Consider the following 57,671-nt stretch of genomic DNA (forward strand, 5'->3'; position numbering starts at 1 on the left):
CCCGGAGGGGAGAGGGAGTAGACGCTCGCTAGATCGGACTCATGAAACCCAAACCCAACGCCCTTATCTGGCTTCTGCTCTCCGCCGTCGTCATCGTGCTCGATCAGCTGAGCAAGTGGTGGGCGCTTGCGGCCCTGCAGCCGGCGGGCACGCCGCATCCGGTGATTCCCGGTTTCCTCAACTGGACGCTGGCCTTCAACAGGGGCGCGGCTTTCAGCTTCCTCGCCAATAACGACGGCTGGCAGCGCTGGTTCTTCGTGCTGCTCGCGGTGGTGATCAGCGGCGTGCTGGTGGTGTGGCTGTCGCGCACGCCGCGTGGCGACTGGAAGACGGCAATGCCGCTGGGACTGATCGTGGGCGGCGCGTTGGGCAATCTCATCGACCGCCTGCATGCCTCGCAGGTGACGGACTTTATCCACGTGTATTTCCGCGAGTGGAACTATCCGGTATTCAATCTCGCCGACTGTGGGATCACCGTGGGTGCGGTGATGCTGGTGGTTTTTGGCTTGTTCCAGGGCAAGACCAAGGCCTGAACCCACCCTCACGTACGGTCATACCGGCCGTGCGATAATGCCGATCAGTCAGTCTGATAAGTCCGGAGCTTCCGTGGACATCCTGCTCGCCAATCCCCGTGGTTTTTGCGCCGGTGTGGATCGCGCCATTGCCATTGTCGAACGCGCGCTCGAATCCTATGGCGCCCCCATCTACGTGCGCCACGAAGTGGTGCACAACCGCTACGTGGTGGACAAGCTGCGTGCCGATGGCGCCGTGTTCGTCGAAGAACTGCACGAAGTGCCTGATGGCGCGACGGTCATCTTCAGCGCGCATGGCGTGTCCAAGGCGGTGCGCGAAGAAGCCGACCAGCGTGGCCTGAAGGTGTTCGACGCCACTTGTCCGCTGGTCACCAAGGTGCATATGGAAGTGGCGCGCCTGGGCCGCATCGGCCGCAGCGTCGTGCTGATCGGTCATGGCGGCCACCCGGAAGTCGAAGGCACCATGGGCCAGTGGAATCCGGCCAACACGGGCGAGATCCTGCTGGTGGAATCGGTGGAATGCGTGGCCACGTTGGAGCCGAAGTTCCCGCACGAGCTTTCGTACGTCACGCAGACCACGCTGTCAGTCGACGACACCAAGGCGATCATCGAAGCGCTGCGCGCGAAATTCAGCGACATCGAAGGTCCGCGCAAGGACGACATCTGCTACGCCACGCAAAATCGCCAGGACGCCGTGCGCCGTCTCGCCGCCTCGGTGGATCTGATGCTGGTGGTCGGCTCGGTCAACAGCTCCAATTCCAACCGCCTGCGCGAGCTGGCGGAGAAAGAGGGTGTTCGTTCCTATCTCATCGATGGCGCGGAGCATATCGAGCGCAGCTGGCTCGACGGCGTCACCCACATCGGCCTCACCGCCGGCGCATCGGCACCGGACAAGCTCGTGCGCGACGTGATCGCGCGCCTGCAGTCGTGGGGCGCCGGCAACGTGCGCGAACTCGATGGCGAGCCGGAGACGATCACCTTCGCCCTGCCCAAGGAACTGCGCCTGGTCGGCGGTGTTTCCGCGAGTCTCTGAGCCCCGACATCTTGCGCGGTTCTGCTCCGCTCCGTAGAATTCACGGTTCCTCGCCGGAATAGCTCAGTTGGTAGAGCGGCGCATTCGTAATGCGTAGGTCGTAGGTTCGATTCCTATTTCCGGCACCATATACTCATACGCAGGCGTCTCCCGGAGTCTGTAGTGGCCTTAAACCCCGCGTAACTGCGGGGTTTTTTGCGTATTGGGCAGGCGTTGGAGTGCTTCGGCAGTCGTTTCGGCCGGTGGGAGCGATGACGGAGAGTTCCGGTTGGCGCGCAGGCGGCATGCGGCAGCGTTCCTGCTGTGCTGGCTGGCCCCCGCTGATGCCGCATTACGGGGCCCATCGGGTCGCGGATGCCTCCAGCCGCAGGATCGAAATCCGGCCTAGGGGCGCCGGCTCTGCAGGTTTCACGAGCCAGACCGGCGTGAATCGGTTCCGCCTTTTGGCGGGTGGGAGGCCACGTTGACTTCGGGCGGCCTGACCTTGTGCTAGGTTCCGAGCCCGATCGTCAACGCACGGGATGCTCGCGCCATGAGCTTGCGGACTTCGTTGAAGGGCCTCGCCAAGGCAGTTCCACCCATCGGGAGACTGGTCTCGCATCGTGACCGCCTGCTGGCGGAGCGGGACGACCTCGCGTTCGAGCGCGATCAACTGCACGCCGATCGTGCTCGATGGCAGGCCCAGGCGCAATGCAGCACGGCAGGTGCGGCCGAGATCGCAGCGGCAACTGCCCGTGCCGAGGCTGCCGAATTTGAAGTCTCGCAAGCGATTGGAGAAGTCAACCGCCTGCACGCGGTCGCCGCGGAGCGAGAAGCGCTGATCCTGTCCATGCGCGACCAGCTTGCGATGTTTGGCGAAGGGCCGCCTTATGTGCCCAATGGCCACTATTACTCCCCCATCGCCCCAAAGAGCGAGATCACCCGAGATGACGCCAGGATTTTTCGCGGCGTGCCGGATGCGATCCCCGGGGTTGACCTTCGACTGGAGCAGCAACTGACGCTACTAAAGGAGTTGCGCCAGTACTATGACGATCTGCCTTTCAGCGACCACAAGCAGGAAGGTCTGCGCTACCACTACGTCAATCCGTCCTACAGCTACTCGGACGGCATCTTCCTGAATGCGATGCTGCGACACCTGCGACCGGACAGGGTGATTGAGATTGGGTCGGGCTACACCTCGGCCATGTTCCTGGATACGAACGAACGGTGGCTGGGCAACGGGCTCCAATTGACGTTCATTGAGCCGTACCCGGAGCTGCTCTATTCGCTCTTGAGGGAGGGTGACCGGGATGGTGTCACCGTTTACGCGAGCAGACTGCAGGATGTCGAGCTGAGCGTATTTGACGCGCTGGCGGCAGGCGACATTCTGTTTGTGGACTCGACCCACGTCAGTCGTGTGGGTAGCGACGTCAACTACATTTTTTTTGAGATTCTGCCCCGGCTGAAGTCCGGGGTTTTCATTCATTTCCACGACATATTCTTTCCCTTCGAGTATCCGAAGAGCTGGATTCTCGAAGGGCGAGCGTGGAACGAGATTTACCTGCTGCGAGCATTTCTCCAGTTCAACGCGTGGTTTGACCTGGTGCTGTTCAACACCTTGCTCGAGCATAAATTTCCGCAGTACTTCGAAAGAGAGATGCCGCTATGCCTCAAGAACCCTGGCGGCAGCATCTGGCTCCGGAAGCGATGAGGTTGCGCAAAAGCTGAGCCCTCCCGCTCATGCTGCCGCCATCCGGCAACCGCATCATGAGGGGGGGGGCGCTTCCCTGTCCCCCCGCAATGCAGGCCGCCCTCGTTTGGGCAGGGACTCCTTATCGCAACAAGTTACGCCTGTCCCGAAAAAGCCCTTACATGACCATTGCTGTCTAAGCGCTAATATCTTGATGATTTTATGGGGTTATCTGCAATATTGCGGACCCTGTTCACGGATCCCGGAAGGCGAATGACCGCTTGTCGGCAAGTTCTTACCGTTCATCCCGAAAGAATTTACGATTTGTTTTGTAGGCCCTAGGCTGACCCTTAAGTAGTCAGAAGGGGGGCTGGCCATGTGCATAAGAGCGCCAAGGGGCGTCGATAGCGGTAGCGGGCGTATCCAGGCCGGCTTCACGCTGGTCGAGTTGATGGTGACGCTGGTGGTACTCGTGGTGTTGACCGCGGTCGCCGTGCCGAGTTTTCGCAGCCTCACGCTTTCCAATCGCCTGACCGCTTCGGCCAACGAGATCGTGGGCACCATCCAGGTCGCGCGCATGGAAGCGATCAAGCGCAACGCGCGCACCCAGCTGTGCAGCAACTCCGCCACCAGCAATGCCGCCGACGCGCTGGGCCAGGCCTGCGGGACGTCCTTGGGCGCCGTGGTGGCCACGACGGCGGCGGGTCCCGTGGTGGTGCGCGAGAGTCAGCTCGATCTGACCGGCTCAGTGATTGTGGCCGGAAGCATGACGGCGCTGCGCTTCAACTCACAGGGCATCGCGCACGCCACCAGCAGTTCCGCGCCTTATGAAGGCCAGGTCATCGATATCTGTACGCCGTCGCTCCGTGCCGAGAATCATCGCGTGATTCAAATGGTGGCCGGTTCAGTCGTGCAGGCCGTCACGACGACTTCGACAGAGTGCTCCACATGACGACGCATCGCTTTCATACCGGCCGTTCCCGCCGCCGCACCCATGGCTTTGGCATCGCCCGCGCACAACGCGGCGTGGGACTCATCGAGGTCCTGGTGGCGGTGTTGTTGCTGTCCATCGCGTTCCTCGGCGTCGCGGCGTTGCAGGCCAAGTCGCTGTCCACCAACAACAGCGCGATGGCACGCAGCATGGCGACGATGGCCAGCTATTCCATCCTCGATGCGATGCGGGCGGATTACGACCTGGCCGCTTCGGGCGGTTACAACACCTCGTCGCCGATCAAGGCCAGCGCTTGCCCCGCAGCCGATACGACGGTCAAGAACGCCCAGTTGAACGACTGGTGCGTGCAGCTGGGCAAGTCGCTGGGCGCGAGTGACTCGACGACGGGCAGCATCGCCTGCACCGGTACACGGGGCGACTGCACGATCACCATCACCTTCGACGACAGCCGTGCCGGGAAGGGTGGGGCGAGCAACCAGACCGTCGTGACCAGGGGCATGCTATGACGTCGCGATTGATCCGTTCCGCGCTGCATCGTCGTGGCGCCGTGCGCGGCTTCACCCTTATCGAGCTGATGGTGGCCATGTTGCTGGGCCTGGTCGTGATGGCCGGCGTGGGCAGCGTGTTTCTTTCCAACCAGCGTGTCTATCGCACCAACCGTGCGCTCAGCGATGTGCAGGACAACTCGCGCGCGGCGTTCGAGTTGCTGGCGCGCGACATCCGCAATGCCGGCCTGACCGCGTGCAGCAACAGTGGCCGCGTGGCCAACGTGCTCAATATCGGCCCGGTCAACGGTGGCACGACCTGGTGGGGCAACTGGAACAATGCTGTCCGCGGCTTTGAAGGCAACGACACCGATGTGGCGGCCGGTACCGGCGATGCCGATCGCATCGCAGGACAGCCTTCGCTGCAATTGCTCGGTGGCGACGATACGAGCTACAGCGTGGCGTCGCACGATACCGGCACGGCGCAGTTCACCTTGAACGAAGCCAGCACGGATCTGGCGGCAGGCGATGTCTTCATCGTATGCGACTACGACCACGCAGCGATCTTCAAGTCCAACAGCTACAGCGCCACCTCCAAGACTATCGGCCACGCCACCACGGGCGGGAACTGCTCGACGGGCCTGGGCTTTCCTACCTCGTGCGGTTCGGCCAACTTCTACACGTTTGGCGCCAACGCCTATGTCACGCGCCTGAATGTGTCGGACTGGTACGTCGGCAAGAATCCGGCGGGCACCCGCTCGCTGTATCGACTGGGTCGTGCCGGCGGCACGCCGACGCGCCAGGAAATGGTGCGTGGCGTCTCCGACATGCAGCTGAGCTATCACCAGAGCGACCTGGCGGGCAAGCCGTTCGTCAAGGCCACCGACGTCACCAACTGGAGCAACGTGAACGCCGTTCGAGCCACGCTGACCATGCAGAGCGAGGACAGCCGCGCGAGTACGAGCAATACCTCGCTGGTACGCAGCTTCACCGTGACCACCACTGTGCGCAATCGGGTGCTGTGAGATGAATGCCATGATTCCTCAAGCCGTATTTTCCCGGGACATCCATTCGAACCCGCGCATGCGTGTCATGCGGCCATCGCCCTCGCGCCAGCGCGGTGTCGTGCTGGTCGTGGCCTTGCTGCTGCTGGTGGTGGTGACCCTGGTCGGCTTTGCCGCCGTGCGCGGCACCATCATGCAGCAGAAGATGGCCGCCAATCATTACGACCGGCAGATCGCGTTCCAGAGCGCGGAGGCCGCGCTGCGTGCCGCCAAGCTGCGGATTGTGGCCAATCCGGGCGACATTGCGCGCAACTGCCGCACCGGCACAAGCGTATGCCTATCCAATCCGTTCAACGATCCGAATCTGCCTTCGGGCAGCATCAAAGATGTTGGCCAGGGGACGGCGGACGGCCAGTTCACCAAGGCATCCGTGGCAGCCAGCCAGCCGCAGTACGTGATCGAAAACATGGGCAACTGGGCTGATCCGACTTCCGATACCGGTTTCGATCAAAGCGCCAATTCCTACAACTACGGCAACTCGGGCGGTTCAACCACAGCCGTCTACTACCGCATCACGGCACGCAGCGGCGATCCGGCAGCGGTGGGCGACCGCGCCGTCGTGGTTTTGCAGGCCATCGTCAAGCAACGCTGAGTTTCATCGACGCGGCGCCGGTGGATCGTGCGTCGTTCACCTTCAGGGCGGATCGATATGAACAATCATTCCAGCTTGCGCGCCCGCGCAGGCCGCTTTACGGGCAGGCTGCTGTCGGTCGGCCTCACGGTGCTGGCGCTCGGTGTGCTTTCCACGCCGAGCATGGCGGCGGTGACGGTGGACCAGCAGCCGCTGATCATCCAGAAATCGCTGCCGCCCAACATCGTGCTGATGTTCGACGACTCAGGCTCCATGGCCTGGGACTTCATGCCCGATGCGAAATTCCTGCCCGGTGCGACGACCAACAACAACGTCACGCTGGTGGATCTCGATGCGCTGCGCTATTCGGGCAATAACGGCACCTACTACAACCCCAGCGTGACCTATGCGCCGCCGGTCAAGGCCGATGGCACGAAGTACACCGCGCCCACCGGCATCGACAGCGCCTTTGTCGATGGTTTTCGCAGTCCCACCACCACGGATGTGACGCAGTACGCGTCCGATAGCTTCTGCGATTACAACAACGTCAGTTCGCGCAACTGTACGAGCGGAAACAGTACGTCTTACCACTACTTCAAGTACTACTCGGCGATCACGACCTCGTCGACCAATACAAGCACGTATGCGGCCAATCCCAGATGCACCAGCGGCTCCGATACGCTGGTCAAGGATGGCGGCGCCAACAATGGCATGTGCAAGCACACCAACAGCAAGGGCGTTGTCAGCTACGTAAATCCGAGCACCAGCTGCGACAGTGCGGACACGTATCTGCCGGCCAGCATGATGTGCCAGAAGGTCACCACGGTTACGACCACGACCAATCTGTTCACCTATACGGTGCCGGGAACCAACGGAACCTATACGCGTAAATACATCGGCAAGACTGGCGCCTGCACGGCCGCGAACCTGACCTCGGCCAGCTGTGACGACAGCCCGACGGCGCAGCAGAACGTGGCCAACTGGTTCTCGTATTTCCGCACGCGCATCCTGATGGCCAAGAGCGGCCTGATGAACTCGTTCTCGACGCTCGATACCACCTTCCGCGTGGGCTTCGGTTCGATCGACGGCAACAACGACTCCAAGCTGCCCACCGATCAGACCACCAAGAACAACTTCAATATCGCCAACGTCAAACCCTTCGTCGATCAGAAGAGTGCCTTCTGGACGTGGCTTGAGGGTGAGACGGCAAACAACGGCACGCCATTGCGTACGGCCCTGGATGCGGTCGGTCAGTACTACAAGACCGATCAGCCCTGGGGCGCGATGAACAGCGATCCGGACTTTGACACCGCCAGCGGCAACACCGAGCTGGCCTGCCGCCAGTCCTACACCATCCTCACCACCGATGGTTTCTGGAACGGTGCCGCGGCTCCCACCACCATCGGCGACGCTGACAGCACCGCCAAGACCAACACTGGCGCCAACAATCAGTCGTACACGTTCAGCGCCGCCAAGCCCTACAAGGATGGCGTGTCCAACACGCTGGCCGACGTGGCGATGTATTACTGGGTCAACGACCTGCGCACGAATACGTCCAACGAAGTGCCGGTGAACAACGAGGATCCGGCCTTCTGGCAGCACATGACCACGTTCACCCTGGGCCTGGGCTTTACGCCGACCGGCATCACGCCGGCGGGGACCACCGTCGACCAGGTCTTCAACTGGGCGCGTGGCGGCACAGCCATCAATGGTTTCGCGTGGCCGGCGACCAGCTCCGACAGCATCAACAACATTGCCGACCTGGCCCATGCGGCGGTGAATGGTCATGGCGGCTTTTACTCCGCCACCAGTCCGGAAGCATTCACCAGCGGCCTGAAAGATGCGCTCAAGCGCGCCACGGAGCGCGTCGGTACGGGCGCGAGCCTGGCCGCGAACTCCACGCAGCTGAAGACCGGTACGGTCGCCTATCAGGCCAACTACTACACGGCCAAGTGGAAAGGCGACCTCAAGGCGCTGTCGATCAATGCCAACTCCGGTGCGATTGCCACCAATCCCGATTGGACGGCGACGTCGGCGCTGCCGGCCTATGCCGATCGCAAGGTCTACAGCTACAACGCCTCTGCGGCGTCGCCCAATACGCCGGTGTTCCAGTTCAATGCCGCCAACGTCGGCATGCTCTCTGGCACGCAGCAGCTCGCGCTCGGCGCGACCAGCGCCGAGCAGCAAACCATGATCAGCTACCTGCTGGGCGATACCTCGCAGGAGCAGCGCAATGGCGGCAGCTTGCGCAACCGCGACACGCCCCTGGGTGACATCGTCAACTCGCAGCCGGTGTACGTCGGCGCACCGAATGCGAACCAATTCGTGGGCAAGAGCTTCACCGGTTCCAGCACCTTCGCTGATTACGCCGCGGGCAAGGCCGGCCGGGCCGGTCGCATCCTGGTTGCAGCCAACGACGGCATGCTGCATGCCTTCAATGGCGCGACGGGCGCCGAGGTGTACGCGTATCTGCCCTCGGCGGTGATCACCAGCAACCTCAAGCAGATTGCGAATCCCGCCTACGGCGGCACCGACGTCGCGCATCAGTACTTCAACGATGGCGAATTGACGGTAGCCGACGTGTACTACGGCAGCCCTGGCGCGTGGCATACCGTGGCGGTGGGCACCACCGGTCGCGGTCTGGCCAAGGCGGTCTACGCACTCGATGTCACCGATCCGGCTGTCTTCAAGTTGCTGTGGGAACGTTCGGCAGCCGATGGTCTGAGCAACAGCGGCTATATCGGTCAGATGAACGGCAAGCCGGTGGTCGCGCAAACGGCGAACGGTTCGTGGTCGGTGCTGATCGGCAATGGCTACAACAGCAGCAATGACACGGCGGCGCTGCTGCAGTTCGGCATCACCGATGGCGCGCTGACGGTGCACACCACCACCGATACCGCGACCGGCAACGGTCTGGCGGCTCCCGCGGTGTGGATCGGCAATAGCTCCAACGGCATCAGCACGGTGGCCTATGCGGGCGATGCCAAGGGGCAGGTGTGGAAATTCGGTCTCAACGACGGCACGGCGGCCACGCCCGACAGCATCGGATCGCTGGTGTTCACGGCAACCGATGCAGGTGGTACCGGCCAGCCCATCACCGCGGGCATGTTGATGGGGCGCGATCCGGCCACCAGCAATCTGTGGCTGTTCTTCGGCACGGGTAAATATCTCGCTTCGGCCGATCTCAAGAACAAGGCCACGCAGACCTGGTACGGCCTGATCGTGCAGTCGAGCAACGACACGGTGGTGAGCAACCTGGTGTCGAGTGGTCGAGCGGCGCTCGTGCAGCGACAGATCCTGCTTGAATCGGCAGGTGATGCTGCCGCGACTCCGCCGGTGTCGCCAGGCCGTGCGATCACGGCCAAGCCGAGTACCAGTGACCTGGGCGACAAGTCCGGCTGGTACATGGACCTGACCTCGCCGAGCAAGGGCGCCGAGGGCGAGCGCATCGTCACGCCCAACCAGTTCCAGGGCAGCATGCTGCTTGGTACGACGCGCATCCCGCAGGCCACCGACGCATGCAATCCCTCGGGTCGCGGCTGGATCATGGCGCTCGACCCGTTCAGCGGGACGGCCGCCAGCACCAGCTTCTTCGATCTCAACGGCAACGGTGCGATCAACGACGCCGACGGGGTGAAGTCGGGCAACAACACGCTCACCAATAGCGGCATCGGTTTCAACTCGTTGCCGAACAACCCGATCTTCGTCGGTGGCGTGATGCTGGTCAGCTTCGACAACGGCTCGAACGGGAGCGTCTATACCGCTGGTTCGGCGGGAGCGTTCACCCGCGTGTCCTGGCGCGAACTGGTCAACCCCTGAGCGACCTTCCATGCGAATGAGGAAAACCCATCCCATGTCCCAGCAACGCCATGCCCGTGGCAGGCTCGCACACCATCACTTTGAACGGGGCTTCACCCTGGTCGAGATGATCGTGGTGGTGGCGATCATCGCCATACTCGCGGCTATCGCCATGCCCTCGTATTTCAAGCATGTGGCGAAGACCAACCGCATCGCCGCGCAGGGCTGCCTGTCCGAGTACGCCAATTACATGGAGCGCTACTACACCAGCAATCTGCGTTACGACCAGACGCCCGCCGGTGTGGCCAATGCCGATCCGCATCTGGACTGCCAAGCGCAAATCGCCCGCAATTACACCCTCGCACCGGCCAGCGGATCGACATCGTTCACCGTCACGGCGACACCCACCACGGTGCAGCTCAATCGCGATGGGATGTGCGGCACACTGACACTCAACCATCGCGGTGCGCGCACGGCCAGCGGCAGCGGTGGCGTGGCCGGCTGCTGGTAAGCGGGTCTGGATGGAACAAGGCCGCCGCAAGGCGGCCTTGCTTTATGTGGCCGACGTGTCCGTGCTCGACCAGCGCAGGTGCAAACCGGAGTGTCGATGCACCGGCTGCTCCACCGCCTGGCGAACGATGGCGGCGGGCGCCAGCAGGCTGAACCAGCGGCGTGCGCGCGTGATGCCGGTATAGAGCAGCTCGCGCGTCAGCACGGCACTCGCTTCGGCCGGAAGCACCAGTGCCGCATGCTCGAACTCCGAGCCCTGCGACTTGTGCACCGTCATGGCATAGACGGTTTCGCGTTCGCCCAGGCGCGAAGGCAGCACGAAGCGCAGGCGGGTGCTGCCGTCATCCGTTGCACCGGCCACTTCGAAGGCGACGCGCAGGTGCAGGACGCCGTGTTCGTCGGGAACGCGCAGCGCAATGCCCACGTCGCCATTCATCAGGCCGAGGCTGTAATCGTTGCGCGTTACCAGCACGGGCCGGCCTTCGTACCACTCGTGGCTGCTGTCGATCAGCTGATGCTGGTGCAGCAGCTGGGCAATCTGGCGATTGAGTCCTTCGGTGCCGAAGGGACCATGCCGCAGCGCGCACAACAGCTGGAAGCTGCCGAACGCACGCAGCACGCCACGCGCCCAGGTTTCATAAGCGGCGGCGTCGGCAACGGCCGATGGCCGTTCGCGATGCATCCACTGGATGTAATGACGATAGCCTTGCGGTTGCAGCTCGCCATGCTGTGGCTGGAACTGCGCCTCGCCGCCGTTCAGCACCAGCTCGGCGAGTGAGCGGGCATCGGCCGCCGCGTCGATCCATGCGATATCCGCGTGTCGTGCGGCAAGCAGCGTATGCACGCGCGCGGCATGGCCTTCGTTGACGAGCTGGGCGAGGCTGCCGATGCCGCTGTCCGCGCCGAAACGATGGCTGTGACGCAGCATGGCGACATGCTGGTCGAGCGCACGAGCATCATCGCGCACCCAGTCATCGATGCGGTCGCCGGTGGTCTCGCGCAACCAGTGCGCGGTGGCGGTGCTGTAGTGGCCAAGGTCCGCGCGTCGGCACAGATCGCCGAGGACTGCACCGGCTTCCACCGAGGAAAGTTGGTCCTTGTCGCCAAGCAGGACGAGGCGTGCCTCGTCGGGCAAAGCGGCGAGTACCGCGGACATCATCTCCAGGTCGATCATCGACGCCTCGTCGATCACCAGCACGTCCAGATGAAGCGGATGGCTGCGGTCGTGACGGAAGCGCCGCGTATCCGGGCGTGCCCCCAGCAGCCTATGCAGCGTGTCCACCTGGCTGGGAATGCTGGCGCGCACGTCACTGTCGACGTCCAGCTGCGCGATCTGCGTGCTGATGGATGACTGCAGTCGCGCGGCGGCCTTGCCGGTGGGCGCGGCCAGACGAATGCGCAGCGAGCGGCCGGTGTCCTTGCGATGCAGCGTCTGCAACAGGCCCAGCAGGCGCACCACCGTGGTGGTCTTGCCCGTGCCGGGGCCACCGGTGATCACTGTAAAAGCGCCACGCGCCGCGAGTGCGCAGGCGACACGTTGCCAGTCCGGCACGTCGGTCGCCGCGGCAGGGAACAGGCGAGCCAACTGGCTGGCGAGCAGCGGCGGTGTGTCATGCACGCGGGCGAGCCGTTGCCCGATCGCCTCGGCGACGCGTTGTTCGTGATTCCAATAGCGACGCAGGTAGACGCGGGTGCCGTCGAGCACCAGTGGCGACGCCGATGGCGAGGCATCATCCGATGATGCGATCAAGGCGGAATGGGCTGGCGCGGACGCTGCCGAAGCCAGTTCGGCCAGTACCGTGCGCCACGCCTCCGGCCAGCCGGCGTCATCGGCGAGCGACGCCCAGGCCGACAGATCCAGGCACAGATGACCATCGGCCTGTTGTCGGCTGACCAGCGCGCCGAGCAGCGGCAGAGCCGCGGGCGCCTGCGGGTCCTGCGCAGCGAGAAAGCGCGCAAAGGCCACGTCCAGCGGGCGCAACCAGCCACGCTCGATGGCCAGCTCCATCGCGGGGAGGGTCGCGTCATGCGGCATGGGCATGCTCCCCGCTGGCGAACAGGCGATCCAGGTCATCGATCAAGGCCTTGGGCAGGCGTTCCACATGCACACCGTGCCCGGCGCCATCCACGCCGCGCAAATACAGATAAGCCACGCCGCCCATATGGCGCTCGTAGTCGTAATCGGGCAGCCGCGCGCGCAGCTGTCGATGCAGGGCCAGCGTATACAAGGCGTACTGCAGGTCGTAGCGCTCGCGCAGGATCGAGTCGCGCATGGCTTCGGCGGTGTACGCGCTGGCATCGCTGCCGAGCTTGTTGGATTTGTAGTCGATCACGTAGTAACGACCCTGCTGCTCCACCACCAGGTCGATGAAACCCTTGAGCAGGCCGTTGATGCGGTCGGCCAGCAGGGCCAGGCGAGGTCGGCCATCCAGTGTGTGTGCCGTGACCAGGCGATCGAGCGCGAGCGTGTCGACGTGGGTCGCTTCGAACCAGAATTCCAGTTCGGCGTAATGGCTGGTCATCTGCGCAAGCGAAGCTTCGGCGCCATCGGGCAAAGCCAAAGGTGTGCGCAACAGCTGAGCCATCCATGCCGTGAGCATGGGGATATGCGCCTGCCAGCCGCGACGCTGGCAGCGCCGTGCGATTTCCTTTTCCAGCGCCGGAAGATGGTCGGCGGCTTCGGCAAAGCCCTCTTCGGCCGCCCATTCCAGCAGGTCGTGCAGGAACGTGCCGGCTTCCGCGCCGGCATGGAAGGCATGAATGCCTTGTGCTGCGGCGGCCGGCGTCGTTGGCAGGGTGAGCTGTTCGGCGCTGGCTTCGATCAGGATGTCCTGCGATGCGGTCTCGGGTACCGGCGCGCGCGCTTCTTCGGACTCGGCGTATTTCAAGCCGCTATAGCTCGCCACGCGCCAGCGCTCTGCCGGGCGACCCTGGTAGATACGGGCCTCCCATAGCGGCAGCACGTCTTCCTGCATGGCAGGCAGCGGGTGCGTACTGGCGGTGTCGAGCATGCGGATATCCATGCCGCCATCAGCACCTTGTAGCGCCTGCAGACGCGGTATGAGGTCGGCAGGCTCGATCTTCTCGCCACCAGCGAGCACATAACCGAACGCGGCCTGATGCAGCGTCGACGCCTTGCTGTTGCCCGACCGGGTACACGCCACGCCAATCCAGCAGGCGTACTGTGCGCGGGTGAGGGCGACGTAGAGCAGGCGCAGGTCTTCCTGCAGGCGCTCGCGATCGGCCAGCTTCAGTGCATCGTCGCTGGCGCGCAGGTCCATGCGCCGTTCGCCGGCGTCGTCGTGCCAGGTGAAGCTGTCGTCGGCCTTCAGCTCGCGCGCGGAGCAAACGAAAGGCAGCAAGACCAGGGGATATTCCAGGCCCTTGGATTTGTGGATGGTCACCACCTTGATCAGTGCGGCCTCGCTTTCGAGGCGCACGATCTGTTCGTCGGCGGTCTCCGACTGCGGGTCGCTCGCGCTGGCCATCTGTGCCGCGAGAAAACGAATCAAGGCATGTTCGCCATCCAACGTCGCCGCGGCATGCTGCAGCAGTTCCGCCAGATGCAGCAGATTGGTCAGCGCGCGTTCGCCATCGGCAAGCGCGAGCAGGCGCGAGGGCAGGTCGAAGGCATGCAGCAGGCCGTGCAGCATGGCCAATACGCCGTGACGTTGCCAGGTTGCGTGCAACCGACGGAAGCGATCGCCACAGGCTTCCCAGTGCTGCTCGTCCAGATTGAGGCGATCGAGTTCCTCGTCGCTTTGGCCTAGCGTGGGTGTCGCGAGTGCGGCACGCATGGCGCGATCCAAGCCCGGTTCCGCACAGGCACGCAGCCAGCGCAGCAGATCGGCTGCTTCAGGCGACGCATAAACGGAATCACGGTCGGATAGATAGACGCTCTTGAGTCCGCGCCGCTGCATTTCTTCGCGCACCTTTGCTGCTTCAGTGCCGCGGCGAACAAGGATGGCGATATCGCCCGGCCGCAGTGGCCGGAAGCGGCCATCGACATGGCGAAAACCGCAACGTCCTTCCTGCGCCGCGGCGAGCAAGTCCACCAGATAACTCGCGGCGTGACGCGCCATCAGGTCGGTATAGGCCGAGCCGCTGAGGGCATCGTCGCCTCGCTGCACCGCCAGTTGCATCGGCGGCAACGGCCGCTCGTCCAGCATCAGGCTCTCGCTGCGACCGCGAGCACCCACCGGGAGAAACGGCAAGGCATCGCGGCCACGGCCGAAGGCGAACGCGCCGTCTTCGTGACCGTCGGCGAACTCGAACACGCGGTTCACCGCATGGACCAGCGGTTCGGTCGAGCGGTAATTGGTGCCCAGTGTCCACATCGGTTGCTGGGCGCTGCTGCGCGCACGCAAGTAAGTGTGGATGTCCGCACCACGGAAACCGTAGATGGCCTGCTTGGGATCGCCGATCAGCAGCAGCCCGGTGGTGTCGCGGCGCGCGTACACGCGATGGAAGATGCGCCACTGCAGCGGGTCGGTATCCTGGAACTCGTCGATCAGCGCCATCGGATACTGCGCGGCGATGGTGTCTGCCAGACGCTTGCCGGTATGGCCATGCAGTGCGCCGTCGAGGCGCTTGAGCATGTCGTCGAAGCCCAGCTGCGCGCGGCGCTGCTTGGTTTCCTCCAGCTTGGCCGCGACCCAGCGCGTGGCGTGGGCCAGCACCGGGGCGCGCCATGGCGCCACCAGGCCCAGCTGCTCCACGCAGGCTTCGATGGCATCGAAGGCGGCGTGGCGCAGCGCCTCGGCGTTCTTGTTCTTTGCCGCGACCAGGGCGGACTGCGTGTAGCGCGGCAGGGTGGCCGAGGCATCGGCACCGCCGCTCGCCCAGGAGCGCAACAGGGCGAGTTCGTCGAGCACTTTCTCGCGGCGCATCTTGTTGCCATTCAATGCGCCGGCATCGAGTGCGCGTGCGAACATGGCCTCGATCATCTCCACGGATTCAAGCCAGAATTCGCGCGCACGCGACTCGGCGGCGACCACCGTGCTTGCATGCTGGCGGAAGTCGTCGAGCACATGCGCAGGATCAGGCAAAGGTTTGCCATCCAGACGCAGGCTCTCAGGCGGCTGGCGCAGCAGCGGACGCAGATCGGCCTGCAGATCGGCCGGGGCTTTCCACCAACGCGACACCAGCGCGGCGCCGGCACGATCCAGTGGAAAGAAGTGGCAACGCCAATAGTCGCGCACGATGTCGGCGAGCAGCGCGCTTTCGTCGGTGTCCGTGTCCTGCTCGAAGGCATGGCCGCTGTCGAAGGCGTGCTGGCCCAGCATGCGCTGGCACCATGCGTGGATGGTGTGGATGGCCGATTCGTCCATCCATTGCGCTGCCAGGTCGAGCTGGCGCGCGGCACGGGCGCGCTCATCGCCATCGGCATAGACGGCCATCAGGTCGCGCAGGAAGTCGTCGGGTTCGCGGCGTCCGCGAAACGCTTCGGCCGCTTCGCCCAGGCGCTCGCGGATGCGTTCGCGCAGCTCGGCCGTGGCGGCCTTGGTGAAGGTCAGCACGAGGATCTGCGCCGGCAGCAAGGGCTTGCCTTCGGGTGTGCCATGACCGAGCACCAGTCGCAGATACAGCGCGGCGATGGTCCAGGTCTTGCCGGTGCCGGCGCTGGCCTCGATCAGCTGGATGCCATGCAGGGGCAGCTGCAAAGGCTGGAGCGGCGCGGTCGTAGTCATGCTTCCGCTCCGTTGGTGATGGCCGCGATCATCGGCTGATAGAGCGCGAGCCAGTGATGGAAGCCGCCCGCTTCAAGGGCGTCGTAGCGTGGCCAGGCGCGTGCGAGATAAGGGTCTTCCTGCACTTCGCCGACGCCGCCAAATCCGCTGCCTTCGTAGGCAAGCTGGGCGAGCTTGCGCGCCTTTTCAGGGTCGCTGCTGTTCTGCAGCCAGGCGAACGCCGTCTTGCGCGCCACCGGCAACGGCATGCGCATGCCTTCCCGCAGACAGGAGAGCAGGGCGTTGAGGCACATCACCGCATCGCCGGCATCGAGCGGACGGATCAGCAGGGTGGCGTCCACGCCGATGATGCGGGTGTGCACTCGCAGGCCGAGCGCATGCGCCACCACATGGATCACCCAGGCGGCGATGGCCTTGTCGTAACGGATATCGCTTTTCTGCAGCAGCTTGCCAGTCACCAGTTCCAGTCGCGTGTAACCGCCGTGCTCGCCTTGCCGCAGGTCCGACAGCCAGTCTTCGAGACGCACGCCATGCGCCTCGTGCAGTACTTCGATCTTCTCGTCGACCAGCGGCCACTGCGTGCAGGCGGCCAGCCAGCGGGCCGCGAGATCGCCGCTGTCGCGCGTGAGCGCATCGCGCGCCAATTCGCCGAAGCCGCCGGGCGGCAGGCTGCCCTGATCCACCAGTTGCCTGGTGGCGATATCGACGGCGCCACGCACGTCGGAGGCTGCCATGGCGGTGCGCAGCACGCTGGTCATCGCGACGTGGCGCTCCAGCGCATCCAGGCCGAACGGCTCATCGTCCATCGCTTCTTCGTCGCGTACGGCGAAATGCACTTTCAGGCGATGATTGAAGAAGTGGCGAACCGGTCGCGCCACGAAGCCCTGCAACAAGCCGATGCTGATGGCGGCGTCCGGCTGCCAGGGCGCAAGTGCCGTGTTGGTCGCCTCAGCGTGCCCGCGATGGGCCTGGCGCCATTCGCTTGCATAGGTGAACAGGCGTGCATCCGCGTCCGCGCTGAAATAGCGGCGGCTGAAGGGCTGCAGCGGATGGACCGTGGTCATGGCATCGAGCAGATGCTCGCCGGCGTGCACATCGCTGGCATCAGCGCCTTCGCCATGCCAGCCCGCCGCCACGTAGTCGCGCAACTGGCCGACCAGGACGGACGGCGGCAGCACGCTGTTGTCGCGCACATTGCGTCCCACCCAGCTCACATAGAGCGTGTCGCGCGCCGAGGCCAGCGCTTCCAGGAACAGGTAGCGATCGTCCTCGCGCCGCGAACGGTCGCCGGGGCGCGCATGGCCGGGCTGGGCCATCAGGTCGAAATCGGCGGGCGCCTGGCGTCGCGGATAGTCGCCGTCGTTCATGCCCAGCAGGCACACCACGCGGAACGGAATCGCGCGCATCGGCATCAGCGTGCAGAAGCTCACCGCGCCGCCCATGAAACGCTGCGAGAGGCGGCTTTCGTCCATCGAGGCCAGCCAATGCTCGCGCACGATGTTCAAGGGCAGCGGGAGATTGAAGTGGGCGTCCTCGCAGGCCTGCCGCCATTCGTCCAGCGCATCGTTCAAACGCGTGAGCCGATCGCTGTCGGACGGATCGTCCGCATCGAAGAAATCGATCAGCAACTGCTGCAGGCGCTGGTGCCACTGGTCCGGCGTCGCCGGTTCGCGCATGCGCGCCCAGCAGCGTTCGAGCTGATCGAGCAGTAGCGTCAGCGGACCGATCAGCGCGGCATCGAGGCCGCCCACTTCGCCGTACGGGGCGATGCCGTGCCATGTATCACCTTCACCGACGGCATAGCCGAGCAGCATGCGGCGCAGGCCGAAGCGCCAGGTGTTCTGCTCCACGCCGGGGAGTTCGAGACTTTGCTTCTGTTCGCGATCCAGGCCCCAGCGGATGCCGGCGCCTTCGATCCAGCGGCGCAGCGTGGGGATGCCGTTGTCGTCGATGTCGAAGCGTGCGCGCAGTGCGGGCACGTCGAGCAGGTCCAGCAGATCGCTGACGGCAAAGCGCGATTCGGGCAGGGACAACAAGTGTTCCAACGCCACCATCAAAGGCACCGCGCCACGCGATGGCTGGTCGGCCACGGAAAACGGCAGATAGCGAGCATCGTCAGGCGGCAGGCGGCCGAACACGGCCTGCACGTGCGGCGCATAGGTCTGGATATCCGGCACCATCACGATCACGTCGCGCGGCGACAGCGGCTGGCCGCGTCGGGCCGCGTCTTCGAACATCGCCAGCAACTGGTCGTGCAGGATCTCCACTTCGCGCTGCGGGTTGTGTGCGATGTGGAAGCGCAGCGACATGTCCTCATGCCGCCATGGCTTGCGTTGCGCCGCATCGGCCGGCAGCGGTTCGAGATCCAGGATGGCCTGCTGCATCTGGCGCAACAGCGTGTTGCCGTCGGTATCGAAGAACAGGTCGATACTGCGGTTCCACGCGGCGAACTGGTTGCGGTAACCCTCGGGGCGATCGAACGCATCCAGCAGGCGGATGTAGTCGCGTCCTTGCCGCCCCCAGGCCGCCAGCAGCGGATTGACGTGCAGGTGCAGGTCCTCGAAGCGCGGTTCGTCCGGCAGGCCGGGCTTGAGGCCGTGGCGACGCTGGCTGGCCTTGAGCAGCTCGCGATCCTCGATGATGTCGGCCCAGTAGTGTCGGCACGGATTGGCCACCAGCAGCATCACCTGGCAATGGCGCGACAGCGCGGTAAGCGCTTCCAGCGTCTGCTGTGGCAGCGAGGAAATGCCGAACACCACGATGCGTCGCGGCAGCGTGGCCGGGCGTGTGGTCATGCCGGCGATGCGTTCGATAAAGGCTTGGTGCACGGCGGCGCGATGGTTGTGGCGCTCCTCGCCCACATCGTCGAGCAGCAGCTGCCACAGCCGCGCCTGCCAGCGCTGGTCGGCGGGCAGCGGCGTGTGCTTGCCGCGCAGCTCGTCGCGCAGTTCGTAGCGGCCGTGTTCCCAGTCGGCCAGCCAGTCCGCGCGATAGACCTGGTACTGGTCGAACAGGTCGGCCACGCGCTCGGCCAGCTGGTAGCGCTTGCGTTCGTCGGGGTCGTCGCGAAGAAAATCGCGCAGCGGCGCGAAGTCGGTTTCGTGCAGGTGCGCGGGCAACAGGCGCAGCAGGCGCCAGCTCAGCCGCGATTTGTCGAACGGCGACGTGGTGGCCACCGCATCGCGGCCCAGCACGCTGCGATAGGCGGCCCACAGGAAGCGGCCGGGCAGCTGCACGTCGATGGCGGCGCTGATGCCCAGCCCGCCGGCGTCGGCCGGCCGCGCCAGTGCCCATTTCAGCCACTGCGCGATGCCGTTGCTTTGCACCAGCATCAGCTCGTCTTCCAGCGGGCGCAGCGGCGCGCGCGCCAGCCAGGCGGTCAGCAGATCGCGCAGGTCTTCCATGCGGTTGCCATGGATGACCATCAGGCCCGGCTGGATCGGGCTCTCCAAGGGGAGGTCGAGGGTGTGGCTCACATCAGGCAATGGGGCGACTCGCTCATGCATGCATTCTCGCCGAGCCGGCGGGATATGTCCCGCATGATCGTGCCAGGCCGTCGCAGATGGCGAGAAGGGCGTGGCCCGCGGAGGCTGGTTTGCATCGGCGCTCCCGCGCCCGATCGCTGCGCCTTGGCCAGGCATCGGCGCAGTCACTGCTGTGTTGCTGGTGGCACTTCCAATGCGTGCTTCGTCACGCGATACGGACGCCGCAGGTCAGGGCAGCTGAAATGCGATTGGACGCAAGAAAGCGCACGGCGGCGGTCGCCACAATGCGCGCGCCTCGTCGTGATGGTGCGCGGATGTGTGCCTAGGAACATGTGTCTGACATCACGCGACGAGGCACCGCCGTTCGCGTCTTCATGCGCCGCAACACTCCTAAGCGCAAGAAAATACTTCGCTTTCTCGTCATCCCGTCGACGCCCCGCAACGTTACGATGTGCCGCTAGTCGAATCACGCATCACGACCGAGGGCCGCATCATGCAGGGATGGCAAAACAAGATAGGGGCGATGGCGTTGGCCGCGCTGATGGTATCCATGGCGTCGCCGGCGGGTGCGCAGACCAGCGCTGCGACCGCCGCCGATACGGACAAGCCGGCGACCGACGCCGACCTGGCCAACGCGCGCTGCGTGTCCGGCGAGGAGAAGTTCCTGCCCGGCGATTACTACTACTGCCTGGGTTCGCAGAACTTTGGCCTGGGCCACTACGAGAGCTCGCAGCGTTTCTTCACGACGGCGGCCAGCTGGGCCAGCAAGCCGGCGCAATACGTGCTGGGCATCATGGCGCTCAACGGCGATCACCAGCCGGTGAATCGACCGCTGGGACTGGCCTGGCTGGCGCTGGCCTCCGAACGGCCCAATTCCAGCTTCCAGCAGGCGCATGACACGGCCTGGAAAAGTGCGACGGAAGCGGAGCGCAAGCAGGCCGAGCAGGAGCTCGCCAAGCTGCGACCGGTATATGGCGACGCCACCGCCGGACCGCGCGCCGAGCAGCGCTATGCCGACGGCATGGCCAGGCTTACTCGCTTGACCAATCAAGGGGCGAAGTACTGCATGGCGGGCATGAACGATCCGTCCAAGCCCAATGCCGATGCGAGCGCCTGCCCGCCGGTGCAGATGGTGATGAGGATGGTGGACACGGCGGCCGTCAATGTCTTCGATGGCTGGTCCGGCCATGTCACGGTAGGTCCGCTGGAGCAGGCCGCGCCGCCGGCAGCCGCCGGCAAGAACTAGATCGAGCTTGCGGCGGAAGGCGAGGGCGCGTGGCTCAGTTGCGCGCGTCCATCGCCCAGGTGTTGGCGAGGCTGGTGATGTCGGCCAGATTCATCGAGTGCTCCGCGCGCTCCAGCGCGCTGCAGGCCGACTCGGCGGCATAGCGCATCAGATAGGCGAGGTGGGCGCGGTACTGCGAGCCGATGCCGTGCGCGCGGATCATGCCGGCCGCTTCGGCCAGGCATTCCAGATCGCTATAGGCGCGATCCAGGTCGCTGCTGCTGGAACACTGCACGAAAGCCGTCGCGCCGTCGGGATCGCGCGAGCGCAGGCTCACCACGTCTTCCACCAGTCGCGCGGCCTGGCGTGCGGCAAACACCAGCACGTCGGCTGCTGCATGCGACAACTCGCTGTCGGAAACCGCGCGATCGGTCAGCTCCACGAGGCTGCGAGTGACAACAAGCAGTTGGGCCACGGGACGGCCCGCGGCATCGCTATGAGTCATGGTTCCGGTTCCCCTCCGGAGTGGTGATCCGGGCATTGTCCACGGTGTCGTGACATTTGTGTACATAAGCGAGGTAGGAATTTGTGACGCTTGACACAGTCGGCGCGGCGATTTGCCCACTCGGCGGTCACGCGCCAAGCGCTTCCCTTACGCTATGCCACTGAAAGTATTGGGCTGAGGGACAACCGCCAGGGCGCGACACGGTCTGGCTTCGGGTAAGCGGTCTCGTCCAGGTCGATGGCCAGTTTTGCCGATAGTCCCAACCCATTGGCTATGTCGCCGGGCTGCGCAAGGGTTCTATCCTCAGACAATCCACCCAGTGGGGATGACCTGCGCCGAGCAGGGCGCGCGTGTCGTGGACAGCCATCCGCATGCGGCCCAGGCGGAGTTGGCACGAGGCACCGGGCCATCATCGCCGAGGGACTCTCGCATGAACGGTTTCCGCGTTGTGTTGATCGCTGCGCTTGCGACCTGCATCGCTGCTGCGGCCTTGCCCGTGCAGGCCAAGCAGGACACGCCCGCTGCCAACCAGGCCAAACCCAATCTTGCCGGCCTGCACGACTTCGATTTTCTCGTAGGCAACTGGCGGGGCCATCATCGCAAGCTCAAGGAGAAGCTTGCCGACAGCCACGACTGGGAAGAGTTCGAAGGCACCCTCAGCATGCGGCCGCTGATGGACGGCTACGCCAACGTCGACGACAACGTGTTCAACACGCCCAAGGGCAGCTACCGCGGCGTCGGCCTTCGTTCCTACGATCCCAAGACCGCGCAGTGGGCCATCTGGTGGCTGGATGGACGCGATCCGTTCGGACAACTCGATCCGCCGGTGAAGGGTCATTTCGAACACGGCGTCGGCACGTTCTATGCGACCGACACGCTACGCGGCAAGCCCATCCGCGTGCGCTTCGTGTGGTCCGGCATCACACCGACCACCGCGCACTGGGAACAGGCGTATTCGGCCGACGACGGCAAGACCTGGGAGGTCAACTGGATCATGGATTTCACCCGCGTGCCGTGATGCTAAAGTGCGACGCATCCATCACGACGGCGTCAGCATGAGCAGCCAGCATTTCTATCCCATCGGTACACCCGGACAGGCCTGGGGCGCAGCGGAACGCGCGGCGTGGCTGGCACGGCAGCGCAAACAGCGCAGCTACGCAGATGACGTGGTGAGCGTACTTGAGCGCCTGCGCGGGACGTTTGACGTGACCGGGTACGGGGCGCTGGATTACGGTGTCGAGCACTATCCGTTGCTGGCTGTGCGCAGTCGCGACTGGCGTGAGGATCTGCCCGTGTTGCTGGTCACCGGTGGCGTGCATGGCTACGAGACCAGCGGCGTGCACGGCGCGCTGCAGTTCCTGCAGCAGCATGGTGGGGACTATGCGGGGCGCGCGAATCTGCTGGTGGTGCCTTGCGTGAGTCCCTGGGCGTACGAGCGCATCCATCGCTGGAATCCCGAGGCGCTCGATCCCAATCGCAATTTCCGCAAGCACAGTCCCGCCGGCGAATCGGCGGCGCTGGTCGATCTGCTGGAGCCGCTGCGCGATCGCGTGCTGATGCATATCGACCTGCACGAAACCACCGATTCGGACGAGTCGGAATTCCGGCCGGCGCTGGCGTCGCGCGACGGCAAACCGTTCGAGCCCGGTGAAGTGCCCGACGGGTTCTATCTGGTCGACGACACCGACCAGCCGCAACCCGAATTCCAGCAGTTCGTGATCGAAGCGGTGGCCAAGGTGACGCATATCGCCGACGCCGATGCGCGCGGCGAGATCATCGGGGCGCCGTTGCTGATGCCGGGCGTGATCAAGTTTCCGGTGAAGGAGTGGAGCCTGTGCGCTGGCATCACCAACGCGCGCTATGCGACCACCACCGAGGTCTATCCCGACAGCCCGCGCGCCACGCCGCAGCAATGCAACGATGCGCAGGTCGCCGCCGTGCGTGCAGCCATCGAGTACGCGTTGGATCACCGCGTCGACTGACCCGCCGCCACGCGAACAGCGCGTGGCCCATGCCTGCGCGATCCCATCGTGGCGATCGCGCGAAGTGCCGCTCGTCGCTCGGCTTACGAAGGTCGAGGCGTCATGTCGGACAGTGGCAGCAGGCGCGAGTCTTCAATGGCCGCCGTGCGATGTCCCAGGCCCGACAAATAGGCCTCGTGGGTTGCAAAGGCCAGGAAGGATTCGACGCTGCGTTGTCGTATCAGCATGGCCATGTCCCAGCGCTCGTCGGGTGGCCCGATCAGCAAGGCGCCACCCTGGCCCAGGAACTCGATGCTTCCTCCGGATTGGAGCAAGTAGGGCAGGGTGTGCTCGATGTAGCGCTGGAACGCGGCCGCGCCCGACATCGGTGACGGCGGCGCCAGCTCCGGCGTTGCGGTGTAGTCGGCGACTTCGCGAAAGCGCAGCAGATTGAGCATCACCACCTGGCCTTCCAACTGCCGCATGACGAAGGCGCGGCCGGCGTCTTGGGTAGGTTCCAGGTAGCGGGTGATCTGTTCGGGCGACGTCATGTCGTTGCGTCCTGATAGGAAAGGCGACCATGGGTGTCGCCCATCGAATATACCCGGGTATATTTATTGAGCAATAGTACCCGGGTAGAACGAGCGGCATGATCGGCACTTGCACGATATTTAGATATTTGGCTAAATATCGACATATGAACAGCGTCTTCAAAGCCCTGGCCGATCCCACCCGCCGCAAGGTGCTGGAATTGCTGCGTCAGCGCCCGATGACCGCCGGCGAGCTGTCGGATCATTTCCCGGTGTCGCGACCGACCATGTCGGCGCACTTCGCAGTGCTGCGCGAGGCCGACCTGATCGAGGCCAACAAGATCGGCACCAGCATCACCTACCAGTTGAAGTTGTCGGTACTGGAAGACGCGCTGCTGGGCTTCACCCAGCTGTTCGGCATCGGTGCCGCAGAGCGCACGCCAGCCGGTGCCACTGGCTCGCCAAAACCCACCCGAGAAGGAGCCGACGAATGAGCGACCACTCCCATCTTCAGCGCGCGAAAAAAGAGATCCTCTTCGGCCTCAAGCTCGCCGCCGTGATGATCGCCGGCGCCCTGTTGCTCACCCTGGCCCGCAAGCAAGGGTGGATCGACGCCGAGCAAGTCATGCGCGGCAACAACGTCATCATCGGTCTGGCCCTCGCGGCCTTCTGCAACTTCATGCCCAAGCGGATGACGGGCACGCCAAGAACCATGCACCACGCAACCCTGGCGCAGTCCATCGGGCGCGTCGGTGGCTGGGCGATGACGCTGGCATTCGTCGTGTGGTCCGCCCTGTGGGCGTTCGCACCGCTGGAATTCGCCAGGATCGGCGCGGTGGCTGCCGTCGTCGCTGGTGTCGCGGTGATGATTGGCTATACGGTGTGGAAGTGCGCTGCGGGTGGTGTGTCGAGGAGTGGTTGAGCGAGCGTCGGGTTTCTCCACCGGCGCCTGCCTCCGGCCCGAGCGAGCATTCTTTCCCAGTTCCTGCCGAGTGCGCCCGGGTGTAAGTTGATCGCGGTGTTCGTGCCCGCCCAGGCCCGCACGACGAGCGTTTCATTGATGGATGGGAGGCCCCATGAAACACGCGCTGATCGCCGGTGTCCTGGTCGCAACAAGTCTTTGCGCTTCGGCGCAGACCACCCTGCCTGCCGTCAAAGTCACCGCGCCACCGTATTCATCGCAGTACGGCGGCTATCTGATCTCGGGCGATTTCAAGGTCGATGCGCGCATGCCATCGGTGGTGTTTCCCGCGCAGGCGCTGGTGAAGGACGACATTCTCAGCATCGAGCCCGTCCACCTGCAGGACAACGAATACCTGGTGCTGCAGGAGTGCGCTACGGCGGACTGCCACGAGGCCTCGCTGGTCCGCTATTGGAACGCCGACGACATCGGCGGCAACGACACGAGACATAACCGCTTGTGGATCACGCATGAGAACAAGTACTTCCTCTGGCTGAAGCGTTTGCCGGAAGTATCAGGACAAAGCTGCGGCCAGGGCTGGCTGAAGTTCGACCCCACCACCTCGAAATGCGGCAGCCACTTCACCCGCTTCCAGCAGATCAGTCCACCACTGATGCTGATACCCACCGGCGAGTTGGCGGCCTATCACCAGGATGTTCTGCAGCAAGCCGTGCAGGCCGACCCTCTGCCAGTGGTGAAGCAGACGCATGAGGGTTCCACCTTTGTGGTGACCTTCGACGGCGGCAGCACGGTACGCGTGCGCCGCATGCATGCCGCGCAGGCCAATTAGCGGGTTCGATGGTTGAGTCGCAAACGGCCCAAGAGGAAGGTCTGAGGGTGGGGCTGAGGCGCTATCAGGTATTGGGTTTTGCCGCGCCGTGGCCACTATCGCCCTGCTGATTTTCGCTGTCGCCATCATCGTCACAGGTGCCGCCAGGAGCTCCCTGGCCGACCACGTAATGTGATGACTCGCTTGATGCTGCATGCTGCCGCCGAGCACCTGCCTGGCTCTGGCCTTTGCTTGCCTGGTCTTTCGCTTTCGCGTCGGAATCGCCTTTCACGTTGTGACTGGTCATCGTTGCTCTCCCGAATGCATGGGCATGGCGCCAATTGCTCGCGCATTATCCGTCGGCAATACGAAGCGCGCCGATAAGTTTGGGTGAAGGAATGAAAACCCAGGCCACTATCGTGATCGCACGAAGTGCGCAACCGCATGTCTGGCTGGAGCATGGAAAGCGCGAAACCGCGCACCCAACTCCGGATGCCAATCAACCCCTCGGATGGGCTATTCAGCCCTGCGTAGAACGACTGGCCAGTAGGCGATCAGGTGGCGCAGGAGAAGTATCCCGACGCTACCGAGGTTCGCGTGCTGCGGAAGTCCTCGATGACGGGTGGCACCGGCCCGGTCGCCGCAGACGCGGGGCAATCGGCCACCTGTTTATCAAAATGCGCGATGCCGATTCGCCCCTTTCATGCACTGTGATGAGCTTCTCGTTACGCGAATCCTTGGTGGTACGAGAGTGTTGCTGATCGTAGGCGGGGTGCTGTTTTTGCGTGTCAGTCTCGCGAAAGGGCCGCCCTCTGCGCGAATGAAGGGTCCAGTTTGCGCGGGAACGGCCGATGCCTTGGCTATGATTGACGGATTGACTTCACCACTAGGCGCTCGATGGAAAACCGCAGCTACAGTTCATTGCCGGCCACGGGGAAACGCTCATCGGGCCCCCAGGGGACGCGGCTTTTTTCGACTGAGGAGCTGAGCCGGCTCGCGGGCGAGGCAGGTTTTGCCTCCGATGGCGGCGTCAGCGTCCACCAACCGGTGCTCGAAGGAACCAGCGCAGCGCTCAAGGGGCGTCGCTTCACGTTGCGTGCGGGTCGGCAAACGGTAGGGCGGGGCGGCGAGAACGACATCGTCATCTGCGACCCCAGCGTGTCTTCCACCCATGCGTGGGTGATGAACCAGCAAGGCCATTGCGTGGTGATGAACACGCTCTCCACCAATGGCACCTTCGTCAACAACAAGCGTGTGCACGAAGCCACCATCCGGCATGGTGATCGCGTTCGGTTTGGCCAGTCGGAATTCGTGTTTCTTACGCGGGAGCCTGGCGCGTCCAGGCTTGGTCGCGTCGGATGGTTCGCGCTGGGCGTGGTGGTGCTGGCGGCGTTGGCTGGTGCAGCCTGGTGGTGGTTGAGCGCATGAGTACGGTTGAGCGCATGCGGCCGCGCACGATCGGGCGCTACCGGATTGACGGTGTGCTCGGCGAGGGCGCGATGGCGGTGGTATACGCCGGGTTTGATCCTGGCATCGACCGGCCCGTGGCGATCAAATGCCTGCATCGCAATGTGGCGACTGATCCGAAATTGCTGAGTCGGTTCCAGCTGGAGGCGCGCGCATCCGGCCATCTGGTGCACCCCAATATCGTCACGATCTTCGATACCGGCGAAACGGACGACGGCCGCAAGTACATCGCGATGGAAAGGCTGTCCGGCGAAACGCTGGCAAGCCGCGTCGAGCGAGAAGGTTTGCCGCCCCTGACCGTGATCATCGAGCTGGTGTCGCAAGTGGCATCGGCGCTCGACTATGCGCACGGGCGGCGCGTCATCCATCATGACGTCAAGCCTGAGAACATCATGCTCTCGGAGAATTGGCATTGCGCCAAGCTCACTGACTTCGGCATCGCCGAGCGCCGGCCGGTCAACAGCATCAGGCAAAGCCAGGCCAAGCAGATCGGCGGCACGCCTGCCTTCATGGCGCCGGAGCGCCTGCGTGGCGAGCGTGCCGATGCGCGCAGCGACCTGTTTTCGCTTGGCGTGGTGCTCTACTGGCTGCTCACCGGCACCCTGCCATGGCCGGAAACCGACGATCTGAAGCAACTGATCAGGGACCGGAAACGCCAGCCGCAACCGGCGATGGTGCCCCTGGATCCAGCCGTACCGTCGATGCTGGCAGGCATCGTGAAGACCATGCTCGCGCCGGCGCCTGAGGCGCGTTACCAGAGCGGCGCTGAAATCATCAACGATTTGCGACTGGCGCGCCGGGAGTACGAGCGATCGCACGAGTCGCCGCTGGCCACGCGCATCGTCTCGCTGCGCCTGCGCTGGATCGGCGCCCTCGGCGCCACGCTATGCCTGGTCCTGCTGCTGGGGCTGGCGGTGATCTACGCCAAGCAGCATGCGGCGGTGACGGGCCTGGCCAACGATTTTGGCGGTTCGCTGGGGCGCATGGTCGCCAGCGAGTCGGCCGAGAACCTGTTGCTGGGCGATGACCCCGCCACCCGGGCCCTGGTGCAGGACATCGCGCAAAACCAGCAGATCCAATACCTCGCCATCGCCAATCGCGAGGGCGCTGTCGTGGCGAGCACGCAGGCGCAGGACATGGGCAAGATGCTGCCCAAGCTCGATGCCGAAAAGCAGACGCTGGCCGATGGGGTGGAGCGCTACGTTGGCCGCGTTGATGCGGATTCCCGTGGCGGTGACCTGCTGTTGTTCGACGTGCCCATCCTCTATCAGGCCAAGGCCGTCGGCGAGTTGCGCCTGGGCGTCAGCAAGGCGCCGCTGCTGGTGGCGGAGCGCACGACGTTTTGGGTCATCGTGGCGGTACTCCTCATCACGCTGATGGCGGTGGTCGGCGCTGCCTACTGGCTGTTCCGCCAGCCGCTGGCCTTGCTTGGCATGCTGGGTGATGCCCTGGTGCAGGTTGGCCGCGGCGATTTCAGCCATCGCATCCGGCTGGTTCGTCGCGACGAACTGGGCCGCCTGTTTGTCGCCTTCAACCAGATGAGTAGTGCCCTGGAAGCGCGGCAACGCAAGGAGCCATCGGCACCTGCGCCTATGGCATCCAATCCGGCGAAGCAGCCGACGGTGGTCATGGCGCCGCCGGCGGCCAAAGAGGATCGATAGAGGCCCAACTCTCCGAGCGGCGAGCTGGGGCGTGCGTTACAGCTGCTTGAGGCGATGCTGCAGTTCCACGGCTCTGGCCCGGTAGATCACGGCGCGTTCGTAGCTCGGGTCAATCGCGAGGACGCGGTCCCACAAGGCGATCGCCTGGTCGAGCTTCTGGTCGCGATAGAGCACCACCGCGCGCTCGTGGTACGAGCCGAGCAATTGCTCCCTCAGCGCCTGGTTGCCGGCAGGCTTCAAGTGCGGGTCGATGGTCAGTGCCTGGTCCAGCCGCGTCAACGCCTGGGCGTTCTTGCCCTGCTGCGACAAGGCGACGCTTTCCTGCTGCAGGCGCTGCGCCTTGGCGGCAGGCGACTCGCCTGCCGGTGCCGCATCGGTGCTGGCGACCGCTGCGGTGGGCGCCGTGCCGCGACTGGGCGCAGCGGTTTTGGCCGGTGCCGGTTCCGCAGCCCACGAGGCCCGCAGTGTCGACTGGGGCAAACGAATCGTGTCACCCGCGTGCAGCGAGGATGGATTGGTCGAGCCGTTGTAGCGGGCCAGCAGCAGGAAGAAACTGGAATCCCCCAGGCTGCGGGCGGCCAGGGTGCTGTAGGAGTCACCGGCCACGACGACGTACGAACGCGACTGCTTGCCCAAGGCGGAGTTCGGATCGACGGTGAGCTGCCGCAGCAGGGTTTGGGCAGAGCGGTCCGTCGGGTACTTCGCCAGGTACTGCCGCAATTGCTGCTCGCCTTCGGTGTAGCGGCCGTGCAGAAAGTAGGTGTTGCTGATGGCGCTCAACGATAGTGACTCGTTGTCGTCTGCGGCATCGTGATCATGCGTCGCCGGCGCCGTGCTGCTGGTGCCGCTCGGGGCGTTGCCCGGCTTGGACTTGAGGTTGCTCATCTGGGCGCAGCCGGTGATGGCCAGCAAGGCTATGCAAAGCGTGATGCGCAGCGTGCGCGGAAGCATCGGGTGCATGGTTTCCATCGATCGAGCCAAGGTCATGTTTCGCTGTCCGTGGTTGCGGTCTGCTCGGCGACGCGACGCCCAAATACGACGGTACGCTGCATCGCCGACCCCAGTTTGTTCCAGTGCCGCCGCAGCCAGCCTTCACCGCTGGCGTGCGCAAAAATAAGTGCGACGTTGTCGCCATCCTGGCCGCCACGTTCCACGGCCATGGCCAGGGCTTCCTGCAGGGCCTGGTGCTGATCGCGCCGCTGCGACAGGGAGGCCAGCTCCTCGGTGGTGAGGCGCTCCCAGACGCCATCACTGCAGAGCGCGAAGGTCTGGTCGCCGTCCAGCTCGGCGAAGCCGTGTTCGACCACCGGTGCTTGCGGCCCGCCCAGGCCACGCAGCAGTTTGTGCTGGTCGGGATCGTTGGCCAGCTCGCTCTCGCTCAGTTCTCCACGCTGCAGTTTCAATTGCCCGAGGCTGTGGTCTTCGGTACGTCCGATCAGACGCGTTCCCTGGAAGCGATAAAGCCGGCTGTCGCCAACATGTGCCCACGAAACCCGGCTGCCGCGAATGATCACTGCGACGATGGTGGAATGCGGCTCCGCGCCTGCGAGATTTTCACCACGCTGCTGCAGTTCGGTATGCGCTTGCTGGCAAAGCGTCTCCAGAAACAGCGGTCCAGGCAGGGAGCGCCAGGTACCTTGCTCCCATAGGCGACGGGTCGCCTGGATCACGCCACGGGAAGCCAGTTCGCCTGCGCCGTCGCCGCCCATGCCGTCGGCCAGCACCAGCAACCAGGTGGACGACGAGGGATCGTGCAGGCAGATCAGGTCATCTTCCTGGGTGGATCTTCCGCCCTGGGCGCGGCCACCCGCCGCCCGCGGAATCGCGTGAAAGTCGACCGTTTTGTCCATCGCCCATCCCCCCGACCCCTGAGCGCAGTCCTGCGAGCTGAAACCTTACGGGACTTTCGCTGTTGAAAATTTGCGTTTGGTCCCGTTGCCACAAGCCCAATCGCCACCATCGGCAAACCTTATGCTGCCCGGGGCTGCGTGGCTAATCGGACAGAAGGGGGATCGCAGCTGTTTGCTCGAGTTCTTCCTGGACCTCGGGCATGCCTGCCAGGCGAGCTTGCTGGGAGTGGTCGCTGCGGGCACCCTTATGGGGCCATCTTCGGCTCGCCCAAAGCGGGCGGTCGGCAAGCGAAACGGCAGTCCCCACACCAACCCGTCGCTGGGTGATCTCATGACCAAGAGCAAAGAGCGGCTGGCGCGCTTCTATGCGCTCTCCGACGGCATTTTCGCCGTCATCATCACGGTGATGGTTCTGGCCTTCAAGGCGCCGGACGGGCACGATCTGCGCGCCTTGATCAGCCTGTGGCCCGACCTGGTCAGTTACGCCGTCAGCTACGCCTTCATCGCCGTCGTCTGGTTGAATCATCACGCGACGCTTCGATACGCACAGTACCTGACCGGCACCTTGGCGCTGGCCAACTTCGCCAATCTGTTTGCGATTTCCTTTATTCCCTTTACCACCGCATGGCTGGCCGAAAGCGAGATGGCGAGCTTTCCGCTGACGCTCTATGCCCTGGTGTTTTTCCTGGTGCAGGGCACCTACATGGTGTTGATGCGGGAGAGTTTTTCCCATGCGCCGGACGGCATCGATCCAGGCTCGCGGACATGGCAGTGGCGCCGGGCATGGATCATGTTGGCGGTGTTCCTGGTCGCCGCCTTGGTGACTGTCATGCCGCCCTTATTGCGGCTTGGACTGTTGGCTTCTTTTCTCATCCTGTACTGCCGTCCCGATGCGTTCCAGCGCGCTGACGACAGCGCGCTCTGAACGCATCCGTGGCCCGCAGAGACGACAAAGGCCGCATCAGCGGCCTTTGTTCGTACTGGCTGAGCGCTCCGCGGATCAGGCGGCGGTGGCCTGGGCAAAGTCGGCAACGACGTCGTCGCCGCACACATCACGCCACAGGTGATACATCGCTCCGAACATCACGGCAAATGCCAGCAGGATGAAGGCGAGATAGAGCGGAATAAGCAGCACGAGTGCCAGCCATGCACCGACGAGCTTGCCGATCAGGGTCAGCACAAGGGCCACGATCGCGAAGCCGATGGCCAGGACGATCCAGGCGAGGAACGTGCTCAAGGCAAACACGAGCAAGGGCAGCGCGTTCTTCAGCGCGCCGATCAGGCCGTCGCCGATGGCGCCGAACACGGGGCGTCGGCCCAAGGCGACCTGGCCGAGGCTGATGGAGTAGAAACCCATCATCAACAGGCCAAGCAGCATGAACAGTGCGATCGCGATGCCGAAGCCCTGGGGCAGGGCGGGCGGCGGCAGGTGGCTGGTCTGCGCGGCAATCGCCTGCATGTACCAGGAGATGACGCCGCCTCCCGTCGTCGCGATGATCAATCCAAAGAAGACTAAGTAGACCAACATCATGGCCAGGCCGTAGCCAATCAGGCGCAGCGCCTCGCCGTTTCGATAGGGCTTGAAGATCTCGGTGGCGGCGGCGGGCAGGCCGCGCTCAGCGGCATCGACGAGCTGCAGGTAGCCCGCGTAAAGCGGTACCAGCAGCAGACCAAACAACACCGAAAACACCATGCTCCCGATGAAGGCTGCCGGGCTTAGCGGTGTGCCCGCGCTCATGGCGCGATATTGCAACGGCATGGTGATCAGCGAGGGCAACAGGCAGGCCACCACCAGCAGCGCCGCCCCGCCGAGCAAGGGCTTGGGATGGCGGCGGGCCACGCTGAAGCCGTTCCTGAGCCAGTCGAAGCCGGCTGCCGGACCTTTGGATCGTGTCGTCATGTGTTGTCCCCTGAGGTTGTGCTGCTCGATCGGAATTCATCCCAAGCTCGGATCGGTCACGCGTAGATCGGACTCGTCCTGGTGACGATTTCCTCGTCCGAAAAGCACACGGCCCTTTCCTTGCGCCCCTGCCGCCCGATGCGGGCTGGCCTCTTGCAGATACGACGAAGGCCGCAGCTGCGGCCTTCGGTCGGTGCGACGATGACACACTCTTAGACGATGGTCACCTGGTTGATGTTGTTCTTGGGGTCCAGCCAGAACGCTTCATTGGCGAAGCGTCCGAACACCTCGCGCGGAAGAATGGGCTGGCGCTCGATCGCCTCCACCTTCGGCCGCACGGAATGCAGGCCCGGCATGCCGACGCGTGCGTCGAACTCGTCGGCGTTGTATTGGATATGGTCGAAGTCGTGCTCGAACCAGGGCTCGCCCAGGAACTGGTAGACCGCGCGCGTGGCTGCTGCGGGGTCGGTCACCAGGCTCTCGTAGGTCAGCATCAGCAGATGGTCTTGCGCGTCCTGGCCGTAGAACGCCTCCTTGGTGGCCTGGTAGGCGAAGCCGACCATGCCGCGCGGATCGGTCAGGGCCTCGGTGCGCGAGTACACCGTGGTGTTGGTGTCGAAGCGAAAGACCTTGCTGACGCTGACCGGCTGCCGGCGCACCAGGCGCTCCATGCTGTCCAGCACCCAGGCCAGCTGACGCACGCAGGCAATCACCTTGACGCCGGGGAACAGCACATTGAGCAACTGCATGCGGCTGCACCACAGCCGACTGGTGTCGAATATCACGCCCGCGCTGGCGTCCACCGAATAGAAGTTTTCCACGAGCCCCCGCAACAGCGCGACGCGCTGCTCATCGGAGACATCGAACGAGAAATCGTTCTTGCTGCTCGCTTCGGCAATCACCACGCCCATGATGTCGGCCAGCGGACTGGTCATGCCGGCGCGAAAGCGCGGATTCTGATTGAGGATGGCAGCCAGCAGGGTGGTGCCGGCGCGCGGCAACCCGGAAATGAAATGGAACTTCCGCGGCGGGTTGCTGGCATCTGGCGTGGCTGGCATGCGGGGCTCCTGGCGATCTCTGGTTCGGTCTGCTGGATATTGCCTGATTCAGGGCGCCCGCGCCGTCGATGCGCGCATGCGCATCTCGTAGCCGACTTCGACCATGCGGGCGTCGCCCTTGCCCAGCACGCGCAGCAGCAGCTCCTCGGTGGCGCGCTTGCCCATGTCGCGCACGGGTTGGTGGACGGTGGTCAGCAGGGGCCACACCTGGGTGGCGATGGTGGTGTCGTCGAAGCCGCAGATGGAGATGTCGCCGGGGACCGATACCCCGGCCTCCGCGGCGGCCCAGATCGCACCGACGGCCATGTCATCGTCGGCCGCGAAGATGGCGGTGGGTCGGCGCTTGAGCTTGAGCAGCCGGCGAGCCGCCGCCACGCCGGACTCGAAGGAGAACTGGCCCTGCACCATGTAATCCGGGTTCTCCTCCAGGCCTGCGCGCTTCATGCCGTCGCGATAACCGGCGAGGCGCCAGATACCTGCGCCGTGCTTGGGATCGCCGATGATGTGCGCGATGCGGCGATGGCCCAGGGCGACCAGGTGATCCACCATGGCCGCGGCGGCTTCGCGCTCGCGCAGCATCACGCCGATGCAGCCCTTGGGTTGGCGCGGAGCGATCGAGGCAAACGGCAGGTCGTGCTTGCGCAGATGGTCGAGCAGTTTCGCATGGTCGGTGATGGGCGGCGTCAGGATCAGCCCATCGGGCTGGTGCCGCGAGAGGATGCTCTCGACGCGCTCGACGAAATCCGGCGCGGTCGACACCAGCGGCTGCACCATCATGCTGTATTGCTGGGCCTCGCAGGCTTCGAGCACACCGGCCTGGACTTCCATGATGTAGCTCGGCGACAAGTTGTCGTAGAGCAGGCCGATCATGAAGGAACGGTTGGTCGCCAGGCTGCGCGCAGAAGTGAGCGGCCGGTAGTTGAGTGCAGCGACGGCCGCGAGTACGCGTTCGCGCACCGAGTCGCGCACATTCGGCTCGTTGTTCAGCACGCGCGATACGGTCTTCTTCGACGTGTCCGAGGCGCGGGCGACGTCGTTGATGGTCACACGCGACATGAAAGCCTTTGCGTCTTCAATGAACTGCTCCCTGCGTGATGGCAGCCGGAACGTTTTGAGCGGGAACGTTCCATCCACTCACTTCGACCACCGGTGCAGCAGTTTCCTGCGATGCGTAACGCGCGGTCAGCACGATCGACTCGCCGGGCCAGAGCGTGACGTCATTGTCATTCCAGCGTATCGGCAGCGCAAGATCGCCATGCGCGCCACGCCGGATCGACACGTGCTGGAACAGCGCCACGGCCTTGGACGAAGAGGGCACCGACAACGTAACCGTGGTGACGTTGTCCTTGCCATCGCGCGTGGTGCTGGCGTGCACTTCGCTGGTCGCGGTCGGCAGGGACTGCAAAGCGGTCAGGTCGCCATACTGGGTCAGCGGCGTGAGATACCAGTTCGACTTTGCCCAATCGAGCACATCCGCACGGGTGGACAGCCAGTAGACGTTGCGGCTGACCGGCTTGCCATCGGCAGCGGTTAGCTCGAGCTCGATGAAGTACGTGGGGGACAAGTTGGCGACTGCCGGCAGTGCGGCCAGCTGCTGCGTGTGATTGCCCTTGAGATCGATGCCTTGCAGGTGTTTCTCGTAGCGCACGCTGCCATCCAGATTGCGCACGCGGATATTCGCCTGCAGGCCGTGGGCATCGTCCAGCGTTTGGTTCACCAGCACGATGCCCTTGGTGTCATACGAATACTGGATGTGTACCGGCTCGTTGGCCTTCTTGGCGCCGAAGTACGCGCCGGCGGGATTCATGTAGTAGTCGTACAGATGCCAGTGCAGCGACGGCCACGCATTGTTGAGCATCCAGTAGATGACGCCGGTCGACGGATTGGCGGCATCCATGTGCGCGTTGAATGCTTCGAACTGGGCACGCACGTTGTCGTAGTTGTCGAGCTGGGCCTTGGCGACATAGTCGGCGAGACTCTTGGGCGCGCCGTAACGCTTGGCCAGCGCGTTGTCGAAGGGCGTGAGCACGGCGAACGTCGACCAGTCTGCGGAGGCGTGATATTGCCTCTGCTCGGGATATTTCCACAGCGCTTCCTGCTCCTGCGGCGAGAGCATGCGCTGTACGTCTTCCAGTCGAGGGATATCGGCGCCTGCGCTCACTTCCGAATCGAAACCAAAGGCGCCGCCGAGCTTGTCGGCATACCAATACGACGGTGGTATCCAGTCGTACGGCCCGGCCATCTTCAGGCCGGAAGGTCCGGCATCGGCGGTTCCCTGCGGCACCGCTGCGGAGATGATCGGCAACGACCAATCCGCCGCGCGCAGCGTATCGATGTACATCTTGGCGATGGCCGGCGGCGGGGCATTATCGCTGCCGATCAGGAAGCCAATGACGGAGGGATGGTTGCGCAGCAGGCGTGCTTCGCTGGCCATGGATTCCTGGGCCACTTTCATGTCGGCAGCGGTCCAGGGCGAGCCGCCGGTCTTGGCCGCCGATTCCCACTTGTCGCAACACTCCCAGCCGGCAAGGATCAGGACGCCATGCTGGTCGGCGAGGTCGTAAAAGCGCTGGTTCTCCAGCTTGCCTTCGCTGCGGATGGTGTTGAGGCCGAGATTGAGCACATAGCTGAATTCGGCCTCCATGCGCGCGGGATCGTCGCGCAGGAACATATCCGGCGCCCAGCCGCCGCCACGGATCAGCAGGGGTTGGCCATTGATGAAGAACTGGCGATAGCCCTGCTTGGTCAGGTTGGAACTCACGCTGCGTATGCCGAAGTTTGCCGCCGCGCGGTCGGAGGTCGCGCCATCGACGGCCGCGCTCATCTCCAGCTGGTAGAGCGGATGGTCGCCCATGCCCACGGGCCACCAGATCTTCGGGTGATCCAGCGCGAGGCCAGGTGTAGTGCCGGAGGAGAACGACACGTCCTGCGTCTGTCCCGGGGCGAGATGGATGGTCTGCTGGATGGGAACGCCGGCCACGGTGCCGGTGATCGTCGCGTCATGCGCCGTGGTGTCGAGGTTCTTCGCGCTCACCTTCACCGCCAGCGTGGCGTGCGAAAGATCCGGCGACAATGTCGATTGCACATGGGGAAAGCTCAACGCGACAGGCCCGGTCAGCCCGATATCCACGCCGCGCCAGGGACCCATGTTGTTGTCCGGCGGCGTCGGGTTCCAATCCACCCAGCCGATCGACAGGCTCGTTCTTGGATCGGCCGGATGCACGCGCATGGCCAGCACATTGGCGCCCGCATGCACCCACTGGGTCACGTCGAAGTCGTGCACCGGATAGGCGCCGGCAAGCTCAGCGTGATCGGCGACCTGGTGCCCGTTCACCCACAGGTCGGCGCTCGCGATGATGCCGTTGGTATGCAGCACGGTGTGCTTCTTGCCCAAGTCTTTGGACAGGGTGAACTGGGCGCGGTACCACCAGGGCGTCACAAACAGGTTGCCGCTGGAATCGGGCACCTGCACCGCGCGCAGATTGTCACTGTAGAACACGTCGTTCTTGAACGTGCCGTTTTCCAGCAGTCCGGCCATGACGGTCGCGCGGCCACTCACCGGGTACCACTCCTTGATGGCGTAACCCGTCGTAGAAATCTCAGCGCCGGCTTGCTGCGCCTTCGCGCTGTCCTGCATTTGCCAATGGGTGATGGAGGTGATGGATCCCGCGTCGGCGGCCACCGTGGTGGGTACATAAGCCGATTGGGCGTGCGCCACCGAGGCGGCCGATGCCGCCATCGCGGCCATCATCCACAGCGTGTGCCTGGCTGGAGTTTGCATGGCGTCAAGGTTTCCCAAGATAGGTTTCGCGAATGTCCACCGGCGCGAATGGCCACGATTGATTGAGTTTCGCCCAGATCGCAAACACCACCAGGCCGGCAACGATCCACAGACCGGAGAGGATCAGCGACAGGGTGGAGGCGGACAGGTACACATAGATCCATCCGATCAGCGCGATGATGCAGGGCAGCGGATAAAGCCATTGCTTGTACGGACGCTCAAGATTCGGCTGGCGCTTGCGCAGCACGATCAATGCGGCGATCTGTGCGAACGATTGCACGATGATGATGGAAGTCAGCAGCATGTTGATGACCTCGGTGAGGTCGAAGAACGTGCCGATCGCCGTGACCACGCCCATGGTGAGCAGCGCCACGTGCGGGAAGCCGTGCCTTGCATGCAGGCGCGCGAACACGGACAGGAACACCTTGTCGCGCGCTGCCTCGAACGGCACGCGCGAGCCACCCAGCAGGCCGGTGAACACCGAGGCAAACGCAGTCACGATGATCAGTACGGTCATCACGGCGGCGGCCAGATGGCCCCAGCTGCGTTCCACCACCAGCGAAGCCACTGACTTGGACTGCGCGATCTCTTGCCACGGCGCCACACCGAGCACGCTGATATTGAGCAGCAGATAGACCACCATCATCGCGATCACCGAGATGATGATGGAGCGGGGCATGGTGCGGCCCGGGTCGCGCAGCTCATCGCCGATATAGGCGGTGGTGTTGTAACCCAGGTAGTCGTAGATGCCGATGATCAGTCCCGCGCCCAGCCCCACGAAGAAGTGCCCGCCGAACGCGTCAGGTGGGAAGTCAAACGCGTAACCCGCATGGAAGTGCGAGAAGCCCGCCGCCGTTACGCCAACCACCGACACCAGCATGATCACCCACAACGCGATGGTGATCGCGCGCACCGATTCGATGCGGCGGTAGAGCATCCAGGTGACTAGGGCCGTGGCCGCCACGCCGATCAGATGTACCGGCCACCAGCCGAGGTTCGGGAAGAAGAAGCCCAGGTATTCCGCCATGCCGATGATGCCGGTGGACATCAACAAGGGAATGGCCAGCAGCATGGTCCAGATAAACAGGAACGGCATCAGCTTGCCGGTGCGGTACTGGAACGCTTCGCGCAGATAGACATAGGTACCGCCCGAACCGGGCATGGCCGCGCCCAGTTCCGCCCATACCAGACCATCGGCCATCGCCAGGATCGCTCCGACGATCCAGCCGATGATCGCCTGCGGCCCGCCCATGGTGGCGACCATGATGGGAATGGTGATGAACGGCCCGATGCCGCACATCTGGGTCATATTGATCGCCGTTCCCGAGAACACGCCGATGGAGCGATGGAAGGCGTTGTCGCGAACGGGTTTGGGCGCGCTGGAGTCCTGCATGCTTGCCTTGTCGTGGTGAGTGGCGAACGGGCTGGCGATGAAGCGAACCTCGAAGCGCGATGGTGTTCAGCTGGCCCGCTCCCAACAGCTCGGAGCGGGCCAGTACGTCGTCAAACCGATGCTCGCATTACCACTGGCCTCGCACGCCCAACATGAACATGCGTTCGGAGAACGTCGAGTGGCCAGGCTGGTCGGGCCACACCAGGTAGTACTTCTGATACTCGTTGGTGAGGTTGGTGCCGTCCAGGAACACTTCGGCGTACTTGCTGAACTTGTACGAGATCGACGCATCCAGGTACTTCTGCGGCGCTTCGTACATTTCCAGGCCGGTGATGCCGCCCACGCTGTCCATCACCGCGCGGCGCGAACGGTAGTTGTACGCCACGCGCGCCTGGAAGTGATCGTCCTGGTACCACAGGATGAAGTTGCCGGACTTGGTGGAGTTGTCCTGGAACGGGATCTTCTTGCCGGCCAGGTCGGTTTCACCGGAGTTGCTCGGCGCGTACGTGCCGTTGATCTCGATGCCCGTCTTGGACAGGAAGCTCGGCAGGAAGGTAAAGCCCTGGCGGTAGTCGAGCTCGGCGCCATGGATGCTGTTGCCGGTGCCCTGCACCGGCTGGGTGATCACGATGCAGTGATCGCGCACCACGCCGTCTTCGTCGGGCAGGGTGCAGTTGGTCACGCTGCCGTTCTTGATGAAGCTGTCCACGTTGATGCGGAACAGCGCCAGGCTGAGCATGCTGGTTTCGTTGATGTAGTACTCGGCCGAGGCACCGAAGTTGGTCGAACGCCACGGATTGAGGTTCGGGTTGCCGGTGGACGTGCCGTTGGATACGCGGAAGATCGGTCCATCCGGCGTTTCGGCCAGCGAGTAGTTGAGCTGCAGGCCGCCGCCCCAGGTGCTCAGGTCCAGCGGCATCATGTTCTTCGAATACGCCAGTCGTACCTTGAAGTTTTCGGTCACGTCCAGCGCAAAGTTGAACGAGGGCAGCACATCCTGGTAGCTGCGCTTGGTCGTGGCGGTACCGACGTCTTCCGGTTCGTCGCCGTAGGCGCCCGGATCGCCGCTGAGGTGCTGGGTCACATCGAGATTGGTGTGGATCAGGCGCACGCCGATGTTGCCGCTGAATGGCATGTCCCACATCGTGCCGGCGAAATCACCCTGCAGGTAACCCGTCAGCTCCTTCAGTCGCACGGCCCAGGTGGTGCCGGGCTCGGCCACCTGCTGCGTGCCCGGATAGAGCGAGTTCCAGTACGCGATGGGGTTGACCATCGCATTGGGATCGATCGCCCAGAAGTTGATGCCCGAGCCGAGCAGGTTGTTGTACTGCTTGAAGTTGTTGGCGAGCGGCGCGGCGGTGTTGGGCATCGAGATGGCCGACAGCGGACCCGCGCGGAAGTAGCCCTGGTCATTGCCGGCGGTACACGAGCCGCTGTTCAACACCACGTCGGCGCCGACGTAGCGCACCAGGCAGCCGGCCGGATCGCTGGCGCCGATGCCTGCGTAGACCGGCGCCTCCAGCGTCCAGCCTTCGTTGTCGGCGCTGCGGATGCTGTTGCGCAGGCCAAACTCGAGCTTGAAGCCGTCCTGGAAATCGTACTTGCCGTCAAAGCGCAAGGCATTGAGCGCCACCTGCCGGTTGTAATCGCCCGACGATTCCAGCGTCTTCATGGTCCAGTCGGCCGGATTGGCAAAGTTGGAAGCCAGCGACGGCGGCACATCGATCTTGATATAGCGGCCATTGAAGTTGGCGATGATCGGAATGGTGTTCTGCGGAATGCCGTTGGCGTTGAACACGCGGTTGCCGCCCAGCTGCGCGGGATAGACCATGGTGCCCGGCGGCACCGAGTTGGGGTCCACGCCGTCCATCAACACATTGGGCCAGAGCGCGCCGTCGGAGTCGGAAATATTGACGTCCGATTCCTGATAGGACTGCGAAGCGGTGTCGCGGATGCCGCGCACGCTCGCCGTGAACGGACCGCCGTTGTCGTAGTCCAGCTGCAGGTTGAGGTTTCTTGCGACGGAACTCTTCTGGATGATCTGCGAATAGGACTCCACGTCGCCAGGCCACTTTTCGTACTGCTGCGTGGTGTAGATCTGCGAGCCTTCCCAACCCGGCTCCGGCGTACCGTAGGAGCCATACGCCGGCATGCCGGTGTTGCGCGACTGCAGCGGCACGTAGGTGGCGCCCTGCCAGTTGGTGGAGTTGAACTGGATGCCGACGTTGCGGTCGTACTGACGCTGCGACGAATAGAAGTAGTCGGCGGTGCCGGTGAAGCCGCTGCCGAAGTCATACTGGAACGAGGCGTTGCCCGACTTGCGCTTGCGCTGGGTGATGATGTCGTTGAGGCCGATGTCCTGGCTGCCCATGAACACGCCGTTGGACTTGCCGTCGCCATTGACGTCGACGCTGCCATCGGCGTTCTGCACGATCTTGGACGGAATCGGTGCGCCGTTCCATGGCGTCAGGAAGCCGTTGTAGCCGCCGGCACTGGCGGCGTTCTCACCGTTGAACACGACGCCGTACTGGTCCAGGCCTTCGGTCGCATTCATGCGACGCGTGTTGGAGAAGTCGCCGGAAATCAACAGGCCCCAGTGACCATTGTCGTTGTACGAAATGAGGCCGTTGGCTTCAGGTCCCGTATGGTCGGTGGTACTGCCGCGCTCGCCATTGGCCGAATAGCTGTACGTGAAACCGCTGGGGAGATCCCACGGCCGGTACGTATGCAGATCGATGGCGCCGCTGATGCCGCCGTCGGTGGTGCTGGCCATGGGGGACTTGATCACGTCCACGCCGTGAAACAGCGTCGAAGGCAGCATGGTGAAGTCGGGCTGCTGCGAATCGATCTGGTCCGCCGTGATGAACACTTCGCCGTTCAACATGGTGCCGACCTGCGGCAGGCCGCGCACATCCACCGAAGTACCCACACCCGCATCACGATTGATCTGCACGCCGGTGACGCGCTGCAGCGAGTCGGTGATGGTGGTGTCGGGCAGGGCGCCGATGTTTTCCGCCGTGATGCTGTCCTGGATGTTCGCCGCATCGCGTTTGAGGTCGATCGCGCGGATCTGCGACGCACGCACGCCCGACACATTGACGGCCGACAGGTTGACCGCGTTCTTCTGCGCGTCGGTGCCGTCGGCTTTCTTGGCGTCAGGCGCGGGCGGCGTCGTTTGCGTCGTCGTGGTCTGCGCGGCCTGGCCGTCCTGCTGGAGATCGGCGAAGGTCGATGCTGCCGCTGACGTCGACACGACGGCGAACAGCGACACGGTGATGGCAAAAGACAATGGATGTTTGCGAAGTACGGTGGACATGGGCTTTGACCTCGTTGGTGTTGCCTGTCGAACCTCGGTTGCTCAGTGGTGTTTCAAAAAGCGCGTAGCCCGGCGGTGCCTGCGGGTACGCACGCCGTCGTGATGCCGTCTCTGGTTGTCCCCGACTTTGGCTCCCCAGCCAAAGCCAATGCTCAATGCGACTGCACGGGGCGTCTGCCCCGCTTACTGCTCACTTCGAAAACGCGAGTCGCGCCAGCGCCCACTGTCCATCGCGTGGATCGCCGTTGGCGAAAACGCACACATTGCGCACGCCGGCCCCCGCCGGCGTGGCAAGCTTTTCCTCAAGACGAACCTGCCCGGTGGCCTGCGCTGCGCTCTGCAGCGGCAGGCGGGCCAGCAGCGGCCCCGTGCAGGTATCGGCATGGATTTCGAATTCGCCGGCCGCGCTGGCCTTGTGTCGGATCACCGCGTCCTTGGCTTCGTCGCCAAAGCGCCAGCTGATGCGTTCAATCGTGATCGCGACATGCTTGGCGTCATGGATCGGCGCCTGTGGCCACAGCCAGCATGCGTTGCCGATATCGACCGAGTAGACCGGCCGCCGGCCTTGCGCCGGCTTGCTGCCGTCGAGGCGCGAAGCCGGCTGTCGGGAGCAGGTGGCAAGCGCGCTGCCATCGCGGCTCAGCAAGGTGGATGGATCCAACGCCTGCGTGCGCGGCGCCGCCAGTTCGAATCCGTCCGCCGCAAAGGTCGCGGCACGCAGGTTCGTGTTGCCGGGCAGGGTGAGCGGCTTTGCATACGCGGCGGACTCGGTGGTCGGGTCGGAGCCATCCGTCGTGTAACGAATCGTGCCGAACTGCACCTGGTTGGACAGCGCGACGCGGAATGCGCCGTTGGCCGCAGCAGTCACCTGGAAGACCGGCGCAAACGCGCTGTCGGCGTAGGCGATGCCGAGCGCGCGGTAGCGCGCCAGTTCTGCCGGCAGGCACTGCAGAAAACTGTGCCAGTCATGCGCGTTTGCGGGCGACCAGCCCAGTTCCGCCAACGCGGCAATGCGCGGGAACACGGCATGCTGGTCATGGGCGAAGGTGCGCATCTGCTCGGCCCACAGGCTCACCTGCACGCCGATGATGCGCTGCGCTTCCGTCGCGCTCGCGCCCTTGGGAATCACGATCGTGTCATAGGCCCCCCGCAACGTCGCTGCGGGGGGCGGGCCGGGCCATTCATCGGGCAGGTCGGACTGCACGTGATCGAGGTACAGCGATTCCTGCGGCGTCATGATCACGTCGTGACCTTGCCGGATGGCCGTAAGCGCCACGCGCTCGTTGTGGTCGCCGTGCCATGACATCACCACTTCCGAGGCCGGCAACTTCTCGCCAGTGGCGAGCTGGTCATCCCAGCCCACCGGCGTACGGCCGTGCTCGACCAGATGCGCGGCGACCTGCTGGATGAACCAGCCCTGCAGCTGATCCATGTTGGCCAGGCCCAGCTTGTGCATCTGCGCACGCACTTCCGGCGATGCGTTCCACTGCTGCTTGTCGGCCTCGTCGCCACCGATGGAGATGTAGCGCGAGGGAAACAGCTGCATGACCTCGTCGAGCACGTCATCGACAAACTGCAGCGTCTTCGCATCGGGCTTGAGCAGCCACGGGCTGACGCCCCAGTCGGTCCACACCTCGGGTCGCTGGCCGGTGACGCCCAGCCATGGATACGTCGCCACGGCTGCCTGCGAATGGCCGGGTAGATCGATTTCCGGCACCACATCGACAAAGCGCTCGGCGGCAAAGCGCTCGATCTCGCGCGCCTGCTCCTGCGTGTAGTAGCCGCAATAGGGCTGGTCGGCGGAGCCGGTCAGTTCGCTGTCGAGGCCCACGGCCTTGCGGCAGGCGCCGATCTTGGTGAGCTCGGGATACTTGCTGATTTCCAGGCGCCAGCCCTGGTCTTCGGTGAGATGCCACAGCAGCACGTTCAACTTGTGCAGCGACATCCAGTCGATCAGCTGCTTGATCTCGGCCACGCTCTGGTAGTGGCGGCCGGAGTCGAGCAATAGTGCGCGCCACGCGAAACGCGGGTGATCGTCGATCACACCGTTGGCCACCTTGACCGGCGCGCCGCGCGTCCAGCCCGATGGCGTCAGCAATTGCCCCAGGGTGACGCTGCCGTAGAACGCGCCGCGCGGTGTGCGTGCCGTGAGCAGGATGCCGTTGCTATCCACGGTGATGCGGTAGCCGGCGTCGCCCTGCACATCGGCGTGTGGATCCACATCGAACGTAATCGCAGGATGCGCTGTGTCCGACGTCGCCATGCGCAGGTGCAGGCCGTTGGTGTCGGCCACCTGTTGCACGAAGCGATCTGCGATGGACTGAACTTGTTGATGTTCGGCGCCGCGCACGAACACCACGGCACCATCGGCTATCTCGACCGCGCCTGAGTTGGCAGGGCTGGCCTTGGCCGGCTGCGGCAACAACGACCATGCGGGAATGTCAGGCGCGGCGGCAGCGATTCCCGTCGTCGCCAGCCATACGATGACCAGGCGACGGAGCAAGCTTGCGGGGGCGATCCGGCTCATGCGCCACCACCCGCCGCGGCCTGCGGCAGTGCCGCAGCGTCCGACATGCCACGCCTCAGGTACCACAGGGCCGCGCCATGCACGCCATGGTGGCCGTGCTCGGTGACCCACACCGGTACTTGCGACAGCAGCGCGCGCGCACTGCGGCCGTGCAGGAAGCGTTCCTCGAACGCGCTGCGCTTGAGCAGCTCGAAGATGGACCACAGGAACCCGCCGGCCAGATACACCCCGCCGGCAGCCATGAAGACCATGGCGAGATTGCCGGCAAAACTGCCCAGCGAGGCGCAGAAAATCTCCACCGCCTCCACCGCCTGGGTATTGCTGTGCGCAAGCGCCGCCGTGGTGATCGCTTCGGGCGCCGCCAGCGTCGGTGCGACGCCATCCAAGGTGCACAAGGCCACGTAGACGGCCAACAGGCCGGGGCCCGACACGATGTGTTCAAACGGCACATAGCCGCCTTCGGGTGCCAGCGTCGCGAGCACCTCGCGCTCGCGCACCGAGTTCGGCGCGAAATCCATCTGGCCGGCTTCGGTCGCCAGCACCAGGCCGCCGGTCGTGCTGGAAATATGCGCCGCCGCGCCGAGGCCGGTACCCGGTCCGATCACCAGGGTCGGTCCGCTGGCGTGCGCGTTTGGTCCGCACAGATGACGGCCGCCCTCGGTGAGCGAGCCATCAAGCGCATAGGCCAGGGCTTCGAAGTCGTTGAGCACGGCAACCTCATCCAGGCCCAGCGCGTCATGCAGCTGGGTCAGGTGGATGGGCCAGGGCAGGTTGTCGTTGACCACCTCGTTACCCATGATCTGGCCCGCACAAGCGAGTACGCAGTGCTTGACCGGGGCATGCACCTTGGCGTCGACAAAGGCTTGCAGCAGGTCCGACAGCCGCGGGAAGTCCGCGCAGGCGTAGACGCGATAGGCGAGCGTCTCCACCCCGCCGATCCCGTCCGGACCGGCGCGCATCAGCGCCACACGCGCATGCGTGCCACCGATATCGGCCGCCATGAACGGCACCGCCGGTGTCCCCGCCAGTCGATCCGTATGCTCGATTGCCACGTCCAGCCGCCCCTCGCAGTGGAACTGTTATCAGCCTGTAACGTAATTGACACCGGTGTCAAGCGGTGGCGCAGCATCTTGGAAAAATGCCTAGAGGCGGGTGGCCCGGGGGAGGGAAGGGCGTCGCTGGCGTTGGATGCGGGACGAGCTGGACGGTGGACCCAAGTCAGCCAAGCGCGCTGAGGATGCTAGCTTTCATTGCGATTGAGCCGCTCCAGGATGCGGCGCAAATGCGCAAGGTCAGTCTTGGAAAGCTGCTGAAATCCCGCGGGTGCATCGTCCTGCACGGTGCGGTTGACCAGTTCGACGATCTGCCTGCCGGCGCGCGTGATCGACACCAGTTTTGCGCGGCGATTCTCAGGGTGCGGGTAGCGTTCGACGAGTTCGCGATCTTCCAGATCATTCACCGCCACCGTGGCCGCCGGCGCATCCATGCCGGTGTCATCGGCGATCTGCCGCAACGTCATCGGCGCATCCACCAGGCGCCACAGGATGCGGATGCGGCTGAAGGGGAGCCCGCTGATCTCGCTCACCTTGCGGCGCCATTCGCCACGCACGCCGCGCGTTTCCCACACCATGCCGACCATCAGCTGCCAGACGGCGTCGGCTTCGGTAGGGCTGTTGGCGGGTCGGATCATGCAGCGGCTCCGGCAGGGGCTTCTTCCAGCAAGTGGGCCGCGTGACGCGTGGTGTCATGCGCCCAGCGCGTATTCGACAGCCACGCCAGCAGCAATATGCTGAAACCCGCGCCCGTGATCAGCCACCAGAAGGCGTGCGTGGCCTCGGCGAAGCCCTCGTGTGCATGCATGCCCAGGATCGTACCGGCGAGCGCCACGCCCAGCGACGCACCCACCTGCCTGCTGGTGGAAGCCACGGCGGCAGCGAGACCGGCCTGCGCCTTGGGCATGCCCGACACGGCCGTGTTGGTGATGGGCGCATTGACCATGCCGAAACCGATGCCAAAGATCACATAGGTCAACAGCAACAGCGGCATCGGCGTCGTGGCGGTGAGCTGCGTCATCATCAGCGCACTGATGACGGTGGCGGTGCCGGATGCCAGCAACGATGGGCGCGTGCCATGCGTGCCCACCAGTCGTCCGGACAGCGGCGAGCACAGCACCGTCGCCAGCGCGAGCGGCAGCGTGCACAGGCCGGTATGGAAGGCCGACAATCCGCGCACTTCCTGCAGGTACAGCGCATTGAGAAACAGGAAGCCGGAGAACGCAGAAAAACTGCACACCGCGATCAAGGTGGCGCTGCTGAAAGGCGCGCTGCGAAAGAAGCGCACATCGATCAGCGGTTCGTGACGCCGCGGTTCGTAGATCAGCAAGGCGATCAGCGACAGCGCGGCCACGGCAAACAGGCCAACGATGGTGGTCGAGCCCCATCCCTCATGCGGACCTTCGATCACCGCATAAGTCACCGTGGCCAGGATGGCGAACACCAGCAGCTGTCCGACCGGATCGACGCGCCGCGGACGCTGCGCCTTGGACTCCGGGATATAGCGCGCCGCCAGCAGCATCGCCGCGGCGCCCACCGGCAGGTTCACCCAGAAGATCGAACGCCAGCCGATGGTTTCCGTCAGCGCGCCGCCGATCACCGGACCCAGCGCCATCGAGATGCCGGCAACCGCTCCCCAGACGCCGATGGCGCGTGCGCGCGCCTTGGGTTCGTGGAAGGTGTTGGCGATGATCGACATGGCGACCGGATTGAGCATCGTCGCGCCCAGCGCCTGGACGATACGAAACGCCACCAGCCCGTGGATATCCGGCGCAACGCTGCACAGCAGCGAGCCGAGCATGAACAGCGCCATGCCCGACTGGAACACGCGACGACGTCCGAAGCGGTCGGCCATCGAGCCGGCCAGCATAAGCAGGCTGGCCACCACCATGGTGTAGGCATCGATCACCCATTGCAGCCCCGACACCGATGCGCCCAGATCGCGGCGAATGGCGGGCAGGGCCACGTTCACGATGGTCGCGTCCATCGCCACCATCAGCAGGCTCAGGCAGCAGATGGCGAGGATCAGGTTGGGATGGGTCTGCGCACGCCGTGCGTCGTTGATAGTTGTATTCATACAACTATTGTGAATTAACAATGGTTTGCGGTCAATCCGCGGGTTTTGAGCGCGGCTTGCTTTTGCCTCATCGCATGATCAAGATATTCATCAATAGATGAATTAGGTGCTTTATGGCCAAGCCCAAGGCTGCAGCGCGCAGTGCGGGACGCCCCAAGGTGGACAATCCCGAATTGCGCGAACACCTGCTGGATGTCGCGCTGAAAAGCTTCGCCGCCTCCGGCGTGACGGCGACGTCCGTGCGTTCCATCGCCGCCGATGCCGGCGTCAACGCGGCCCTGCTCAGCTACTACTTCGGCAACAAGGCGGAGGTGGTCGAGGCGGTGTTTGATGAGCGTATCGCGCCGGTGTTGTCGCAGTTCTTTCTGCACCTGTTTGCGATGGAGGGCGACATCCAGCAATTTACGACCGCGTTTGTCATCGGCATCGGCGAGCTGGTCGAGGCCCATCCCTGGTATCCCGCGCTGTGGGTGCGCGAAGTGCTCTGTGAAGGCGGTGCGTTGCGCGAGCTGGCGGTGGCCAGGCTGGCGGCAGCGACGCCTTTGGTCACCATGCGTTTCGTCGACGCGCAGCGCGATGGTGAGTTGAATGCCGCGCTGGACCCAACTGAGATGGTGATGACGCTGCTGGGCCTGACCCTGGTTCCGGCCGCCGGCGCGCCGCTGTGGCAGGCGACTTCCGGTGGCCCGGCGGCCTCTACGGCCCGACGCACCCAGCATGTGCTGTCGCTGCTGCAGCGTGGATTGTCGTGAGACGGACTGCGCGTTCGTTATAGGATCGAACGCCTCAGCCGAAACTGCACTCTGACCGAGGACGCCATGAGCGAGATCGAAGACCGTCTGGCCAGCATGGGCCTGCGCCTGCCGCCGCCGTTCGAGGTGCCAAGCGGCTTGAGTCTGCCGTTCCAGTTCGTGCAGGTGCACGGCACGCGTGTGCTGATCTCCGGCCATGGTCCGCAAGGCGAAGATGGCCAGATGACGGGTCCGTTCGGCAAGCTGGGCAGCGAGCTGTCGGTGAGCGAGGGCTATCAGGCGGCGCGGCTGGTGGCGCTCTCCATACTCGCCAGTCTCAAGCGCAGCATTGGCGACCTGGATCGCGTCCAGCAGTGGCATCGGGTTTTCGGCATGGTGAACTCCGCGCCGGGTTTCATCCAGCAGCCGCAGGTCATCAACGGCTTCTCCGACCTGATCCTCGCCGTGTACGGCGCGGAGCGCGGCGCGCACACGCGCAGCGCCGTCGGCATGGCCGAACTTCCGTTCAATATCCCGGTGGAAATCGAGGGTGAGCTCTCGCTGCATCCTTGAGGCGCAAGAACCCGCGGGCGACATCACACCAATCGCATGTCGTCCATGCCTGAATTTAACGCGCCGTGCGTCAGGGTGGGGATCCTGCCCAGGGCGCCGACCGCCGTGGGCTCCTGAGGCGTTGGGAGTCGGCAAGACATCATGAGTGGTTCGCGTTCGGATGCGTTCGTGTTTTTCGGTGCCACGGGCGACCTCGCCTACAAGATGATCTTTCCGGCGCTGCAGGCGCTGGTCCAGGCGGGCGAGATGGAGATGCCCATCATCGGCGTGGCGTATGGACACTACACGCTGGAGCAATTGCGCGATCGTGCGCGAGACAGCCTCGAGCAACATGGCCACTTCGATGCAGCGGCGTTCGAAAAGCTGGCCGCCAAACTGCAATACATCGATGGCGACTACCAGGATCCCGCCACCTATACCCGCCTCAAGCTGGCCTTGGGCAAGGCCCAGTCGCCAATTCATTACATGGCGATACCGCCGACCATGTTCGACACCGTGGTGCAGGGGCTGGCGAGCTCCGGCTGCGCCGATAGCGCGCGCATCGTCATCGAGAAGCCGTTCGGCCGGGATCTGGCTTCGGCAAGGCAATTGAACCAGACGCTGCATGAGGTCTTTCCCGAAACCAGCATCTTTCGGATCGATCACTATCTGGGCAAGGAGGCGGTGCAGAATCTGTTGTACTTCCGCTTTGCCAACGCCTTCCTGGAGCCGGTGTGGAATCGCACGTATATCGACAACGTGCAGATCACCATGGCGGAGGACTTCGGCATCCAGGGCCGCGGCAGTTTCTATGACGAAGCAGGCGCCTTGCGCGACGTCGTGCAGAACCATCTGCTGCAGGTGACGGCGCTGCTGGCGATGGAAGCGCCGGTGGGCCACGAGGCGTCAGCCATGCGCTCGGAGAAGCAGCGCCTGTTCCAGGCGATGCGGCCGCTCGATCCGAGCCAGGTGGTGCGCGGACAGTTCCGCGGCTATCGCGATGAGAAGGGCGTGGCTGCTGACTCCCAGGTGGAAACCTATGCCGCACTGCGCCTGCATATCGATACCTGGCGCTGGTCGGGCGTGCCGTTCTATATCCGCGCCGGCAAATGCCTGCCGGTGACGGCGTGCGAGGTCATGGTCACCCTGAAGAAGCCGCCGCTGGCGGTGTTCGATGGCTCGCCCATGCACGACGCCAATTACTTCCGCTTTCGCCTGAGCCCCGACGTGGTCATCTCCACCGGCGCGCGCGTGAAGCGGGCCGGCGAGGCGATGCGTGGCGAGCCGGTCGAGCTGGTCGCGCGACATCGTTCGGTGCACGAGCGGTCCGCCTACCAGCGCCTGCTGGGTGACGCGATGCGCGGCGACGGCTCGCAGTTCACCAGCGACGCCAGCGTGGAGGCGGCATGGGCGGTGGTCGATCCGGTGCTCGAACATGCCCAGCCGGTACACGAATATGCTCCCGGCAGCTGGGGGCCGGCCGCCGCAAACACGCTGACCGCCGACGACGGCGGCTGGCACGATCCCAAACCGGAGGAAACACGTCCGTGCTGACTGCTACATCACTGGTGTTCCTGCTTGACGTCGACAACACCCTGCTCGACAACGACGGCTTTGCCGCCGATCTCACCGCACGGCTCGATCGCGATTTTGGCGCAATGGAGCGCGAGCGCTATTGGTCCATCTACAACAAGCTGCGCGACGAGCTCGGCTTCGCCGATTATCTGGGCGCGTTGCAGCAATTCCGGCTGGGTCACGAATACCACCCGGGGCTGGTGCCGCTGTCCAATTTCCTGCTCGAGTATCCGTTTGCCGAGCGGCTGTTTCCCGGCGCGCTGGACGCCGTGGCGCATATGGGAACGCTCGGTTCCACGGTGATCTTGTCCGACGGCGACATCGTATTCCAGCCGCGCAAGATCGCGCATTCGGGCCTGGGCCGTGCGGTGCAGGACAGAGTGCTGGTGTACGTGCACAAGGAACGCATGACCGAAGCGATTCAGCGCGCGTTCCCGGCCACGCACTACGTGATGGTCGACGACAAGCCGCAGTTGCTGGCGGCGATGAAGCGCATCTTCGGCGCGCATATCACCACCATCTTCGTGAACCAGGGACATTACGCGCGCGAGGCGGAGCATCTGGTGATCGATCCGGCGCCGGACAAGACCGTGATGCATATTTCCGACCTGGTCGGATTGGCGTCCTCTGACTTTCCACGCGTCGAGCTTGCCGGCCAGGCCCATCCTGACCCGGCAACGCACGCCGCTGCATCGGAATGAAGCATGAAAGCGACGGCACAACTGCACGCCCTGGGCCAGAGCCTCTGGCTGGACAACATCACCCGCGACATCCTCGACAATGGCACGTTGCGGCGCTATATCGACGATTTGTCGGTCACCGGGCTTACCTCCAATCCGTCGATCTTCAACGCCGCGATCGGTGATGGCGACGCCTACGACGACGGCATCCGCGAGAAGGCGCGCCACGGCGCTGCCGGCGAGGGCCTGTTCATCGAGCTGGCGCTGGAAGATCTGCGTCGCGCCGCGGATATGTTCCAGCCGGTGTTTGAGTCCAGCCGGCATGTCGATGGCTGGGTCTCGATGGAAGTGTCGCCCTTGCTGGCCTTCGACACGCAGGCCAGCATCCAGGCGGCGCAGGACATCTTCAAAAAGGCCGATCGGCCCAATCTGTTTGTGAAGATACCCGGCACACCCGAAGGCATACCGGCAATCGAGGAAGCCATCTTTGCGGGCATCCCGATCAACGTGACCTTGCTGTTCTCGCGCGATCAATACCTGGCCGCCGCCGAGGCGTATCTGCGCGGCATCGAGCGTCGCGTCGAGGCCGGGTTGGATCCCCAGGTCGGCTCCGTGGCCTCGCTGTTCGTGAGCCGCTGGGATGTCGCCATCAAGGACAAGGTTCCGCAGGATCTGCGCAACACGCTGGGCGTGGCGGTCGGCAAGCAGACTTATCGTGCCTATCGCGAGCTGTTGGCGTCGTCACGCTGGCAGAAGCTGTCCAAGGCCGGCGCCCGTGCGCAACGCCTGCTGTGGGCGAGCACGGGAACCAAGGATCCCAACGTGTCCGACGCGCTCTACGTCGAAGCGCTGGCCGCGCCGGACACCATCGACACCGTGCCCGAGAAGACCCTGTGGGCATTCGCCACGCATGGCGCCGTGAACGGCGTGCTGCCCGAGGATGGCGGGGATGCCGAAACCACTCTCAAGCGCTTTGTCGACGCCGGCGTCGATCTCGACGCGCTGGCCAAACAACTGCAGCAGGAAGGCGCGGCGGCGTTCGTGACGTCGTGGAAACAACTGCTCCAGCGCATCGCCGACAAGAGTGCGCAGTTGGCCAAGGCTTGATCGCGCCCGCTTTCCCCGCCAGCAGGTGAACCGCATGACCGATGAGCTCGATCTCAAATGCATCAACACGCTGCGCTTCCTGTCGGTCGACATGGTACAGAAGGCCAACAGCGGACATCCGGGCCTGCCACTCGACGCGGCGCCGATGGTTTATGTGCTGTGGACGCGCTGGCTGCGGCACAACCCGGCGAATCCGGCGTGGTTTGATCGCGACCGCTTTGTCCTTTCCGCCGGTCATGGCTCGGCCTTGCTGTACAGCCTGCTTTACGCCACGGGTTACGACGTGTCGCTCGATGACATCAAGCAGTTCCGGCAGTGGGGCAGCAAGACGCCGGGACATCCCGAGCGCGGCCACACGCCCGGCGTGGAGACCACCACGGGGCCGCTAGGGCAGGGCCTGGCCAATGCGGTCGGCATGGCGATGGCGGAGGCGCAGCTGGCAGCGCGCTACAACCGGCCGCAGCATGCGGTGATCGATCACCACACCTATGCCATCGTGAGCGACGGCGATCTGATGGAAGGCGTGGCGTCCGAAGCGGCATCGCTGGCGGGCCATCTGCGGCTGGGCAAACTGATCTGCCTGTACGACCAGAACGCGATGACGCTGTCCGCCGCCACCGACATCACCTTTACCGAAGACGTCCGCCAGCGTTTCGACGCCTATGGCTGGCACACCATTGAAGTGACCGACGGCAACGACCTGGTCGCCATCGATGCGGCGCTGGAGACGGCTCGTGCGAAAGGCACCCGGCCCACCTTGATCCTGGTACGCACCAGCCTGGGCTACGGCTCGCCGGAGCAGGATACGTTCAAGGCGCATGGTTCGCCGCTGGGCGCGGACAGCGTGCGCAAGACGAAGGAGAAACTCGGCTGGCCGGTCGAGCCGGATTTTTTCGTGCCGGAAGACGCACTCGCGCATTTTCGCCAAGCCCTGCCACACGGAGCGGAGCTGGAAGTGTCATGGGACGATAGGATGCAGTCGTACGCCAAGGCGTTTCCCGATCTCCATGATCAACTGCAACGCAGCCTACGCGGCGAGCTGGCCGACGGCTGGGACGCGGAGATCCCGGTGTTTCCCGCCGACCCCAAGGGCATGGCGACACGCGATGCATCGAGCAAGGTGATGAATGCTTTTGCCGCCAAGGTGCCTGCGTTCACGGGTGGCTCGGCGGATCTCGATCCTTCCACCAAGACGGCCTTGAACGGCCTGGGCGATTTCAATCCGCCAGCCTCCAAGGGCGGCGACATGCAAGGCTCGGATGGGGGTGGCTGGAGTTACCAGGGCCGCAACCTGCATTTCGGCGTGCGCGAACATGCGATGGGCGCCATCGTCAATGGCATGGCGGCGCACGGCGGCACCATACCGTTTGGCGCCACCTTCCTGATCTTCTCCGATTACATGCGCCCGCCGATGCGCCTGGCGGCGCTGATGAAGTTGCACGTCATCCATGTATTCACCCACGACAGCATCGCGCTGGGCGAAGACGGGCCGACCCATCAACCGGTGGAGCAGCTCGCCGCCCTGCGCGCGATTCCCAACCTCACGCTGATCCGCCCGGGCGATGCCAACGAAACCGCCGTCGCCTGGCGCGTGGCCCTGCAGACGAAGGGACATCCGGTCCTGCTCGTGCTGACCCGGCAACACGTGCCCACGCTGGATCGCGAACGCATGGCCTCGGCCGATGGACTGCGTCGCGGCGCCTACGTGCTGTTCGATACGCCCGGCAAGAAGCCGCAGCTGATCCTGATCGCCAGCGGCTCGGAAGTCGGCCTGATCGTGGAGGCCGCGAAACGCCTGGAAGAAGAGGGCGTCGCGGTGCGCTGCGTATCGATGCCGAGCTGGGAATTGTTCGACGCGTTGTCGCAGGCCGAGCGTGATGAAGTTTTGCCGCCATCAGTGACGGCGCGACTGGCGGTGGAGCTGGGCATATCCCAGGGTTGGGAGCGCTATGTGGGTGCGCGCGGCGACATGCTGGGCATCGAAACGTTTGGGGCTTCCGCACCCGCCGAAGTGCTGCTGAAAGAGTACGGCTTCACCGTCGATGCGGTGTGCAAGCGCGCCAAGGCCCTGCTCGCCCGATAGCAGCAGGGCCTCCTGGCTGGCGCGTTATTGCGTCTTGATCGGATGGCCGCCAAATTCGTTGCGCATGGCCGACAGCAGTTTGTCGGTGTACGAATCCTTGTCGCGCGAGCGCAGCCGCTCGATCAGCGATTGCGTGATGACCGGCGCGGGCACGTTCAATTCAATGGCTTCATCGACCGTCCAGCGGCCTTCACCGGAATCGGCGACGTATGGTGCGATGCCGGTCATGTCCGGATTCTTTTTCAGCGCGTCGGCGGTGAGGTCCAACAACCATGAACGCACCACGCTGCCATGGCGCCAGATCTCGGCGACCTGCTGCAGGTCCAGCTCGAACTCAGCCTTGTGGCGGAGGATGGAGAAGCCTTCGGCATACGCCTGCATCATGCCGTACTCGATGCCGTTGTGGACCATCTTGGTGAAGTGGCCCGAACCCACTGGCCCGACACGCGCCCAGCCCTGGTCCTTGGCCGGCGCCAGCGCTTCGAAGATCGGACGCAGGCGCTCCACCGCCGCCTCGTCGCCGCCGATCATCAGGCTGTAACCCTCGGCCAGCCCCCAGACGCCGCCGCTGGTGCCGCAGTCGACATAGGCAATCGCGTGTTCGGCGAAGCGCTGTGCCCGGCGCAGCGTGTCCTTGTAGTAGGAGTTGCCGCCGTCGATGATGGTGTCGCCCGCCGAGAGCAGTGGCAGCAGCACGTCGAGACTGGCATCGGTGATATCGCCTGCGGGCACCATCAGCCAGAGTGTGCGGGGCGCGGGCAGAGCGGCGACCAGCGCCGCGAGCGATTCGGCGGTTTGCGCGCCGCTGTTTTCGAGCGCTTTTCGCGCCGCCGCTTGCGGATCGAAGCCCACGATCTGATGACCGCCCTTCATCAGCCGCTGAGCCATATTGGCTCCCATCCTGCCCAAACCGATCATGCCGAGTTTCATTGGTTTTCCTAAGCCCGAGAGGGATATAAAAGTTGCGACAAGCCTGCATTTTGCGCTCGCGGCAGGCAAGCTTGCGTGAGAGTAGGGCGAACGCAGACATGGCGGGTCAACTTTTGCATGTACTCATCGCCGCACATCGAAAGAATTTGAGCCGCGTCACGATGAGTTCGAGAGCAGTTGCGAGGCAGCGGCGGGGTGTCATACCTTCGCGCGCTGGTGGATGGATGCTCGCTGTGACCTGAGGAGACGGGAATGCGCTTGCGTAATGGTCTGGCGGTGTTCGCGCTGGTGTTCTCGCTGAAAGCTGCTGCCACCTCGCCCGCCTTGGATACGCCGTTGACCAAAGCGGCGCAGGCGGCGCTGGAGAGCGCGACCATCAAGAACGGTCCGGGCGTGGTGGCGGTCATCGCCAAGGGCGACACCATCGTGTATCGCGGCGCGACCGGACTCGCCCAGATCGAACTGGGCGTGCCGCTGGATCCGGACCAGGTGTTGCGCATTGCGTCGGTCACCAAGATGTTCACCGCGGCCACGGTGATCAAGCTGGCCGAGATGGGCAAGCTGTCGCTGGACGATACGCTGGCCACTTATCTCCCTGACTTTCCCAACGCGGGCAAGATTACGCTGCGGGAACTGTTGCAGCACACGGCGGGTGTTTCGGACAAGACCAAGGATCCGCAGCCCGGCTTCATGAGGCGCGATGTGGATACGGCCACCCTGGTGGACGAAATCCGCAAGCGCACGCCGGCATTCGCGCCGGGCGCGCAGCAGCAGTATTCGAACGGTGGCTACATACTGCTGGGTGCCGTGATCGAGAAGGTCACCGGCGAACCCTGGCACGTGGCCATGACGCGCCTCCTGCTCGAGCCCTTGGGTCTGCAACACATCCGTTACGGCGACAACGCCGTGGTCATCCCGGGGCGCGTCGCCGGCTACACGTCGGACAATCCCGCGCATCAGATCAACAATGCGGGCTACATCAGCATGAGCATTCCCGCAGCGGCGGGCGGTCTGGTCGCGACCGCGGACGATCTCCTGCGCTGGATGCGCGCCCTCGCGCATGGACAGGTGATCAGCGCGAAGGACTTCCAGATGATGATCACGCCGGCGATGCCCGGCGCCGCGCATCCCTACGGCATGGGCATGTATCTCTGGCACGTGCGCGGCAGCAGCATGGTCGGGCATACGGGGCAGATCGACGGCTTCTGTTCCGCCGTCGCTTACCTGCCAAAGCAGGATGTGACAGTGATCGTGCTGGCCAATGATGACCATTTCGATGCGCGCACCATGAGCCGTCGCCTGGCCGCCATCGCGCTGGGTCGGCCTTACGAGACGCCAGTGGCGGCGACGCCATCCGAGGCGGCGTTGACTGCCATGGAAGGCAGCTATCGCATCGACGACGCCTCCGTGCAGATGCTGAAGATCCAGGACCACCAGCTCTACGCCCAACGCACCGGCCGCCATGCGGTGCCGCTGCAAGTGGCGACCGATGGCAAGCTCTATTTCGTGCCGGACGAACTGAGCTACTTCGTGCCCGTGCGTGACGCCGCGGGCAAGGTGAAGCGGCTGGATTATTTCGATGGCGGTGATGCCCCCGCGATGCCCATGCCTCGGGTGACCGCCGCCAGCGATCCTCATCCATAGCCCATCGGTGGCGTGACGAAAATGTGATCGACGGGAGCTTTCTGTCCACCAGAGATCATACTTTCGTCTAAGGCAAAGCGGATGTCTGCACGCGACGAAAGTCGCTCCGGCGCAAAGTGAAATCGCAAGAAAACCGACCCCTCACGCAGGGTCATCTGTGCTACCTTTTTCAGCAGACAACGGATTGAATCCCGTCGTCGCCACGGAGTAGTCGAGCCACGTCGACGCCCTAGCTTGGGCGCTTGGTCCAGCCAGATTTCCGGGAGCGCAACGCGATGCCAATGACTCGCCGCGAGTTCATCAAGTTCACAGGCTTGGGGCTGGCTGCATCCAGTCTCGGCGTGCTGGGCTTTGGCGAATCGGGGGTGGCGCAAGCCGCCGCCGTTCGACCTTTCAAGCTTGCCCACGCCACTGAAACGCGCAACACCTGCACGTATTGCTCAGTGGCCTGCGGCATCATCATCTACAGCATGGGTGATCGCGCCAAGAACGCGCTGTCCAACATCATCCACATCGAGGGTGATCCGGATCACCCGGTCAATCGCG

The 57,671-nt window shown here is 64.2% G+C and carries 45 protein-coding genes and 1 tRNA gene (1 of these 46 running past the window's edge); 27 read left to right on the forward strand and 19 right to left on the reverse strand.

All coding sequences use genetic code 11. The features are described from left to right. Nucleotides 1-41: 41 nt before the first annotated feature. The 10 genes from lspA to Y882_RS16110 all read left to right on the forward strand — a co-directional run bounded on the left by lspA (nt 42) and on the right by Y882_RS16110 (nt 10,616). Entirely contained in the window at nt 42-533 is a 492-nt protein-coding gene (gene lspA / locus Y882_RS16065; protein ID WP_046972962.1) for a signal peptidase II, read from the forward strand. 73 nt (nt 534-606) lie between these two features. Then, entirely contained in the window at nt 607-1,566 is a 960-nt protein-coding gene (ispH, locus tag Y882_RS16070; protein ID WP_046972963.1) for a 4-hydroxy-3-methylbut-2-enyl diphosphate reductase, read from the forward strand. 52 nt (nt 1,567-1,618) lie between these two features. After that, nucleotides 1,619-1,694 (forward strand) — tRNA-Thr (locus Y882_RS16075). A 404-nt stretch (nt 1,695-2,098) separates the two neighbouring features. Continuing rightward, complete coding sequence (locus Y882_RS16080) at nt 2,099-3,256, forward strand: class I SAM-dependent methyltransferase (protein WP_211259202.1); 1,158 nt, start codon at nt 2,099-2,101, stop codon at nt 3,254-3,256. A gap of 355 nt (nt 3,257-3,611) precedes the next feature. Further along, the gene (locus Y882_RS16085) at nt 3,612-4,187 is read left to right on the forward strand and encodes a GspH/FimT family pseudopilin (protein ID WP_052950075.1); all 576 of its coding nucleotides are present in this window, start codon (nt 3,612-3,614) and stop codon (nt 4,185-4,187) included. Beyond that, on the forward strand, nt 4,184-4,693 hold the full coding sequence (gene pilV / locus Y882_RS16090; protein ID WP_082121153.1) for a type IV pilus modification protein PilV: 510 nt from the start codon (nt 4,184-4,186) through the stop codon (nt 4,691-4,693). The genes Y882_RS16085 and pilV overlap by 4 nt, the downstream gene beginning before the upstream one ends. Continuing rightward, a complete protein-coding gene (locus tag Y882_RS16095) occupies nt 4,690-5,697 on the forward strand; it encodes a PilW family protein (protein WP_052950077.1) in 1,008 nt (335 codons plus the stop codon). The genes pilV and Y882_RS16095 overlap by 4 nt, the downstream gene beginning before the upstream one ends. A gap of 67 nt (nt 5,698-5,764) precedes the next feature. Then, a complete protein-coding gene (locus Y882_RS16100; RefSeq protein WP_046973026.1) occupies nt 5,765-6,328 on the forward strand; it encodes a pilus assembly PilX family protein in 564 nt (187 codons plus the stop codon). A gap of 57 nt (nt 6,329-6,385) precedes the next feature. Next, on the forward strand, nt 6,386-10,126 hold the full coding sequence (locus Y882_RS16105; protein ID WP_046972965.1) for a pilus assembly protein: 3,741 nt from the start codon (nt 6,386-6,388) through the stop codon (nt 10,124-10,126). A gap of 34 nt (nt 10,127-10,160) precedes the next feature. Further along, nucleotides 10,161-10,616, forward strand: coding sequence for a type IV pilin protein (locus Y882_RS16110; protein WP_046972966.1), 456 nt, complete (start codon nt 10,161-10,163; stop codon nt 10,614-10,616). 42 nt (nt 10,617-10,658) lie between these two features. Here Y882_RS16110 and recD read toward each other — a convergent pair whose 3' ends face one another. The 3 genes from recD to recC are packed head-to-tail and all read right to left on the reverse strand — an operon-like array spanning nt 10,659 to nt 19,811. After that, nucleotides 10,659-12,650, reverse strand: coding sequence for an exodeoxyribonuclease V subunit alpha (gene recD, locus Y882_RS16115; RefSeq protein ID WP_046972967.1), 1,992 nt, complete (start codon nt 12,648-12,650; stop codon nt 10,659-10,661). Beyond that, nucleotides 12,640-16,305 (reverse strand): exodeoxyribonuclease V subunit beta, encoded by a 3,666-nt coding sequence (gene recB / locus Y882_RS16120; protein ID WP_046972968.1) that lies wholly within the window; start codon nt 16,303-16,305, stop codon nt 12,640-12,642. The genes recD and recB overlap by 11 nt, the downstream gene beginning before the upstream one ends. Next, nucleotides 16,302-19,811 (reverse strand): exodeoxyribonuclease V subunit gamma, encoded by a 3,510-nt coding sequence (recC, locus tag Y882_RS16125; protein ID WP_169748751.1) that lies wholly within the window; start codon nt 19,809-19,811, stop codon nt 16,302-16,304. The genes recB and recC overlap by 4 nt, the downstream gene beginning before the upstream one ends. A gap of 502 nt (nt 19,812-20,313) precedes the next feature. Between recC and Y882_RS16130 the strand changes: the two genes are divergently transcribed. Then, nucleotides 20,314-21,036 (forward strand): hypothetical protein, encoded by a 723-nt coding sequence (locus Y882_RS16130; protein WP_046972970.1) that lies wholly within the window; start codon nt 20,314-20,316, stop codon nt 21,034-21,036. 34 nt (nt 21,037-21,070) lie between these two features. Here the strand turns inward: Y882_RS16130 and Y882_RS16135 are convergent, their stop codons facing one another. Next, the gene (locus Y882_RS16135; protein WP_046972971.1) at nt 21,071-21,520 is read right to left on the reverse strand and encodes a hypothetical protein; all 450 of its coding nucleotides are present in this window, start codon (nt 21,518-21,520) and stop codon (nt 21,071-21,073) included. A gap of 430 nt (nt 21,521-21,950) precedes the next feature. Here Y882_RS16135 and Y882_RS16140 point away from each other — a divergent pair, with 430 nt between their 5' ends. Then, complete coding sequence (locus Y882_RS16140) at nt 21,951-22,538, forward strand: hypothetical protein (protein ID WP_211259203.1); 588 nt, start codon at nt 21,951-21,953, stop codon at nt 22,536-22,538. A gap of 37 nt (nt 22,539-22,575) precedes the next feature. Beyond that, nucleotides 22,576-23,502, forward strand: a complete 927-nt coding sequence (locus Y882_RS16145) for a M14 family metallopeptidase (protein WP_046973028.1) — start codon at nt 22,576-22,578, stop codon at nt 23,500-23,502. Nucleotides 23,503-23,585: 83 nt separating this feature from the next. Here Y882_RS16145 and Y882_RS16150 read toward each other — a convergent pair whose 3' ends face one another. Further along, the gene (locus Y882_RS16150) at nt 23,586-24,032 is read right to left on the reverse strand and encodes a hypothetical protein (RefSeq protein ID WP_046972972.1); all 447 of its coding nucleotides are present in this window, start codon (nt 24,030-24,032) and stop codon (nt 23,586-23,588) included. A 146-nt stretch (nt 24,033-24,178) separates the two neighbouring features. Between Y882_RS16150 and Y882_RS16155 the strand changes: the two genes are divergently transcribed. From Y882_RS16155 to Y882_RS16165, 3 genes are all read left to right on the forward strand, one after another. Beyond that, nucleotides 24,179-24,505, forward strand: a complete 327-nt coding sequence (locus tag Y882_RS16155) for an autorepressor SdpR family transcription factor (protein WP_046972973.1) — start codon at nt 24,179-24,181, stop codon at nt 24,503-24,505. After that, nucleotides 24,502-24,933 (forward strand): hypothetical protein, encoded by a 432-nt coding sequence (locus Y882_RS16160; RefSeq protein ID WP_046972974.1) that lies wholly within the window; start codon nt 24,502-24,504, stop codon nt 24,931-24,933. Before Y882_RS16155 ends, Y882_RS16160 begins: the two co-directional genes overlap by 4 nt. 154 nt (nt 24,934-25,087) lie before the next feature. After that, nucleotides 25,088-25,762 (forward strand): hypothetical protein, encoded by a 675-nt coding sequence (locus tag Y882_RS16165; protein WP_046972975.1) that lies wholly within the window; start codon nt 25,088-25,090, stop codon nt 25,760-25,762. Between the two features lie 64 nt (nt 25,763-25,826). Here Y882_RS16165 and Y882_RS20110 read toward each other — a convergent pair whose 3' ends face one another. Next, nucleotides 25,827-26,048, reverse strand: a complete 222-nt coding sequence (locus Y882_RS20110) for a hypothetical protein (RefSeq protein WP_156171523.1) — start codon at nt 26,046-26,048, stop codon at nt 25,827-25,829. Nucleotides 26,049-26,788: 740 nt separating this feature from the next. On the opposite strand from Y882_RS20110, the gene Y882_RS16170 reads away from it, so the two are divergent. Together Y882_RS16170 and Y882_RS16175 are read left to right on the forward strand one after the other, a co-directional pair. Further along, the gene (locus Y882_RS16170; RefSeq protein WP_244466369.1) at nt 26,789-27,169 is read left to right on the forward strand and encodes an FHA domain-containing protein; all 381 of its coding nucleotides are present in this window, start codon (nt 26,789-26,791) and stop codon (nt 27,167-27,169) included. Next, the gene (locus Y882_RS16175; RefSeq protein ID WP_052950081.1) at nt 27,166-28,869 is read left to right on the forward strand and encodes a serine/threonine-protein kinase; all 1,704 of its coding nucleotides are present in this window, start codon (nt 27,166-27,168) and stop codon (nt 28,867-28,869) included. Before Y882_RS16170 ends, Y882_RS16175 begins: the two co-directional genes overlap by 4 nt. Before the next feature lie 36 nt (nt 28,870-28,905). Here Y882_RS16175 and Y882_RS16180 read toward each other — a convergent pair whose 3' ends face one another. Next, nucleotides 28,906-29,856: a LysM peptidoglycan-binding domain-containing protein gene (locus Y882_RS16180; protein WP_046972977.1), complete on the reverse strand. Its 951-nt coding sequence runs from the start codon at nt 29,854-29,856 to the stop codon at nt 28,906-28,908. Next, nucleotides 29,853-30,719: a PP2C family protein-serine/threonine phosphatase gene (locus Y882_RS16185; RefSeq protein WP_046972978.1), complete on the reverse strand. Its 867-nt coding sequence runs from the start codon at nt 30,717-30,719 to the stop codon at nt 29,853-29,855. The genes Y882_RS16180 and Y882_RS16185 overlap by 4 nt, the downstream gene beginning before the upstream one ends. A gap of 172 nt (nt 30,720-30,891) precedes the next feature. On the opposite strand from Y882_RS16185, the gene Y882_RS16190 reads away from it, so the two are divergent. Next, the gene (locus tag Y882_RS16190) at nt 30,892-31,644 is read left to right on the forward strand and encodes a TMEM175 family protein (protein WP_211259204.1); all 753 of its coding nucleotides are present in this window, start codon (nt 30,892-30,894) and stop codon (nt 31,642-31,644) included. A gap of 75 nt (nt 31,645-31,719) precedes the next feature. Here the strand turns inward: Y882_RS16190 and Y882_RS16195 are convergent, their stop codons facing one another. From Y882_RS16195 to Y882_RS16240, 10 genes are all read right to left on the reverse strand, one after another. After that, nucleotides 31,720-32,619, reverse strand: a complete 900-nt coding sequence (locus tag Y882_RS16195; RefSeq protein WP_046972980.1) for a hypothetical protein — start codon at nt 32,617-32,619, stop codon at nt 31,720-31,722. 212 nt (nt 32,620-32,831) lie between these two features. Beyond that, a complete protein-coding gene (locus Y882_RS16200) occupies nt 32,832-33,677 on the reverse strand; it encodes a sulfotransferase family protein (RefSeq protein WP_046972981.1) in 846 nt (281 codons plus the stop codon). A 48-nt stretch (nt 33,678-33,725) separates the two neighbouring features. After that, entirely contained in the window at nt 33,726-34,733 is a 1,008-nt protein-coding gene (locus tag Y882_RS16205; RefSeq protein ID WP_046972982.1) for a LacI family DNA-binding transcriptional regulator, read from the reverse strand. A 16-nt stretch (nt 34,734-34,749) separates the two neighbouring features. Beyond that, nucleotides 34,750-37,458, reverse strand: a complete 2,709-nt coding sequence (locus Y882_RS16210; RefSeq protein ID WP_046972983.1) for a glycoside hydrolase family 2 protein — start codon at nt 37,456-37,458, stop codon at nt 34,750-34,752. 4 nt (nt 37,459-37,462) lie between these two features. Continuing rightward, nucleotides 37,463-38,851 carry an APC family permease gene (locus tag Y882_RS16215; protein WP_052950084.1) on the reverse strand — a complete coding sequence of 463 codons (1,389 nt, stop codon included), beginning with the start codon at nt 38,849-38,851 and terminating at the stop codon, nt 37,463-37,465. Between the two features lie 127 nt (nt 38,852-38,978). After that, the gene (locus tag Y882_RS16220) at nt 38,979-42,167 is read right to left on the reverse strand and encodes a TonB-dependent receptor (RefSeq protein ID WP_046972984.1); all 3,189 of its coding nucleotides are present in this window, start codon (nt 42,165-42,167) and stop codon (nt 38,979-38,981) included. A 190-nt stretch (nt 42,168-42,357) separates the two neighbouring features. Then, nucleotides 42,358-44,694 carry a beta-N-acetylhexosaminidase gene (locus tag Y882_RS16225; RefSeq protein WP_082121154.1) on the reverse strand — a complete coding sequence of 779 codons (2,337 nt, stop codon included), beginning with the start codon at nt 44,692-44,694 and terminating at the stop codon, nt 42,358-42,360. Then, entirely contained in the window at nt 44,691-45,746 is a 1,056-nt protein-coding gene (locus tag Y882_RS16230; protein ID WP_244466370.1) for a glucokinase, read from the reverse strand. The genes Y882_RS16225 and Y882_RS16230 overlap by 4 nt, the downstream gene beginning before the upstream one ends. Before the next feature lie 188 nt (nt 45,747-45,934). Beyond that, a complete protein-coding gene (locus Y882_RS16235; RefSeq protein WP_046972987.1) occupies nt 45,935-46,384 on the reverse strand; it encodes a MarR family winged helix-turn-helix transcriptional regulator in 450 nt (149 codons plus the stop codon). Then, nucleotides 46,381-47,823: an MFS transporter gene (locus Y882_RS16240; RefSeq protein WP_046972988.1), complete on the reverse strand. Its 1,443-nt coding sequence runs from the start codon at nt 47,821-47,823 to the stop codon at nt 46,381-46,383. The genes Y882_RS16235 and Y882_RS16240 overlap by 4 nt, the downstream gene beginning before the upstream one ends. A gap of 113 nt (nt 47,824-47,936) precedes the next feature. On the opposite strand from Y882_RS16240, the gene Y882_RS16245 reads away from it, so the two are divergent. From Y882_RS16245 to tkt, 6 genes are all read left to right on the forward strand, one after another. Next, entirely contained in the window at nt 47,937-48,575 is a 639-nt protein-coding gene (locus Y882_RS16245) for a TetR/AcrR family transcriptional regulator (RefSeq protein WP_046972989.1), read from the forward strand. Nucleotides 48,576-48,641: 66 nt separating this feature from the next. Then, nucleotides 48,642-49,127, forward strand: a complete 486-nt coding sequence (locus Y882_RS16250; protein ID WP_046972990.1) for a RidA family protein — start codon at nt 48,642-48,644, stop codon at nt 49,125-49,127. A gap of 141 nt (nt 49,128-49,268) precedes the next feature. Continuing rightward, nucleotides 49,269-50,660 carry a glucose-6-phosphate dehydrogenase gene (zwf, locus tag Y882_RS16255; RefSeq protein ID WP_046972991.1) on the forward strand — a complete coding sequence of 464 codons (1,392 nt, stop codon included), beginning with the start codon at nt 49,269-49,271 and terminating at the stop codon, nt 50,658-50,660. Then, nucleotides 50,654-51,382: an HAD family hydrolase gene (locus Y882_RS16260; protein ID WP_046972992.1), complete on the forward strand. Its 729-nt coding sequence runs from the start codon at nt 50,654-50,656 to the stop codon at nt 51,380-51,382. Before zwf ends, Y882_RS16260 begins: the two co-directional genes overlap by 7 nt. Nucleotides 51,383-51,385: 3 nt before the next feature. After that, nucleotides 51,386-52,468 carry a transaldolase gene (gene tal, locus Y882_RS16265; RefSeq protein WP_046972993.1) on the forward strand — a complete coding sequence of 361 codons (1,083 nt, stop codon included), beginning with the start codon at nt 51,386-51,388 and terminating at the stop codon, nt 52,466-52,468. A gap of 34 nt (nt 52,469-52,502) precedes the next feature. After that, nucleotides 52,503-54,551, forward strand: coding sequence for a transketolase (tkt, locus tag Y882_RS16270; RefSeq protein WP_046972994.1), 2,049 nt, complete (start codon nt 52,503-52,505; stop codon nt 54,549-54,551). 24 nt (nt 54,552-54,575) lie between these two features. Here tkt and gnd read toward each other — a convergent pair whose 3' ends face one another. After that, nucleotides 54,576-55,481: a phosphogluconate dehydrogenase (NAD(+)-dependent, decarboxylating) gene (gene gnd, locus Y882_RS16275; RefSeq protein ID WP_046972995.1), complete on the reverse strand. Its 906-nt coding sequence runs from the start codon at nt 55,479-55,481 to the stop codon at nt 54,576-54,578. A 252-nt stretch (nt 55,482-55,733) separates the two neighbouring features. Here gnd and Y882_RS16280 point away from each other — a divergent pair, with 252 nt between their 5' ends. Then, nucleotides 55,734-57,125 (forward strand): serine hydrolase domain-containing protein, encoded by a 1,392-nt coding sequence (locus Y882_RS16280; RefSeq protein WP_046972996.1) that lies wholly within the window; start codon nt 55,734-55,736, stop codon nt 57,123-57,125. A gap of 275 nt (nt 57,126-57,400) precedes the next feature. Beyond that, nucleotides 57,401-57,671: the start of a sulfate ABC transporter substrate-binding protein gene (locus Y882_RS21055; protein WP_046972997.1), read on the forward strand. It continues 323 nt past the right edge of the window; only the first 271 of its 594 coding nucleotides appear in the window; the start codon lies at nt 57,401-57,403; its stop codon lies off the right edge, out of view.

Origin of the sequence: Dyella japonica DSM 16301 (genome assembly GCF_001010355.1) — a bacterium.
In the GTDB taxonomy this organism is placed as follows: Bacteria; Pseudomonadota; Gammaproteobacteria; order Xanthomonadales; family Rhodanobacteraceae; genus Dyella; species Dyella japonica.

Excerpts from the sequence above, each read along its gene's own strand:
- Y882_RS16160 (WP_046972974.1), top strand. The coding sequence starts at position 24,502 with ATGAGCGACCACTCCCATCTTCAGCGCGCGAAAAAAGAGATCCTCTTC.
- Y882_RS16085 (WP_052950075.1), top strand. The coding sequence starts at position 3,612 with ATGTGCATAAGAGCGCCAAGGGGCGTCGATAGCGGTAGCGGGCGTATC.
- Y882_RS16140 (WP_211259203.1), top strand. The coding sequence starts at position 21,951 with ATGAACGGTTTCCGCGTTGTGTTGATCGCTGCGCTTGCGACCTGCATC.
- zwf (WP_046972991.1), top strand. The coding sequence starts at position 49,269 with ATGAGTGGTTCGCGTTCGGATGCGTTCGTGTTTTTCGGTGCCACGGGC.
- Y882_RS16215 (WP_052950084.1), bottom strand. The coding sequence starts at position 38,851 with ATGCAGGACTCCAGCGCGCCCAAACCCGTTCGCGACAACGCCTTCCAT.
- Y882_RS16235 (WP_046972987.1), bottom strand. The coding sequence starts at position 46,384 with ATGATCCGACCCGCCAACAGCCCTACCGAAGCCGACGCCGTCTGGCAG.
- Y882_RS16195 (WP_046972980.1), bottom strand. The coding sequence starts at position 32,619 with ATGACGACACGATCCAAAGGTCCGGCAGCCGGCTTCGACTGGCTCAGG.
- Y882_RS16240 (WP_046972988.1), bottom strand. The coding sequence starts at position 47,823 with ATGAATACAACTATCAACGACGCACGGCGTGCGCAGACCCATCCCAAC.
- Y882_RS16105 (WP_046972965.1), top strand. The coding sequence starts at position 6,386 with ATGAACAATCATTCCAGCTTGCGCGCCCGCGCAGGCCGCTTTACGGGC.
- Y882_RS16155 (WP_046972973.1), top strand. The coding sequence starts at position 24,179 with ATGAACAGCGTCTTCAAAGCCCTGGCCGATCCCACCCGCCGCAAGGTG.
- tal (WP_046972993.1), top strand. The coding sequence starts at position 51,386 with ATGAAAGCGACGGCACAACTGCACGCCCTGGGCCAGAGCCTCTGGCTG.
- tkt (WP_046972994.1), top strand. The coding sequence starts at position 52,503 with ATGACCGATGAGCTCGATCTCAAATGCATCAACACGCTGCGCTTCCTG.
- Y882_RS16280 (WP_046972996.1), top strand. The coding sequence starts at position 55,734 with ATGCGCTTGCGTAATGGTCTGGCGGTGTTCGCGCTGGTGTTCTCGCTG.
- Y882_RS16220 (WP_046972984.1), bottom strand. The coding sequence starts at position 42,167 with ATGTCCACCGTACTTCGCAAACATCCATTGTCTTTTGCCATCACCGTG.
- Y882_RS16205 (WP_046972982.1), bottom strand. The coding sequence starts at position 34,733 with ATGTCGCGTGTGACCATCAACGACGTCGCCCGCGCCTCGGACACGTCG.
- Y882_RS16245 (WP_046972989.1), top strand. The coding sequence starts at position 47,937 with ATGGCCAAGCCCAAGGCTGCAGCGCGCAGTGCGGGACGCCCCAAGGTG.
- recC (WP_169748751.1), bottom strand. The coding sequence starts at position 19,811 with ATGCATGAGCGAGTCGCCCCATTGCCTGATGTGAGCCACACCCTCGAC.
- lspA (WP_046972962.1), top strand. The coding sequence starts at position 42 with ATGAAACCCAAACCCAACGCCCTTATCTGGCTTCTGCTCTCCGCCGTC.
- Y882_RS16210 (WP_046972983.1), bottom strand. The coding sequence starts at position 37,458 with ATGCAAACTCCAGCCAGGCACACGCTGTGGATGATGGCCGCGATGGCG.
- Y882_RS16110 (WP_046972966.1), top strand. The coding sequence starts at position 10,161 with ATGTCCCAGCAACGCCATGCCCGTGGCAGGCTCGCACACCATCACTTT.
- pilV (WP_082121153.1), top strand. The coding sequence starts at position 4,184 with ATGACGACGCATCGCTTTCATACCGGCCGTTCCCGCCGCCGCACCCAT.
- Y882_RS16135 (WP_046972971.1), bottom strand. The coding sequence starts at position 21,520 with ATGACTCATAGCGATGCCGCGGGCCGTCCCGTGGCCCAACTGCTTGTT.
- Y882_RS16100 (WP_046973026.1), top strand. The coding sequence starts at position 5,765 with ATGCGGCCATCGCCCTCGCGCCAGCGCGGTGTCGTGCTGGTCGTGGCC.
- Y882_RS16250 (WP_046972990.1), top strand. The coding sequence starts at position 48,642 with ATGAGCGAGATCGAAGACCGTCTGGCCAGCATGGGCCTGCGCCTGCCG.
- Y882_RS16180 (WP_046972977.1), bottom strand. The coding sequence starts at position 29,856 with ATGACCTTGGCTCGATCGATGGAAACCATGCACCCGATGCTTCCGCGC.
- Y882_RS16080 (WP_211259202.1), top strand. The coding sequence starts at position 2,099 with ATGAGCTTGCGGACTTCGTTGAAGGGCCTCGCCAAGGCAGTTCCACCC.
- Y882_RS16145 (WP_046973028.1), top strand. The coding sequence starts at position 22,576 with ATGAGCAGCCAGCATTTCTATCCCATCGGTACACCCGGACAGGCCTGG.
- Y882_RS16150 (WP_046972972.1), bottom strand. The coding sequence starts at position 24,032 with ATGACGTCGCCCGAACAGATCACCCGCTACCTGGAACCTACCCAAGAC.
- Y882_RS16095 (WP_052950077.1), top strand. The coding sequence starts at position 4,690 with ATGACGTCGCGATTGATCCGTTCCGCGCTGCATCGTCGTGGCGCCGTG.
- Y882_RS16200 (WP_046972981.1), bottom strand. The coding sequence starts at position 33,677 with ATGCCAGCCACGCCAGATGCCAGCAACCCGCCGCGGAAGTTCCATTTC.
- recD (WP_046972967.1), bottom strand. The coding sequence starts at position 12,650 with ATGCCGCATGACGCGACCCTCCCCGCGATGGAGCTGGCCATCGAGCGT.
- Y882_RS16175 (WP_052950081.1), top strand. The coding sequence starts at position 27,166 with ATGAGTACGGTTGAGCGCATGCGGCCGCGCACGATCGGGCGCTACCGG.
- Y882_RS20110 (WP_156171523.1), bottom strand. The coding sequence starts at position 26,048 with ATGACCAGTCACAACGTGAAAGGCGATTCCGACGCGAAAGCGAAAGAC.
- Y882_RS16225 (WP_082121154.1), bottom strand. The coding sequence starts at position 44,694 with ATGAGCCGGATCGCCCCCGCAAGCTTGCTCCGTCGCCTGGTCATCGTA.
- recB (WP_046972968.1), bottom strand. The coding sequence starts at position 16,305 with ATGACTACGACCGCGCCGCTCCAGCCTTTGCAGCTGCCCCTGCATGGC.
- Y882_RS16130 (WP_046972970.1), top strand. The coding sequence starts at position 20,314 with ATGGCGTTGGCCGCGCTGATGGTATCCATGGCGTCGCCGGCGGGTGCG.
- Y882_RS16185 (WP_046972978.1), bottom strand. The coding sequence starts at position 30,719 with ATGGACAAAACGGTCGACTTTCACGCGATTCCGCGGGCGGCGGGTGGC.
- Y882_RS16165 (WP_046972975.1), top strand. The coding sequence starts at position 25,088 with ATGAAACACGCGCTGATCGCCGGTGTCCTGGTCGCAACAAGTCTTTGC.
- gnd (WP_046972995.1), bottom strand. The coding sequence starts at position 55,481 with ATGAAACTCGGCATGATCGGTTTGGGCAGGATGGGAGCCAATATGGCT.